The organism is Budvicia diplopodorum (genome assembly GCF_009800925.1).
GTDB classification, from domain to species: Bacteria; Pseudomonadota; Gammaproteobacteria; order Enterobacterales; family Enterobacteriaceae; genus Budvicia; species Budvicia diplopodorum.
In genome coordinates this window covers 1-57,671 of the sequence record NZ_WOYF01000019.1, presented here as the reverse complement: position 1 = coordinate 57,671, position 57,671 = coordinate 1, and the positions used below count along the sequence as shown (strand labels likewise).

Annotated in this window: 56 protein-coding genes (1 of these 56 running past the window's edge); 27 read left to right on the top strand and 29 right to left on the bottom strand. The window is 48.4% G+C overall.

The features are described 5' to 3' along the window. From yoaA to rnd, 4 genes are all read left to right on the top strand, one after another. On the top strand, positions 1 to 1,740 hold the 3' portion of the coding sequence (yoaA, locus tag GVI43_RS14345) for a DNA repair helicase YoaA (protein WP_159567541.1). Its footprint begins 189 nt before the window's first position; only the last 1,740 of its 1,929 coding nucleotides appear in the window; its start codon lies beyond the left edge, outside the window; the stop codon is at positions 1,738 to 1,740. A 92-nt stretch (positions 1,741 to 1,832) separates the two neighbouring features. Continuing rightward, positions 1,833 to 2,534, top strand: a complete 702-nt coding sequence (gene tsaB / locus GVI43_RS14340) for a tRNA (adenosine(37)-N6)-threonylcarbamoyltransferase complex dimerization subunit type 1 TsaB (RefSeq protein ID WP_159567540.1) — start codon at positions 1,833 to 1,835, stop codon at positions 2,532 to 2,534. Between the two features lie 122 nt (positions 2,535 to 2,656). Beyond that, complete coding sequence (gene fadD, locus GVI43_RS14335; protein ID WP_159567539.1) at positions 2,657 to 4,351, top strand: long-chain-fatty-acid--CoA ligase FadD; 1,695 nt, start codon at positions 2,657 to 2,659, stop codon at positions 4,349 to 4,351. Between the two features lie 76 nt (positions 4,352 to 4,427). After that, positions 4,428 to 5,567, top strand: coding sequence for a ribonuclease D (gene rnd, locus GVI43_RS14330; protein WP_159567538.1), 1,140 nt, complete (start codon positions 4,428 to 4,430; stop codon positions 5,565 to 5,567). Between the two features lie 65 nt (positions 5,568 to 5,632). Here rnd and minE read toward each other — a convergent pair whose 3' ends face one another. Genes minE through minC form a run of 3 tightly spaced genes read right to left on the bottom strand, consistent with a single transcriptional unit; the run spans position 5,633 to position 7,421 of the window. Further along, positions 5,633 to 5,899 carry a cell division topological specificity factor MinE gene (gene minE, locus GVI43_RS14325; RefSeq protein ID WP_159567537.1) on the bottom strand — a complete coding sequence of 89 codons (267 nt, stop codon included), beginning with the start codon at positions 5,897 to 5,899 and terminating at the stop codon, positions 5,633 to 5,635. A gap of 3 nt (positions 5,900 to 5,902) precedes the next feature. Continuing rightward, positions 5,903 to 6,715, bottom strand: a complete 813-nt coding sequence (gene minD, locus GVI43_RS14320; RefSeq protein WP_159567536.1) for a septum site-determining protein MinD — start codon at positions 6,713 to 6,715, stop codon at positions 5,903 to 5,905. 22 nt (positions 6,716 to 6,737) lie between these two features. Next, entirely contained in the window at positions 6,738 to 7,421 is a 684-nt protein-coding gene (minC, locus tag GVI43_RS14315; RefSeq protein ID WP_159567535.1) for a septum site-determining protein MinC, read from the bottom strand. A 279-nt stretch (positions 7,422 to 7,700) separates the two neighbouring features. On the opposite strand from minC, the gene GVI43_RS14310 reads away from it, so the two are divergent. The 4 genes from GVI43_RS14310 (at position 7,701) to GVI43_RS14295 (ending at position 10,461) form a co-directional block, all read left to right on the top strand. Further along, positions 7,701 to 7,967, top strand: a complete 267-nt coding sequence (locus GVI43_RS14310; protein ID WP_159567534.1) for a YcgL domain-containing protein — start codon at positions 7,701 to 7,703, stop codon at positions 7,965 to 7,967. A 136-nt stretch (positions 7,968 to 8,103) separates the two neighbouring features. Beyond that, a complete protein-coding gene (locus tag GVI43_RS14305; RefSeq protein ID WP_159567533.1) occupies positions 8,104 to 9,129 on the top strand; it encodes a lytic murein transglycosylase in 1,026 nt (341 codons plus the stop codon). Positions 9,130 to 9,258: 129 nt separating this feature from the next. After that, positions 9,259 to 9,915 (top strand): fumarylacetoacetate hydrolase family protein, encoded by a 657-nt coding sequence (locus tag GVI43_RS14300; RefSeq protein ID WP_159567532.1) that lies wholly within the window; start codon positions 9,259 to 9,261, stop codon positions 9,913 to 9,915. A 99-nt stretch (positions 9,916 to 10,014) separates the two neighbouring features. After that, positions 10,015 to 10,461 (top strand): YcgN family cysteine cluster protein, encoded by a 447-nt coding sequence (locus tag GVI43_RS14295; protein ID WP_159567531.1) that lies wholly within the window; start codon positions 10,015 to 10,017, stop codon positions 10,459 to 10,461. Positions 10,462 to 10,533: 72 nt separating this feature from the next. Here GVI43_RS14295 and dsbB read toward each other — a convergent pair whose 3' ends face one another. Further along, a complete protein-coding gene (gene dsbB, locus GVI43_RS14290) occupies positions 10,534 to 11,061 on the bottom strand; it encodes a disulfide bond formation protein DsbB (protein ID WP_159567530.1) in 528 nt (175 codons plus the stop codon). A 279-nt stretch (positions 11,062 to 11,340) separates the two neighbouring features. Here dsbB and fadR point away from each other — a divergent pair, with 279 nt between their 5' ends. After that, on the top strand, positions 11,341 to 12,057 hold the full coding sequence (gene fadR / locus GVI43_RS14285; RefSeq protein ID WP_159567529.1) for a fatty acid metabolism transcriptional regulator FadR: 717 nt from the start codon (positions 11,341 to 11,343) through the stop codon (positions 12,055 to 12,057). 311 nt (positions 12,058 to 12,368) lie between these two features. On the opposite strand, the gene GVI43_RS14280 is transcribed toward fadR, so the two are convergent. Together GVI43_RS14280 and GVI43_RS14275 are read right to left on the bottom strand one after the other, a co-directional pair. Next, complete coding sequence (locus GVI43_RS14280; RefSeq protein ID WP_159567528.1) at positions 12,369 to 13,709, bottom strand: NCS2 family permease; 1,341 nt, start codon at positions 13,707 to 13,709, stop codon at positions 12,369 to 12,371. 86 nt (positions 13,710 to 13,795) lie between these two features. Continuing rightward, positions 13,796 to 15,598, bottom strand: a complete 1,803-nt coding sequence (locus GVI43_RS14275; RefSeq protein WP_159567527.1) for an adenine deaminase — start codon at positions 15,596 to 15,598, stop codon at positions 13,796 to 13,798. Positions 15,599 to 15,806: 208 nt separating this feature from the next. Here GVI43_RS14275 and GVI43_RS14270 point away from each other — a divergent pair, with 208 nt between their 5' ends. Then, positions 15,807 to 16,727, top strand: a complete 921-nt coding sequence (locus tag GVI43_RS14270; protein ID WP_159567526.1) for a LysR family transcriptional regulator — start codon at positions 15,807 to 15,809, stop codon at positions 16,725 to 16,727. 14 nt (positions 16,728 to 16,741) lie between these two features. Here the strand turns inward: GVI43_RS14270 and yegS are convergent, their stop codons facing one another. Further along, positions 16,742 to 17,641, bottom strand: a complete 900-nt coding sequence (gene yegS / locus GVI43_RS14265) for a lipid kinase YegS (RefSeq protein WP_159567525.1) — start codon at positions 17,639 to 17,641, stop codon at positions 16,742 to 16,744. A gap of 137 nt (positions 17,642 to 17,778) precedes the next feature. Between yegS and GVI43_RS14260 the strand changes: the two genes are divergently transcribed. After that, positions 17,779 to 18,123: an antibiotic biosynthesis monooxygenase family protein gene (locus tag GVI43_RS14260; protein WP_159567524.1), complete on the top strand. Its 345-nt coding sequence runs from the start codon at positions 17,779 to 17,781 to the stop codon at positions 18,121 to 18,123. 260 nt (positions 18,124 to 18,383) lie between these two features. On the opposite strand, the gene trhP is transcribed toward GVI43_RS14260, so the two are convergent. From trhP to rdgC, 8 genes are all read right to left on the bottom strand, one after another. Then, on the bottom strand, positions 18,384 to 19,763 hold the full coding sequence (gene trhP, locus GVI43_RS14255) for a prephenate-dependent tRNA uridine(34) hydroxylase TrhP (protein WP_159567523.1): 1,380 nt from the start codon (positions 19,761 to 19,763) through the stop codon (positions 18,384 to 18,386). 198 nt (positions 19,764 to 19,961) lie between these two features. After that, entirely contained in the window at positions 19,962 to 20,891 is a 930-nt protein-coding gene (locus GVI43_RS15800; RefSeq protein WP_211959105.1) for a hypothetical protein, read from the bottom strand. A 323-nt stretch (positions 20,892 to 21,214) separates the two neighbouring features. Next, on the bottom strand, positions 21,215 to 21,925 hold the full coding sequence (gene baeR, locus GVI43_RS14245) for an envelope stress response regulator BaeR (protein ID WP_159567522.1): 711 nt from the start codon (positions 21,923 to 21,925) through the stop codon (positions 21,215 to 21,217). Then, positions 21,922 to 23,334, bottom strand: coding sequence for an envelope stress sensor histidine kinase BaeS (baeS, locus tag GVI43_RS14240; RefSeq protein ID WP_159567521.1), 1,413 nt, complete (start codon positions 23,332 to 23,334; stop codon positions 21,922 to 21,924). The genes baeR and baeS overlap by 4 nt, the downstream gene beginning before the upstream one ends. Before the next feature lie 51 nt (positions 23,335 to 23,385). Beyond that, complete coding sequence (gene mdtD / locus GVI43_RS14235; protein WP_159567520.1) at positions 23,386 to 24,792, bottom strand: multidrug transporter subunit MdtD; 1,407 nt, start codon at positions 24,790 to 24,792, stop codon at positions 23,386 to 23,388. A 356-nt stretch (positions 24,793 to 25,148) separates the two neighbouring features. Beyond that, a complete protein-coding gene (locus GVI43_RS14230) occupies positions 25,149 to 25,631 on the bottom strand; it encodes a FidL-like protein (protein ID WP_159567519.1) in 483 nt (160 codons plus the stop codon). Continuing rightward, complete coding sequence (locus GVI43_RS14225) at positions 25,628 to 26,425, bottom strand: hypothetical protein (RefSeq protein WP_159567518.1); 798 nt, start codon at positions 26,423 to 26,425, stop codon at positions 25,628 to 25,630. The genes GVI43_RS14230 and GVI43_RS14225 overlap by 4 nt, the downstream gene beginning before the upstream one ends. Before the next feature lie 167 nt (positions 26,426 to 26,592). Continuing rightward, positions 26,593 to 27,504, bottom strand: coding sequence for a recombination-associated protein RdgC (gene rdgC / locus GVI43_RS14220; RefSeq protein ID WP_159567517.1), 912 nt, complete (start codon positions 27,502 to 27,504; stop codon positions 26,593 to 26,595). A 175-nt stretch (positions 27,505 to 27,679) separates the two neighbouring features. Between rdgC and GVI43_RS15970 the strand changes: the two genes are divergently transcribed. Continuing rightward, positions 27,680 to 27,808 carry a hypothetical protein gene (locus tag GVI43_RS15970; protein ID WP_281351012.1) on the top strand — a complete coding sequence of 43 codons (129 nt, stop codon included), beginning with the start codon at positions 27,680 to 27,682 and terminating at the stop codon, positions 27,806 to 27,808. Between the two features lie 18 nt (positions 27,809 to 27,826). On the opposite strand, the gene GVI43_RS14215 is transcribed toward GVI43_RS15970, so the two are convergent. The 4 genes from GVI43_RS14215 to GVI43_RS14200 form a co-directional block, all read right to left on the bottom strand. Further along, a complete protein-coding gene (locus GVI43_RS14215; RefSeq protein ID WP_159567516.1) occupies positions 27,827 to 28,132 on the bottom strand; it encodes a helix-turn-helix domain-containing protein in 306 nt (101 codons plus the stop codon). Beyond that, positions 28,125 to 28,307 (bottom strand): hypothetical protein, encoded by a 183-nt coding sequence (locus GVI43_RS14210; RefSeq protein WP_159567515.1) that lies wholly within the window; start codon positions 28,305 to 28,307, stop codon positions 28,125 to 28,127. The genes GVI43_RS14215 and GVI43_RS14210 overlap by 8 nt, the downstream gene beginning before the upstream one ends. 449 nt (positions 28,308 to 28,756) lie before the next feature. Beyond that, the gene (locus GVI43_RS14205) at positions 28,757 to 29,557 is read right to left on the bottom strand and encodes a sulfite exporter TauE/SafE family protein (protein WP_159567514.1); all 801 of its coding nucleotides are present in this window, start codon (positions 29,555 to 29,557) and stop codon (positions 28,757 to 28,759) included. Positions 29,558 to 29,617: 60 nt separating this feature from the next. Beyond that, positions 29,618 to 30,973 carry a PTS transporter subunit EIIC gene (locus GVI43_RS14200; protein ID WP_159567546.1) on the bottom strand — a complete coding sequence of 452 codons (1,356 nt, stop codon included), beginning with the start codon at positions 30,971 to 30,973 and terminating at the stop codon, positions 29,618 to 29,620. 408 nt (positions 30,974 to 31,381) lie between these two features. On the opposite strand from GVI43_RS14200, the gene GVI43_RS14195 reads away from it, so the two are divergent. Genes GVI43_RS14195 through GVI43_RS14185 form a run of 3 tightly spaced genes read left to right on the top strand, consistent with a single transcriptional unit; the run spans position 31,382 to position 33,259 of the window. Beyond that, positions 31,382 to 31,699, top strand: coding sequence for a hypothetical protein (locus GVI43_RS14195; protein WP_159567513.1), 318 nt, complete (start codon positions 31,382 to 31,384; stop codon positions 31,697 to 31,699). Between the two features lie 48 nt (positions 31,700 to 31,747). Further along, entirely contained in the window at positions 31,748 to 32,734 is a 987-nt protein-coding gene (locus GVI43_RS14190) for a 5'-nucleotidase (RefSeq protein WP_159567512.1), read from the top strand. A gap of 42 nt (positions 32,735 to 32,776) precedes the next feature. Next, positions 32,777 to 33,259 (top strand): GNAT family N-acetyltransferase, encoded by a 483-nt coding sequence (locus tag GVI43_RS14185; RefSeq protein ID WP_159567511.1) that lies wholly within the window; start codon positions 32,777 to 32,779, stop codon positions 33,257 to 33,259. A 165-nt stretch (positions 33,260 to 33,424) separates the two neighbouring features. Here GVI43_RS14185 and GVI43_RS14180 read toward each other — a convergent pair whose 3' ends face one another. The 8 genes from GVI43_RS14180 to ydiK all read right to left on the bottom strand — a co-directional run bounded on the left by GVI43_RS14180 (position 33,425) and on the right by ydiK (position 43,003). After that, positions 33,425 to 35,077: a putative transporter gene (locus GVI43_RS14180; RefSeq protein ID WP_159567510.1), complete on the bottom strand. Its 1,653-nt coding sequence runs from the start codon at positions 35,075 to 35,077 to the stop codon at positions 33,425 to 33,427. Positions 35,078 to 35,428: 351 nt separating this feature from the next. Next, positions 35,429 to 35,755 (bottom strand): YggL family protein, encoded by a 327-nt coding sequence (locus GVI43_RS14175; RefSeq protein ID WP_159567509.1) that lies wholly within the window; start codon positions 35,753 to 35,755, stop codon positions 35,429 to 35,431. A 539-nt stretch (positions 35,756 to 36,294) separates the two neighbouring features. Continuing rightward, the gene (locus tag GVI43_RS14170) at positions 36,295 to 36,729 is read right to left on the bottom strand and encodes a hypothetical protein (RefSeq protein ID WP_159567508.1); all 435 of its coding nucleotides are present in this window, start codon (positions 36,727 to 36,729) and stop codon (positions 36,295 to 36,297) included. Between the two features lie 216 nt (positions 36,730 to 36,945). Continuing rightward, on the bottom strand, positions 36,946 to 38,220 hold the full coding sequence (agp, locus tag GVI43_RS14165) for a bifunctional glucose-1-phosphatase/inositol phosphatase (protein WP_159567507.1): 1,275 nt from the start codon (positions 38,218 to 38,220) through the stop codon (positions 36,946 to 36,948). A gap of 176 nt (positions 38,221 to 38,396) precedes the next feature. Beyond that, the gene (locus tag GVI43_RS14160; RefSeq protein ID WP_159567506.1) at positions 38,397 to 40,403 is read right to left on the bottom strand and encodes an FUSC family protein; all 2,007 of its coding nucleotides are present in this window, start codon (positions 40,401 to 40,403) and stop codon (positions 38,397 to 38,399) included. Positions 40,404 to 40,429: 26 nt separating this feature from the next. Further along, positions 40,430 to 41,284, bottom strand: a complete 855-nt coding sequence (locus GVI43_RS14155; protein WP_159567505.1) for an efflux RND transporter periplasmic adaptor subunit — start codon at positions 41,282 to 41,284, stop codon at positions 40,430 to 40,432. Positions 41,285 to 41,288: 4 nt separating this feature from the next. Then, a complete protein-coding gene (locus GVI43_RS14150) occupies positions 41,289 to 41,528 on the bottom strand; it encodes a DUF1656 domain-containing protein (RefSeq protein ID WP_425482156.1) in 240 nt (79 codons plus the stop codon). A gap of 362 nt (positions 41,529 to 41,890) precedes the next feature. Next, positions 41,891 to 43,003, bottom strand: a complete 1,113-nt coding sequence (gene ydiK / locus GVI43_RS14145) for an AI-2E family transporter YdiK (RefSeq protein ID WP_159567503.1) — start codon at positions 43,001 to 43,003, stop codon at positions 41,891 to 41,893. Positions 43,004 to 43,326: 323 nt separating this feature from the next. Here ydiK and ydiJ point away from each other — a divergent pair, with 323 nt between their 5' ends. The 3 genes from ydiJ to zntB are packed head-to-tail and all read left to right on the top strand — an operon-like array spanning position 43,327 to position 47,866. Beyond that, positions 43,327 to 46,380 (top strand): D-2-hydroxyglutarate dehydrogenase YdiJ, encoded by a 3,054-nt coding sequence (gene ydiJ / locus GVI43_RS14140; protein ID WP_159567502.1) that lies wholly within the window; start codon positions 43,327 to 43,329, stop codon positions 46,378 to 46,380. Positions 46,381 to 46,414: 34 nt separating this feature from the next. After that, positions 46,415 to 46,834 (top strand): hotdog fold thioesterase, encoded by a 420-nt coding sequence (locus GVI43_RS14135; RefSeq protein WP_246201866.1) that lies wholly within the window; start codon positions 46,415 to 46,417, stop codon positions 46,832 to 46,834. 48 nt (positions 46,835 to 46,882) lie between these two features. Then, positions 46,883 to 47,866, top strand: a complete 984-nt coding sequence (gene zntB / locus GVI43_RS14130) for a zinc transporter ZntB (RefSeq protein ID WP_159567500.1) — start codon at positions 46,883 to 46,885, stop codon at positions 47,864 to 47,866. 65 nt (positions 47,867 to 47,931) lie between these two features. Here the strand turns inward: zntB and ttcA are convergent, their stop codons facing one another. After that, the gene (gene ttcA / locus GVI43_RS14125; protein ID WP_159567499.1) at positions 47,932 to 48,855 is read right to left on the bottom strand and encodes a tRNA 2-thiocytidine(32) synthetase TtcA; all 924 of its coding nucleotides are present in this window, start codon (positions 48,853 to 48,855) and stop codon (positions 47,932 to 47,934) included. Between the two features lie 564 nt (positions 48,856 to 49,419). On the opposite strand from ttcA, the gene GVI43_RS16095 reads away from it, so the two are divergent. Further along, positions 49,420 to 49,695, top strand: a complete 276-nt coding sequence (locus tag GVI43_RS16095) for an IS1-like element transposase (protein WP_159567498.1) — start codon at positions 49,420 to 49,422, stop codon at positions 49,693 to 49,695. 892 nt (positions 49,696 to 50,587) lie between these two features. After that, entirely contained in the window at positions 50,588 to 50,827 is a 240-nt protein-coding gene (locus GVI43_RS14115; protein ID WP_159567497.1) for a hypothetical protein, read from the top strand. A 53-nt stretch (positions 50,828 to 50,880) separates the two neighbouring features. Here GVI43_RS14115 and GVI43_RS14110 read toward each other — a convergent pair whose 3' ends face one another. After that, positions 50,881 to 51,867: a 2-hydroxyacid dehydrogenase gene (locus tag GVI43_RS14110; RefSeq protein WP_159567496.1), complete on the bottom strand. Its 987-nt coding sequence runs from the start codon at positions 51,865 to 51,867 to the stop codon at positions 50,881 to 50,883. A gap of 163 nt (positions 51,868 to 52,030) precedes the next feature. Between GVI43_RS14110 and GVI43_RS14105 the strand changes: the two genes are divergently transcribed. The 7 genes from GVI43_RS14105 to GVI43_RS14075 form a co-directional block, all read left to right on the top strand. After that, positions 52,031 to 54,661: a YdbH family protein gene (locus GVI43_RS14105; RefSeq protein WP_343032124.1), complete on the top strand. Its 2,631-nt coding sequence runs from the start codon at positions 52,031 to 52,033 to the stop codon at positions 54,659 to 54,661. Continuing rightward, positions 54,658 to 54,852, top strand: coding sequence for a YnbE family lipoprotein (locus GVI43_RS14100; RefSeq protein ID WP_170324340.1), 195 nt, complete (start codon positions 54,658 to 54,660; stop codon positions 54,850 to 54,852). Before GVI43_RS14105 ends, GVI43_RS14100 begins: the two co-directional genes overlap by 4 nt. A gap of 9 nt (positions 54,853 to 54,861) precedes the next feature. Next, positions 54,862 to 55,197, top strand: a complete 336-nt coding sequence (locus GVI43_RS14095) for a YdbL family probable chaperone protein (protein WP_246201865.1) — start codon at positions 54,862 to 54,864, stop codon at positions 55,195 to 55,197. A 344-nt stretch (positions 55,198 to 55,541) separates the two neighbouring features. After that, positions 55,542 to 55,898, top strand: coding sequence for an antitoxin of toxin-antitoxin stability system (locus GVI43_RS14090; protein WP_246201864.1), 357 nt, complete (start codon positions 55,542 to 55,544; stop codon positions 55,896 to 55,898). After that, complete coding sequence (locus GVI43_RS14085; RefSeq protein ID WP_159567494.1) at positions 55,898 to 56,194, top strand: type II toxin-antitoxin system RelE/ParE family toxin; 297 nt, start codon at positions 55,898 to 55,900, stop codon at positions 56,192 to 56,194. The genes GVI43_RS14090 and GVI43_RS14085 overlap by 1 nt, the downstream gene beginning before the upstream one ends. A gap of 371 nt (positions 56,195 to 56,565) precedes the next feature. After that, positions 56,566 to 57,351 carry a protein bax gene (locus tag GVI43_RS14080; protein WP_159567493.1) on the top strand — a complete coding sequence of 262 codons (786 nt, stop codon included), beginning with the start codon at positions 56,566 to 56,568 and terminating at the stop codon, positions 57,349 to 57,351. A 137-nt stretch (positions 57,352 to 57,488) separates the two neighbouring features. Continuing rightward, positions 57,489 to 57,671, top strand: a 183-nt coding sequence (locus GVI43_RS14075; protein WP_211959104.1) for a transposase domain-containing protein, incomplete at its 3' end; no start/stop codon positions are given.

Below are 57,671 nucleotides of genomic sequence, written 5' to 3'. Positions count from 1 at the left end.
CGTAAGGTGATTATTTCTACTGGCTCAAAAGCGCTACAGGATCAGCTTTTTGCCCGCGACTTACCCACGGTTGCTACCGCTCTGGAATTCACCGGTAAAATGGCGTTACTGAAAGGGCGCTCAAACTATTTGTGCCTTGAACGCATGGAACAGCAATCCATGACCGGCGGTGAGTTGACCAACTCAACGCTCAACGATCTGATTAACCTGCGCCGCTGGTCCTCAATCACTCTCGATGGTGATACCAGCACCTGCAATCAGGTCGCCGAAGACAGCTTTATCTGGCCTTTAGTCACCAGCACCAATGACAACTGCTTAGGCAGCGATTGCCCTTATTACAAAGAGTGCTTTGTGGTGAAAGCGCGACGCAAAGCGATGGATGCCGACATTGTGGTGGTTAACCATCATCTGTTTTTAGCCGACATTGTGGTTAAAGAGACCGGTTTTGCTGAGCTCATTCCCGACGCTGATGTGATGATTTTCGACGAAGCCCATCAGCTTCCTGATATTGCCAGCCAGTATTTTGGCCAACAGGTCACCAGCCGACAGCTACTCGATTTAGCCAAAGATATCGCTATCGCCTATCGTACCGAAGTGCGCGATATGGCCCAACTGCAAAAGAGCGCCGACCGCCTGTCGCAAAGCACTCAGGATTTCAGGCTGGCGCTGGGCGAGCCTGGCTTTAGAGGCAACTTACGTCAGGTACTTGAACAGGCTAACGTTCAACGGGCTTTATTACTGGTCGATGATGCGTTAACGCTGTGCTACGACGTGATAAAAATGGCGTTGGGTCGCTCTGCGCTGTTAGACGCCGCGTTTGAACGCGCCACCCAGTATCGGGCACGGCTCACCCGGCTGAAAGATGTGACAATACCGGGCTATAGCTACTGGTTTGAGTGCTCAGCCCGCCATTTTGTACTGGCGTTAACGCCGCTGTCAGTGTCGGATAAATTTCGCGACCTGATCAAAGAGAAGGCCGGAACCTGGATCTTCACCTCAGCCACGCTGTCGGTCAACGAACAGCTCACTCATTTCACTCAACGCTTGGGCCTAGAACAGGCTGAAACCTTACTGCTGGCCAGCCCGTTTGACTATGCTAAACAGGCGTTACTCTGCGTACCGCGCTTTTTACCTTCGCCTAACCAGTACGGTGGCGCTAAACAGTTAGCCGCCATGCTACAACCGTTGATTGAAGCAAACGATGGGCGCTGTTTCTTCCTGTGCACCTCTCACCAAATGATGCGCGAATTGACCGAAGCGTTTCGTGAAACCATGACGCTGCCGGTGCTGATGCAGGGCGAAACCAGTAAGGCAAAGCTGCTGACCGAGTTTGTTGAGTCCGGCAATGCGCTATTGGTTGCGACCAGCAGCTTTTGGGAAGGGGTTGACGTGCGCGGCGATGCGTTGTCTTGCGTCATTATTGATAAATTACCGTTTACCTCACCGGACGACCCGTTGCTCAAAGCGCGTATGGAAGACTGTCGGCTTCGCGGTGGCGATCCGTTCAATGACGTTCAGCTCCCGGATGCGGTAATTACCTTAAAACAGGGCGTTGGTCGTTTAATTCGCGACACTGACGACCGCGGCGTTCTGGTTATTTGCGATAATAGGTTAGTGATGCGCCCTTACGGTGCGGTGTTCCTCAATAGCTTACCGCCAACGCCGAGAACCCGGGATCTTCAGCAAGCCATTGAATTTCTAAAACAGCGGCCAAATACTAGCGGTGGCGCTAATGGCTAAGGCTATCGGTCACAACATTTATCTCTGCGATCGCCAATATGGTATTATCGCCGGATTCTTCCCATTTTTAACATTCCCGCCAGAGGTTATCTATGTCAACGCGAATTCTTGCGCTTGATGCGGCGACTGAAGCCTGTTCCGTCGCCATCTGGAATGACGGACAAATACATGCTTTGTATGAACTGTGCCCTCGTGAACATACCCAACGTTTGCTGCCAATGGTTCAACAGGTTCTGACCGAATCAGGATTGAAACTGACCGATCTCAACGCGCTGGCCTTTGGCCGTGGGCCGGGGAGCTTTACCGGCGTGCGTATCGCGATTAGCGCGGCGCAAGGGCTGGCGCTAGGCGCAGAGCTACCCACTATTGGCATTTCAACGTTAAATACCATGGCCGAAGGCGCTTTTCGTACCACCGGTGCCTCACAGGTTCTGGCGGCAATTGATGCCAGAATGGGTGAAGTTTACTGGGGGCAATATCAGCGTAGCGAGCAGGGCGTTTGGCAGGTCATCGGCGATGAACAGGTGTTAACGCCGGAGCGGGTCAATTATCAGCTAAAATCAGTACAGGGCGAGTGGGCGTGCGTTGGTACCGGATGGCAAACCTATCCCGATATGGCGGCGGATACCTCGGTGATTCTCACCGACGGTCAAATGCTGCTACCTCAGGCGGTCGATATGCTACCGCTGGCCCTTGAGCGCTGGAAGCATAACGACGTGCAATTGGTTGAAGACACCCAACCGGTTTATCTGCGCAACGAAGTGACGTGGAAAAAGCTTCCCGGCCGAGAGTAAGCGCCTGTTTAGCGTAATCGCGTTATTTAGAGCGGTCGTACGCTATCAACACTATTTTCTTTTCCGGCTGAGAACCAATAGACGGGAAAGGCATCAAATCGGAAAGAAACAGGAGTCTATACGTGGAAAAGGTTTGGTTATCCCGCTATCCGAAAGATGTACCGGCTGAGATTGATCCCGAGCGGTATTCATCGTTAGTCGACATGTTAGAGCATGCCGTTAACCGCTTTGCCGATCGGCCAGCCTATATTAATCAAGGGAAGGTCATGACCTTTCGCCGGTTAGAAAAGCGCAGCAGGGCATTCGCTTCCTATTTGCAAAATACCTTAGGGCTGGAAAAAGGTGACAGGGTCGCGTTAATGATGCCAAACCTGCTGCAGTATCCGGTCGCTTTATTTGGCATTTTGCGCGCCGGAATGGTGGTGGTTAACGTCAACCCACTCTATACCCCAAGAGAGCTTGAGCATCAGCTTAATGACTGCGGCGCTAAAGCCATCGTTATTATCTCTAACTTCGCCCACACCCTTGAAAAAGTGGTGGCAGAAACGCAAATCAAACACGTTATTTTAACCGGTCTTGGCGACCAGCTTTCGGCGGCCAAACGCCCGCTGGTTAACTTTGTGGTTAAATACGTTAAAAAGCTAGTGCCTAAGTACCACTTACCCGGAGCCGAGTCCTTCCGGTCTGCGCTTCATCGGGGTAAATCACAGCAATACGTCAAGCCCGACATTCAACCGGGGGACTTAGCCCTGTTGCAATATACCGGCGGCACGACCGGCGTTGCTAAAGGCGCTATGCTGACCCATCGCAATATGCTGGCCAATATGGAACAGGCCAGAGCTGCGTATATTCCGCTGTTGGAAGAAGGGCGCGAGTTTGTGGTGACGGCGCTGCCGCTGTACCATATTTTTGCTTTAACGGTAAACTGCCTGCTGTTTCTGGAAGTCGGTGGCTGTAACCTGCTGATTACCAATCCTCGCGATATGAAAGGGGTAGTGAAAGAGCTTTCCCGCTACTCGTTTACCGCGTTAACCGGCGTTAATACGCTGTTTAATACCTTGATTAATGATGAAGGCTTCCGCGAACTCGACTTTGGTCATTTGCATATTACTGTGGGCGGCGGCATGTCGGTTCAGCGTAGCGTGGCCGAGCGTTGGCAGCAACTGACCGGCACGCATATTCTGGAAGGTTACGGCTTAACCGAATGCTCTCCGCTGGTTGCCGGTAACCCTTATGACTTGCAGCACTACAGTGGCAGCATTGGTCTACCGGTGGCATCAACCGACGTTCGGCTGGTGAACGACCTTGGGGAAGATGTTCCTAACGGCGAGCCCGGTGAACTGTGGGTTAAAGGCCCGCAGGTGATGCAGGGTTACTGGAACCGGCCTGAAGCCACCGCTGAAATAATCAAAGATGGCTGGTTGGCCACCGGCGATATCGTTCAGATGGATGAACGGGGCTTTATGCGTATTGTCGATCGCAAAAAAGATATGATTCTGGTTTCCGGTTTTAACGTTTATCCCAATGAAATTGAAGAAGTGGTTTCCCATCATCCTAAAGTGCTGGAGGTCGCCGCCATCGGCGTACCGAGCGAATCGTCGGGTGAAACCGTGAAGATTTACGTGGTGAAAAAGGATCCTTCTTTAACTAAAGATGAGCTGTTAATGCACTGCCGTACTGAGCTAACCGGCTATAAGATCCCCCGCATCGTTGAATTTCGTGACGAACTGCCTAAATCTAACGTGGGTAAAATATTGCGTAAAGATTTACGTAATGAAGCGTTAAAGCAGCAGGCTGACGCGAAATCTGGCCAATAATTTTTATGCTTTTGGTAACGCCGGCAGTGAATTGCCAGCGTTACTCTTACAAAGACACTATAGAAGAGATACCGTTTTGGATTATCAACTAATTACTACGGACGAGGAATTACAGACTGTCTGTGATTGTGCCAGCCGTTTTGCCCGCGTTGCGTTAGATACTGAATTTGTTCGTACTCGGACTTACTACCCTCAACTGGGGCTTATCCAACTGTATGATGGGCAACAGGTGACGTTAATCGATCCGCTCAACATTACTCGTTGGGAACCGTTTAAAGATCTATTAACCAACCCTAACGTCGTGAAGCTGTTACATGCCTGTAGTGAAGATCTTGAGGTTTTCCACCACGAGTTTGGCGTTTTGCCCGAACCTTTGATTGATACCCAAGTTTTTGCCGCGTTTAATCAGCGTTCATTGTCTACCGGCTTTGCTACGCTGGTGTCTGAATATCTTCAGATTGATTTAGATAAAAGCGAATCCCGCACCGACTGGCTGGCCCGCCCGCTGACTGAACGCCAGTGTATTTATGCCGCCGCAGACGTTTTTTATCTGTTGCCGATGGCCGATACCATTATTCAGGAAACTGAAGCCCTTGGCTGGTCTGACGCAGCCAAGAATGAATGCATTATGATGAGCAAACGCCGCTGTGAAATTACCGCTCCGCAGGACGCTTACCGGGATATCAACAGCGCTTGGATGCTGAATGAACGCCAGCTTGCTAGCCTGCGCAATCTTGCCGCGTGGCGCCTGACCTACGCCCGCGAGCGCGATATGGCGGTAAACTTTGTGGTCAGAGAAGAGAACCTATGGCAGGTGGCTCGCCATCAGCCGTCTTCGCTGGCAGAGTTAGAGCCGCTGGGCCTTAGCGGGCCAGAGATTCGTTTTCACGGTAGAACCATGCTGCGATTAGTGGCTGAAAGCCTGACGGTAAGCGACAGTGACTTACCGGCAAAAATTGAGCGCATCGTTGACCACGCCGGTTATAAAAAGATCTTCAAAGACATCAAGTCGTTGATTCAGACGGTATCAGACAGCAGAGGCCTGAGCGTTGAGCTACTGGCATCCCGTCGTCAAATCAACCAACTGCTTAAATGCTATTGGCAAGATCGGGATGAACAGCCCGAGCTGCTTCACGGATGGCGAGGCGAGCTAATGGGCAAGGCGCTGAGTGAGTTTCTGGAACAAGAGGTTCATGCGGTGTCTGATGGTGTTTGAGGTGGGTTTTGGGCGTATGAAAAAGGTCAGCAAATGCTGACCTTTTTTGCTAAACCACGATGGGCTTATCTTCCGTCGTCGGTTTCCGGCAACGTAACGTTTAGCTCTAATACAGAGATATCGTCACCTTTATGCTCTAACTGCACGGTCACCATGTCAGGATCAATTTGTACATATTTGCAGATAACTTCGAGAATTTCCCGCTTTAGCTGTGGCAAATAATGTGGTTCGTTGTCTCCGCGGCGGCGTTCTGCAACGATAATTTGTAGCCGCTCTTTGGCTATATTAGCCGTTGGTTTTTTACGCGACAGAAAGAAATCTAATAATGCCATGGCTTATCCTCCGAACAGTCGCTTCAAGAAGCCTTTTTTCTCTTCATTTAAGAAGCGGAAAGGCTTTTCTTCTCCCAACAGGCGCTCAATAGCATCGCCGTAGGCCAAACCTGCATCGGATTCGAGGTCCAGAATAACCGGCTCACCTTGGTTTGAGGCGCGCAGTACGGACGGACTCTCAGGTATAACGCCTAATAACGGAATTCGTAGGATTTCAACCACGTCTTCAACGCTTAACATATCACCGCGGGTTACGCGGCTTGGATTATAGCGGGTTACCAGCAGGTGCTCTTTAATCGGGTCTTCACCGCGTTCAGCGCGACGGGATTTCGATGCCAGAATGCCCAAAATACGGTCCGAGTCACGTACTGATGAAACCTCAGGGTTGGTGGTGATAATGGCTTCATCCGCAAAGTACAGAGCCATTAATGCGCCCGTTTCGATACCGGCGGGTGAGTCACAAACAATAAAGTCGTAGCCCATTGCGTCTAAACCGTCGAGAACCTTTTCAACGCCTTCGTGGGTCAGCGCGTCTTTATCTCGAGTTTGAGAGGCTGGCAGGATATAAAGATTATCGGTGCGTTTGTCTTTAATCAGAGCCTGATTCAGGGTGGCATCACCTTGAATAACGTTAACGAAATCATAGACAACACGGCGCTCGCATCCCATGATTAAATCAAGATTACGTAGACCGATATCAAAATCGATAACTACAGTTTTCTTGCCTTTCTGTGCCAAACCGGTAGCGATGGCCGCGCTAGAGGTAGTTTTACCAACGCCTCCTTTTCCGGAAGTAACAACAATAATACGTGCCATAGCAGGTTCCTTGTTAAAGGGCTTAATTTAACGATTCGATTGTTAGTATATTATCTTTTAAAAACAGTCGGGCGCTGTGTTCATAAAATTCGGTGGGTATTCTTTCACTTAACCAATATTGACCGGCGATAGAGACAAGTTCGGCGGCCAACTGGGTACAAAAAATCTGACTTTCGGCATCGCCGCTGGCACCGGCTAAGGCTCGCCCACGCATCATGCCGTAAATATGAATATTACCGTCGGCGATCAGCTCAGCGCCTGCGCTTACGTGGCTGGTGACAATAAGATCGCAATTGCGGGCGTAAATTTGCTGCCCGGTGCGGATTGGGTTACTGATAATTCGCGTTTTTGCAGCCAACGGTGCCGCAGGGGATGGCGTTGCCGCTTTTGCCGCTTTAACCTTACCTTCGGTTAACAGCGCAAGACCGGCAGCCTGAACGGAAAGCTTTTGCGCTTCGGTTTGTACACCGCTGATACCGATAACCCTCAGGCCTGCGTTGGTTACTGCCTGCTGTATCTGCAGCCAGTCAGCCTCGTCGGAAAGGGTTGCGACGTTCAGAACCACGGGAGCATTATGTAAAAAAGCGGGCGCTTGCCTGACTTTTTCACTTAACGCTTCTCGAATAATCTCGGGCTCTGAATGGTGTAAATGAACCACTGACAGAGTAAAACTACTGCCTTTTAATTCAACTGGCGACTGTGACATCTATCTTGACTCATGTTGGCCTTGATTTTCCCGTGGTAGTTCAAGCTGCAGGTAAGGGTAAGTTGGCTAGGTTCGCTTACCCTAATCGCTTACTCCAAGTAAGCCCATCGGGATTCTCTCGCTTGCCGCCTTTCTGCTACTCAAATTACGTTGGGTATATCATCAAAGCACCGCTTAAATGTGCAATATTGTGAAATACACGAATGTAACTCATGCATGTTATAGTTAGCCGCATATCTAGGCAAGTCACTGACTGAATTAATTAGAGCGTAAACAGCGATGTTATGTGCAATTTATCGAAGTAATAAGCGAGATCAGACCTATCTCTACGTTGAAAACCGGGATGACTTCTCCCGTGTACCCGATGAGTTAATCAAGTATTTCGGCAAACCGGTGTTTGTTATGCTGGTTTCTTTAGATAAGCGCGACAGGCTGGCCCTGGCTGATATCAATAAGGTTAAGCAAGAGCTAACCGAGCAGGGTTTCTACCTGCAGGTACCGCCACCGGTAGCCAGTTTATTATCCACGCCGGAAAGTATCGACTAATGCGTTGCATATTTCCCAGTGCATTCAGTTCAACAATCAGCTCAACAGTATATCGGTTAACGAAATAATATCGGTTAACGAAATAATATCGGCTAACGAAATATTTTTAATCAAATCGTATTCAGGGTAAGCGGTAGTGAAATTATCGGCAATAACGGGGTTAATCTCGCTAATATTAGTAACCGGAAGTACAGGGCAGGCAGCGTCAGCCGAAGCGGCGGCCATTACCGCTAGTGCCAACGCTGAAACGCCGGACGTTGATCAAGCTAAATTTCTGGCCTACGTTGAGCAACTCAAAATACAAGCGCGGGCGCAGGGAATAGCGCAGTCAACCATTGATGACGCTTTTGCCCATGTCCATTTTCTCAATCGCATTATTCAGTCAGACAAAAATCAGCTTGAGAAAAAAATCACGTTGGATATCTACCTGCAAAAGGTTTTACCTGACACCAAGATCGTTCGTGCCCGCGAAATGCATAAAACCTACAGCGCACAGCTGGCCCGCGCCAGCGAGCGTTCCGGCGTTCCTGCAAACTATATTGTTGCGCTATGGGGAATGGAAAGCGGTTTTGGCAAATCTACCGGAAAGGAAGACGTTATCTCCGCCTTGTCGACGCTGGCCTTTGAAGGGCGGCGGGAAGAATTTTTTACCAAACAGCTAATGGCGGCATTAAGCATCCTTCAGCAAAAGCACGTTAGCGTAGCTCAGCTAAAAGGCTCATGGGCCGGTGCGATGGGGCAATGCCAGTTTATGCCCACCTCATTTATTCAATATGGCGCTGACGGCGACGGTGACGGGCATATTGATATCTGGAATAGCATTGATGACGTTTTTGCCTCAACGGCTAACTATCTGGCAACCGAAGGCTGGAATAATAAAGAGGGCTGGGGGCAGGAAGTCAAGGCCACTAAAGCCATAGCGCCATCGTTGATTGGTCTGGACGATGACAAAGCAAAAACGGTCATCCAATGGCAGAAACTGGGTATTGTCACCGGTAATAAGGCGTTACCCGGGCAAAAAGCATGGATCGTTCAGCCAGACGACGCGCAGGGCCGAACCTTCATGGTGTACAACAACTTTCGTACCATTATGCACTGGAACCGGTCTCTCTATTTCGCTATCAGTATTGGTATGCTGGCCGAAAAAGTTGGGCAAAACTGAGCGGTTAATCTAAGTTTAACGCAGGGTAAAAGTGATAGCATCGTTGACTACCTTCAGAGTACGGTAAGACAGCCCAGTTATTAAAAACGAATCAATCACTCAATGGCTATGTTTAGGAGTAGCAAACGTATGTATCAACATCGGGATTGGCAGGGTGATCTTTTAGAATTACCCGTTGGTAAAGTTGTCTGCATTGGTAAGAACTATTCCGACCACATCAAAGAAATGGGCGACAATGCTCCAAAACAGCCCTTACTGTTTATTAAACCAGAAACCGCGCTGTGCGATATCAAACAGCCTATTGCCATTCCTGATGGCTTCGGTTCAGTACACTACGAAGTTGAGCTGGCGGTACTCATTGGCCTACCGTTAAAAAATGCCGACGAAGCGCGGGTAGCGAACGCCATTGTCGGATATGGGATCGCGATCGATCTGACGCTGCGTGATTTACAGTCCGAGCTCAAGAAAGCCGGTGAACCGTGGGAAAAAGCCAAAGCATTTGACGCTTCTTGCCCGATATCTGGTTTCATTCCCGCGGGTCAGTTTGGCGATGCGCAACAGGCCTCGCTATCGCTCTCCATCAACGGTGAAATGCGCCAGCGCGGTAATACCAAAGACATGATCACCCCAATTTTGCCGTTAATTGCCTATATGAGCCGCTTCTTCACGCTTCGCCCCGGCGATATTATTATCACCGGCACGCCGTCTGGCGTAGGGGCCATTGAGCACGGCGATAGCTTCAGCGTTTCTCTTAACGGTAAAGAAATCGCCAGCCGCGTGTTATAATAGCTAAATACCGTCTGAACAGACGCCTGCGATCTCACCAATCGCAGGCGTTTACGTTTGAGCGAATTTTTTAGTGCCTAAACAAACCGGAATACCGTTATGACCCAATCGCCTTTTTGGCAGCAAAAAAAGCTGTCTAACATGACTGATGAAGAGTGGGAATCGTTATGTGACGGATGCGGTCAATGCTGTTTGAACAAGCTGATTGATGAAGACACCGATGAAATCTACTTTACCAACGTTGCCTGCGATCAATTGAATATCAAAAGCTGCCAGTGCAGAAACTACGATCGCCGCTTTGAGCTGGAAGAAGACTGCATTAAATTAACCCGAGAAAACCTGCTGACCTTTGAATGGCTACCGGCTACCTGCGCATACCGTTTAATCCACGAACAAAAACCGCTGCCCGCATGGCATCCGTTGCTCAGCGGTTCTAAATCCGCCATGCACGCCGCCAGAATTTCCGTCCGGCATATTGCGGTACCTGAAAGCGAAGTGATTGACTGGCAGGATCATATTATGAATAAGCCCGCGTGGGCGCGGTAGTATTGATCTCGGTTTGGCACAAACTAAAAGGCCATCCGAGGGGATGGCCTTTTAGCTATCAATTTACTTAGCTTACGAAAAAAAGCGTCTTTTAGGTTTAATGAACTGAGCAATAAAAACCAGTGCGGCAATCACAAAATAGAACGCAAAAATAACCAGCAACCACTGTGGCATTTCCATCGATAAGAATGACCACTGCTTTTCTGCGCAATCACCATTGGCAACAAAAACGGATGGAACCCACTGGTCTAGCGGTAGCCAGCTGGGGAATTTGACAAAAATATCGCAAGTATTAGCCGGTGACGGAAATAGCTGAATCATGGTGTGTTTCCACGTCAGCAATAGGCCTTCGACTGAGCTATATACCCATAAAATGATAGCCGTATAGCGCAAAGTTGTTGATGATGGTGATATAAGACCGACTAGCGAGGCGGCTAAAATTCCAAACAGTGCACAACGTTCATAAATACACAGCACGCAGGGACGTAATAGCATCACGTGCTGAAAATAAAGCGCCGTTGATTCAAATATAATGACGCTAATGGCCAGTAATAGCCAAGCGCCTCTCCCTTTAGAGCAACTATTTAGAAAATTCAGCATAAAAATTCACTCTATATGTATCGGCCCTGTTCCGTGACGGCTAGTGTAAACTAGTTTCATTTTTCTGCCATCAACCAAATGTCATTTACCGCTTAGTTTTGAGCGTTTTGAGATAAAACACAACATCGCAGTAGTGAAAGATCTAGCGTTCTTCAATTTTTTGCAAGCTGAGCCACACTTTAATCTAATGTTTATTCTTCAATAGTATATTGGGTTATAGGCTTCTGGTATGATGTGTACATTATTTTAGCTATACAATTCTGACGGAATAATACTGATATGGTAATTAAAGCGCAGAGTCCTGCCGGTTTTGCGGAAGAGTATTTAATCGAAAGCATCTGGAATAATCGTTTTCCGCCGGGAACCATTCTACCTGCAGAGCGTGAGTTATCCGAACTGATTGGCGTGACTCGAACAACGTTGCGTGAAGTGTTACAGCGCTTAGCGAGAGACGGGTGGTTGACTATCCAACACGGCAAACCTACCAAAGTAAACAACGTTTGGGAAACATCCAGCTTAAGCCTGCTAGAAACGTTAGCCCGATTGGATCACGACAGCGCGCCGCAGCTGATTGATAACCTGTTGGCCGTTCGTACCAATATTGCCTCTATCTTTATTCGGGCGGCAGTGCGCCATAATCCGGAAAAAGCGCGTGAAGTTCTGGCGCAGGCAATCTGTATGGAAGAGCGCCCAGACGCCTTTACTGAGCTGGATTACAATATTTTTCGTGGCTTAGCCTTCGCTTCCGGTAATCCGATTTATGGCCTGATACTTAACGGCATTAAAGGGTTGTACATGCGAGTGGGGCGTTACTACTTTTCAAACCCAGAAGCCCGCCAGCTAGCGATGCATTTCTACAGTAAGCTGTCTGATATTTGTCACGAGAAGCTGCACGATCAGGTTATGGAGTGCGTGCGCATTTACGGTAAAGCCAGCGGGGCGATTTGGCATAATATGCAGGGTAATATGCCGCGGGATCTGGCTGACGCAAAATAGTGGGTTAGCCGTTGAGTTTTAAATTAGAAGCTCGATGTAGTTTATTGTTTGGCTTTGTCGTAGGTTTCGTCCGCATCATCAACAATGGAATATTTGCTTTTTCTGGCGGCCGAGGGGCGATGTTTTTAAGCGTCAAGCGCTTCGGGCCTAGAATCCCTAGGGGCGCTCCGGTGGCTCACGCCACTACGACCCCAACGGAATTCTCTCCCTCAGATTGAGTTCTTTAAGACCCACAATCAGGTAATTACTATCAAGAAAAGGCGCTGAATTCAGCGCCTTTTTCTATGCAATTTCTATGCGATCGCTCGACGCTAGTGCTTCACCAACGTAGTGAAATAGTATCCCAACGGTATCGCCAGCACGTACAGGCTAAACGGAATTTCCTTCCACTTACCGGCCAGCACCTTAATCACAATATAAAACAGCAAACCACCGGCGATACCGGTACCAAAGCTATTAGCGATTAGCGTAATCATCACCATTAACAAAACCGGCAACCCTTCGGTAAAGTTGTCTAAATCCACTTTACGTAGTCCGCTGAACATACTCAGACCGATCAGAATCAGCGCCGGGGCGGTGGCTTCTTTTGGAATCATCAGGGCTATTGGTGTAAACAGCAGCATCAGCAAAAACATCACCGCGGCCGCCAGCGCGGTCAGGCCGGTTTTACCGCCCGCTTCGGCGCTGGCCGATGATTCAATCAGCGCGGTTGCTGCCGGAATGCCCACTATCGGCCCAAGGGCCGCCGCGATCGAGTCAACCACAAACGGCCGGTTGATATGCTTCATATTGCCGTGCTCATCGAGCAGGCCAGCTTTACCGCCAACCGCCAGCGTTGTTCCCATCGTTGAGAAGAACTCTGAGGCAAAAAACACAAACAGATACGGCAGAAAGGCAATATTGATCGCGCCGATTAAATCAATATGACCGAATACCGGCGCTAATGAGTGCGGCATGGCAAACGGACTGTCCGGTAGCTTGGTTACGCCCAACGGGATACCAATCGCCGTTGCGCTCAATATCGCCCAGAGGATCGCACCGGGAAAACGGCGGGCCTGAAGGGTGATTGCCACTAACAGCCCTGAAAGAGCCACCAGCGCAGGCGCAGAGGTGAAATCACCGAGCATAAACGCATTGTTCTTGGCGCTGGCTAACACTAAGCCAGCATTACGAAAGCCGAGTACCGCAACAAACAGGCCGATAGAGGCCGTCAGCCCGAGCTTTATTGACTGTGGTACCGAGCGGGTAACGACTTCCCGCAGCCCCAGCACGGTAAGTAAGAAAAACAAAATACCCGACCAACAGGCGATGCCTAGGCCCATTTGCCAGCCAATACCTTCGTTGCTGGCCAACGTAATGCCGACCAGTACCGAACCGCCGATACCCGGCCCGACAATAAACGGCAGGTTACCGTATAGAGCCATTAACAGTGAGCTGAACACAAATACCAGAATAGTCCCGGTCGTGACCGCACCTTTATCCATACCGCCTGCGGCCAGCAGCCCGGGAATAACCACTAATAAATAGGCTGCCGCCAAAAAGCCGGTAATACCCGCGAGGGTTTCCGTTTTCACGGTAGTATTGCGTTCACGGAGCTTAAACGTTCGATCCAATATTCCACCGCGAGATGGCTGAGACTGATTGTGTGACATAGTTCACCTATACTCCCGTTCCTGGGAGGAATTAAAATGATAACGCCAGCGCTTTATTGCGCCATTATTTTTGTCTAAATACGGTCTTATCGAGGCTCTGAGTCGGTTGACCATGCATCGATCAACGGATTAACGATCTCTCTGGTTGCTCCGTCAGTCAGGCCCAAATCGGTTAAATGAGGCCCGGCATTACAGGCCAGACAGGTACCCTCAATGGCTTTAAATACCTGGTAAGGTGCCTGCCAGTCGGCAACCTGAGCGCTGATATCGCGCAGTGCCTTAAAATCACGGGCCAGCGCGTGCGGTTCGGCGTCAGACAGCATACCGGCGATAGGCATGGCGACATGGGCGATAACCTGACCGTTTTGAGCCACGGCCATGCCGCCGCCGCTGGCAATCAGCGTATTGGCTGCCAACAGCATATCGGCAGGCGTTCGGCCTAACACCACCAGATTGTGGGAATCATGAGAGTAGGTGGTGGCGATAGCGCCACGCATTTCGCCCCAGTCTTCGAGAATCGCTAACTGGCCTCCGAGCTGGTGTCTGCCGTGGCGGTGCTGGACGTAAATCAGACTGTAGCCTTCTGGAATAACGGCGATAGCGTTTTTAACCTCAACGGTGACCTCGCTCCACTGGGTGAAACGAGCCCCTTTGATAATCCGCAGCTTCGCTTTACCGTTAACCATGCCGGGAATGCTGAGTTCAAAGTCCTGAAGCGTTCGGGGTGAAAGCTGAATGGTATTTCGCGGCACCGATACGCCCGCAGCGGCGTTAACCGGTGAGCGCATGTTTCGATCGCTGGCGACCAATCTGCCGTCAACGTATACCGACGTAGGTTCCAGATTACTGAGGTTATCAAACACCACCAGATCGGCGGTTCTGCCCGCGGCAATCAATCCTAAATCGGGGCGTTGCAGGCGAATTGCGCCGTTCAGGGTCGCCATGCGTAATACATCTGCCACCGGCAGGCCGTGGCTAACCAATAACCGCACCAGCTGTAAAAGCCCGCCGTTTTCCAGCAGCATATCGGGCGAAACGTCATCGGTACACAGGGTAATTTGTGAAGAAAGATGCGGCAGGCCTTTCAGGGCCTCAACAATTTCCGGCAGCAGGTAAGGGTGAGAGCCGCGAATTTCCAGCGTTAAACCGGCGCGCAGCTTTTCTAGCGCATCGGCGGCCGATGTCAGCTCATGGTCAGAGGTCACACCGGCCGCCAGATAAGCCTGCAAACGTTCACCGCTTAGCCCCCGTGCGTGGCCCTCAATGATTTTGCCGTTGGCTAATCCGGCCTCCAGAATTTCAATCATCCGCTCGCTGCCGTTGAGCACGCCGTGCATATCCATTACTTCCGCTACGCCAGCCACTTCTGGCCAGCTCAGCATGGTGTTCATCTCTTCGCCGTGAAAATCGGCTCCGGACATTTCCAGCCCTGGCGTTGACGGTACGCTTGACGGCGCCGCGCAGATAACCTTAAGCGGTAGCCCACGGCTCGACTCAATGGCATAGCGCACGCCGTCAAGGCCGAGCACGTTGGCTAATTCATGAGGATCCCAAAATACGGCGGTGGTGCCCTGAGCGACGACAATGCCCGCATAGCGTTCAGCGGGCAGGTGAGAGCTTTCAAGGTGAACGTGAGTATCAATCAGCCCCGGGCTAACAAACTGTTGCTTAAGATCGTGAATGTCGTGCGCCTGAGCAAATTGCCCTCTGGGATGAACGCTGGCAATCATATGGCCGGTAATACCGATATCGACGGCCCGAATTTCTCCGGTTACCATATCGACAATCTGGCCGTTGATCAGCAATAAATCGAAAGGAATTTTACCCAATGCCGCATCGACGGCGCGACGGCGATTTTGGCTTTGCTCTGGAGCAATTGAAGTACACATAAGTCACCCTGTGAAAGCAATATTCTGCTAATGTAGGGGGCTTAAATGCTTTTGCACAGGTGAATATATTTATAGCCTGATAAGAAAAACTTATAGCGAAGCAATCGTTTCCCTTTTTTATCTCCGGCGTACTTGAAGTGGTAGCACATCGGTTCGACGGCGATACTATTTGAATATCCCGTAAGGGGCTGTTATCTGAGGTTTGATTATGTCTGAGCCATGGCGGCGTTTGCCAGCACTGTCGTTAAAGCAAATTCAATATTTTGTCACGCTGGCCTCTTTACGCCATTTTACCGATACGGCAAATAGGCTCGCCATTAGTCAACCGGCGCTAAGCAGTTCCATCAGGCAGATAGAAACCGTGCTCGGCGGCAAGCTGATTCACCGTACCGCTCAGGCGTTAACCCTGACGGAGCTTGGGCTGGCGGTTTTACCCCATGCGCAACGTTTGCTTAACGTTGCCCACGGCGTGTTTGACGATATACAGCGCATCGTGGCTGAAGGCGGAGACGGAACCATTAGAATTGGTCTTGTGCCGTCGGTCAGTTCGTTGATATTTCCGTCAATACCGGAATTGATTGCTCGGCATTTTCCGGCATTACGCATTGAGTTTCACGACAGGACCAACGACGGCTTGCTGAAAGGGCTAGAGACAGGGGAGCTGGACTTCGGCCTTGGGGCGCTCGACAGTAGCGTTCCAGCCGGGCTAGAGGTTTATCCGCTATTGGAAGACGAGTTTGTGGTGGTTACCCGCCGTGACGATCCGCTGGCTGATTCACTACACCTTCCATGGCGGCAACTATTACCGCGCCATATCGCGATTTTTTCTAAAGGAAATATCAGCCGGGTAGTGGCCTCAATGGTCGAGGTCAATCGGTTACCGCTCAAGACATATTATCAGGTAGATTTCCTTGAAACGCTGTATGGCCTAGTGCGTTCCAAACTGGCGGTTGCCATATTGCCAAGGCTGTATACCAGCACGCTGTGCGATCCCGAACTGGTAGTATTGACCTTACAGCAGCCATCCCTTAGCCGTTCTATTGCGCTGATGAGGGCAAGCTCCAACAAATTCAACGATGGCTGTTTTAAGCTGGTGCTGGCTCACCTTCGTGACATTGTCACTAAATAGCGCGGTTTGTGCGGTTAGACTAACAGCGGGCAGCTGTCCGGCAGGTAGCAGTTAAGCGCCGCAGGGAGCACTTCAATCGCAAATTTTTTGCCGTTGAGCGGCTCTCCGTCGAGGTTTAGCATCATCTCATGGGGTGAGGTGATTTCTAGCCTCGGCATCTGACTAAATACAATATTGTCACCGGTTTTACCGCTAAACAGGCCAGAGATAAATTCTGGCAGCGAGTTGGCGGTGGTCAAGATTGAAAGCCGCAGCTGGCCATCGTTAATTTTGGCTTCAGGGCAAATAGGATGCCCGCCGCCAGCCTGCTTGCCGTTACCTACGCCTATCATCAGCGCTTCGCCCGACCAGTGGAAATCGTCACTAGTGATAGTACAGGTATCCGGTTTCAGGCTATCAAACTGACTAATACCGTGCAGCAGATAAGAGATCCCGCCTAACGCCGCTTTTAACGCCGGTGGGGTTTGAGTGGTAATCTGGGTGCCAAAGCCGCCGGTAGCCATATTAATAAACACGTGCTGATGGTTAACCATGGCTAAGTCTATCGGCGTCGCGTTGCCGGTTAGCGCCAGCGCTAATGCGTCGTAAGGATCTTCGGGGATCTGACAGGCGGTCGCGAAATCATTGGCCGTGCCTAAGGGCAGTATGCCAAGCGATGGGCGCGAGTCATGGGGGAATTTGGCCAACGCGGCCGCCACTTCATTGATGGTGCCATCGCCGCCGCCGGCAATAACGGTATTCACCGTTAACCGGCTGGCTTCCTCAATGTAACGTTGCGTATCACCCTGTTCCCACGTGACTCTAACGTGAAGCTCGTGGCCTTGCTCTCTTAGTTTGTCAATGGCGGAACGGATATCGGGGTCGTTAGCACTTTTACCGTTTAGCACGATCAATGCGCCAGAGTGTGAAGTCATGCAGCCTCCGAAAATACGTCAGGTAACATCATCCGATTGGGCTATATTATCGGTGAACTTTATTACAGGATAGTTGATGATGGCGCGGCTAATAAGGTTAATCCTTTCGTTATTCTAAATAATTTTCAGGTGGCAATATGATTGCAGTTATTTTTGAAGTGGAAATTCACCCGCAGCATAAAAATGAATACCTTGAATTGGCGGCCAAACTACGCCCGTTACTTGATGAAATAGACGGCTTTATATCAATAGAGCGGTTTGAAAGTTTATCTATACCGGGCAAAATACTTTCACTGTCATATTGGCAAAATGAGCAGGCGGTTGAGCAGTGGCGTAATTTGCATCTGCATCGCCAAGCCCAGACCAAAGGGCAACAGTTTATTTTTAAAGGTTATCAACTGAGAGTTGCTGGCGTGATGCGCGACTACGGGATGAACGACAGGCTACAGGCACCGGAAGACGGCCATTGTTTACACGGGTGATGACGGTAGTTTTATGTTTAATGGGGATTAGCGTAAGGGCTGAGGGGAGAAATAAAGTGCTAGCAAAAAAAGAAACCAGTCCAAGGGAGATTGGACTGGCAAGGAGGTGGTTTCTATTAATACAGATAATAGGAACACATCTAGTTATTAATCTTTAGGGTTGAGATAGTAGTCCCTTTATTTCCCTATTGATGTGATCTAATTCTAATATTTATTATAAAAATTAAATAATTTATAAAAGATGATGGCAAAAAAATCATTTATGCTGCATGCGGGTTTCGGGTGCTGTTTTCACCGTTCAGATTACGCATCAATAACGCATATTCCAGAGAAATATCATCCGGTACCGGTAGATAAACAATATGTCCGTTACCCGGAGCCACTTCCGTTGGCTGGCCTTTTGCCGTTTCCATTGATTCAATGGTGAAATGGATATTGCCCTGCGGCGTCATCATTTCAACGCTGTCGCCAACGGAAAATTTATTTTTTACGTCAACGGCGGCTAATCCGTTGCGGCGTTCGCCGGTGAACTCACCAACAAACTGCTGGCGCTCAGAGATTGAGTAGCCATAGTCGTAGTTCTGATGTTCATCATGCACGTGGCGGCGCAAGAACCCTTCGGTATATCCGCGGTGGGCTAATGATTCCAGCGTGGTCATTAGCGACTCATCAAACGGCTTACCGGCAACCGCATCGTCAATGGCGCGGCGATAAACCTGAGCCGTACGGGCGCAGTAGTAAAATGACTTGGTGCGGCCTTCAATTTTTAGCGAGTGAACCCCCAATTCGGTCAGGCGCTCTACGTGCTGAATGGCGCGCAGATCTTTAGAGTTCATGATGTAAGTACCGTGCTCATCTTCAAAGGCGCTCATGTACTCGCCCGGGCGCAGGGCTTCTTCAATCATCACCAGCTTATCGGTTGGCTGGCCTTCGCCTAGGGTTGGAGCGATTAAGGTTGGCTCGACGTTTTTCACCGCAATCGGTTCATGGACATGCACGATGTTACCGGTGTCGTCTTCTTTGCCTTCTTCAACCTTATATTCCCAGCGGCAGGCGTTGGTACAGGTGCCTTGATTTGGATCACGCTTGTTGATATAGCCAGAGAGTAAACAGCGGCCAGAGTAGGCCATGCACAGTGCGCCGTGAACGAAGGTTTCTAATTCAATGTCGGGTACCTGCTGACGAATTTCTTCTATTTCATCCAGCGACAGCTCGCGGGATAAGATGACGCGGGTAAGGCCCATCTGTTTCCAAAACTTTACCGTTGCCCAGTTAACCGCATTGGCCTGAACGGAAAGGTGAATATCAATATGAGGAAAGGCTTCACGCACCATCATAATCAGGCCCGGATCGGACATGATCAGTGCGTCGGGCTTCATCTCAACCACCGGGGCCAGATCGCGAATAAACGTTTTGAGCTTGGAGTTATGCGGGGCAATGTTGACCACAACGTAGAATTTTTTACCCTGAGCGTGGGCTTCACTAATGCCCAAGGCCAAATTCTGGTGGTTAAATTCATTATTACGCACCCGAAGGCTGTAACGAGGCTGGCCGGCGTAGACGGCGTCTGCGCCATAGGCAAAGGCGTAACGCATATTTTTCAGCGTTCCGGCCGGAGATAATAGTTCCGGTTTAAACATGTTGTATTCTCTCAGTCTGATCTCAGGTCAGAACCGCACCACAAGGGGGGCGGTTTGGGGAAAATCCCCGGTCGGCGATTGTAGTCTTCGACGGGGTGATTGGCAATATTGATGGGAATGAATCATGGCTGTAGGTGAATTTTGTTTCTGAAATCGGGCTACTTTATCTACCGATTGTAGGTAAATATCAATTATTGCTTACAGAATAGCTTTGCTTAATTGTTCATACTTTTTGTGTAAATGCTGATAGTTGGTACGTAAATCTTGAGACCAGAATGATTCATTAAAGTCATAGTCATCTTGATGGTCTCTGAAGAAAAACATGAGTGATTCAAAAATTTGATATAGCTTTATTTCATATTTAGCTTGGATCAGCATATTTTGACGACTATTGACCAGTTGAAAAAGCATTTTTAGATGCTTTCTTGCCTCGGTGAATTTTGCTCTTTTTTCCTCATTAGGAACGGCATCTACCTTTTCAAACTTTTGTATTAGGAAAAAATAGACGGGCACAATAAGCGCCTTTATACGTGCTATTTCTATTATTTCAGGCCTACGGTGAAGGGCGGTGATATTTTTGAATCGGGATTGCATACATGCGATTGGATTTAATACTCTGATCTTATCATGCGATAGCTGCAAGCCAGTATTTGGGTCATCGACTAAAAAAATTTCAGTATTATGGTAAAGCTTTTTTCCATCAAAATCCGTGTACTCAAATCCCGCGGGTCTGTCAATAATATCCAGAGTATTCGGCGTATTGGTTCCCGGTTCTGTAAAATACCGTCCATCGACTTCTTTAATATTGTGGGTTGATCTATCAATTAGAAGAAATCTGGCTAAAGAAGGCGGTTGGCCTTTTTCATTAGCTGAAATATCGATATTAAGCGAATTAGCGAAAGCGGCAATATCAGATTTTTTGGCTGAATAATCCACATCAATTGATGTCACTAGAACACTATCTGGTTTTGAATCCCCATAATATTCATGAAAGTAAGAAACCCAATACTGAACGGCTTGTCCACCCACAGTAATAACGGCGTATTCTAAAGTATTAGCCTTAGAAATGAGTTCTTTATTAAGTAGATATACCTGTTCAGTGACAGGTATTGCATTGATATTTGGCATAAAAAAACCATCAAAGAATGATGGTTTATTGTGGAGCAAATAGGCTATCTATGCAAAACTTACCTTATGCGGAAAGCGTAAGTTAGGCGAAGAACTATAGCGAGATTTTTGTGCCTGCTGTGAAGAACTTTCACCACTGAGCACAGCTTTCGCTTTTGCCTCATAGCGTTTATGCTGTTCTTGTTTCACTTTATAAGCATTCATAATCAGCTCGGTATATAGATGGGACTTGTGTATTTAATATACATGGTGCTATGTAGCAAAGCAAGATAGCAGCCAGTGCAGTTCTAATCGGTGGATGGCAGTAACTACAAAGACTACGCTTACCCCTCCCAGCGATACCCCATGCCATATACCGCACGAATAAAGTTTTTTTCCGGCGCAAAGCTTTCTAGCTTGCGGCGTAAATTTTTAATATGGCTGTCAACGGTTCGGTCCGTAACTATGCGGTAGTCATCGTAGAGATTGTCCAGCAACGATTCGCGGGATAGTACCTGCCCGGGGTGAGCAGATAGCGCTTTTAATAGCCGGAATTCGGCGGCGGTTAAGTCCAGCGAGGTTTGGTTGTAGCTCACTCGGAACTGGGCTTCATCCAGCTGTAGCCCGGTATTAACCGCTGGCTGTGGATCTCTGGCGGGCGGATAGCAGCGTTTTAAAATGGCTTTCACTCTGGCCACCACTTCGCGCGGGCTGTAGGGCTTGCAAATGTAGTCATCGGCGCCAAGTTCCAGGCCGGAAAGGCGGTCTATCTCTTCAATTTTGGCCGTGACCATAATAACCGGCACATCGGAAAACTGGCGTATATCCCGGCACAGGGTTAACCCGTCAATGCCCGGTAACATCAGATCAAGCAACACCAGCGAGGGGACGTGCTGCCTGACGTAAGATAGCACGTCGTTACCGTTATCAATCAGGTGGGTTTTATATCCGGCCGCCTGTAAATAGTCGATCAGAAGCTGCCCGAGCTTTGGCTCATCTTCAACAATCAGTATCGGCGCTAAACCGAGGGTGGAAGGCAACCGGGTATCTATCATAGTGAAGCAGTTCCTGCGTCATGAACCAGAGGAAATACCAGTTTAATTTCTAATCCGCCCAAAGGCGAATGCGCCGCGCTAATTTCACCGCCGTGAGCGTCCATAATATTCCAGCAAATCGATAGCCCAAGGCCAGAGCCTCCGCTGGCGCGGTTGCGGGACACTTCTGTTCGATAGAATCGTTCAAAAATTTGGCTAAGCTGTTGGTCGGTAACGCCGGGCGCTGAGTCTTGCCAGTATAAAACCAGCGCCCCCTTGTTCAGGCTACCGGTAACGCTCAGTTTACCGGCTATGCCTGCGTTTTCACCGTCGGTATAGCGCAGGCTATTTTCCATCAAATTATTAAACAGCTGGGATAGCCTATCGGGGTCGCCAAAGATGATAGCATCGTCAGGAAGGTCCGTTTCAATAGTCAGGCCCTTGGCCTGAAAGCGCCCGCGGTAGGCGGCAGCCGACAGGTTCAGCAGTTCACAGGCGTTAACGTTACTTTTGCGGTAGGCCAGCGCGCCCACGTCAGACAGCGAAAGCTGGTGGAGGTCGTTAACCAGCTTGGTCAGTGAACTGACCTCTACCTGAAGGGAGTTCAGCGAGGTGGTTGTCAGCTGGCGAACCCCGTCTTGCATCGCTTCCAGCTCTCCCCGTAACACTGCCAGCGGCGTGCGCAGTTCGTGAGAGACGTCGGCAATAAAAGCCCGGCGCATTTTCTCATTTTTTTCCAGCGTATTGGCCAGCTGATTAAAATCATTGGCTAATGTGCCTAGCTCATCGCCGCCGCTCACCGGTACACGGGCGGAGAAATTACCGGCTGCCAGCTGGTGGGTGCCGGCAACTAAACGCTTAACCCGCGAGAGTAAACTGCGTGACAGCAGCAGCGTGGCGATTAAGGCTAACAGGGTGGAGAGGGCCACCAGCATCCAACTGGTTCGGTTTTGCTGTTTAGCAAAGTTAATATCGGCGCTGCGGGTGAGCTTTTCGCTGGGGGTGGCAACAATCCAGCCGATAACGCTGTCGTTCAACACGATGGGTTTTCGGGTCGCCCGATCGGGAATCGGAGCGGAAGAGCCCGCAAGCCACACGTTTTGGTTATCAAATACCCAAAAAGGCACCCGCCAGCCGTGTGGGGGAATGGATTGCTCGGCGTTGCCGTCACCTTCATTTTGCTCCATGGCGCGCAGCATCTGATAAATCAGCTTTTCGTTTTGCTGTAAGAATTGCCAACTGCCTTCGGTTCGATAGCGATCGGCCAGCGCGCTGGCTAAAAGGCTAAGCCGCTGCTCGTTACTGGATTTAATATAATCGGTAAAGCCGCGTTCAAAGCTTAAGCGAACGCCCCAGTTCATGGTCATCAACACCAACATACAGGTGGCCATAATGGCTAAAAAGAGCTTACCGGTAATGCCAATTTTCATCAGGCAGGGCTTCCATCGCTAAACGTGACTATTTCTTTACCGAACCGGCGGCTAACTGCGCTTATCCAGCAAACTGTTTGGGGCGTTGTCTTTCGGAACCCGGGCAAAAATCAGAGTTGGAATCACCATTAATAGCCCGACGCACATATAGGTATACAGGAACGCCATCTGTATTTCGTGACTCCCGGTATTCACCTGATGCTGTGAGAATACCCCCAGCAGAATACCGGCGGTACTAACGCCCAGGCTCATTGACAGCTGCATCACCATGGAAAGCAGGCTATTGCCGCCGCTGGCGAACTCGTCCGGCAGGTCTTTGAGGGTTAAGGTATTCATGGTCGAGAAGCGCACGGCGTTGGTCATACCCAGCAAAAACAAAATAAACGGGATGACCGGGAACCAGCCGAGCAGGCCGACAATTGGGATCAGTAATGTTAATATCGGTAACAGTAAGGTCGCTAAGGTCAGTACGATGCGGTAGCCAAAGCGATTGACTATCTGGACCACCAAACGTTTGATGCTCATGCTACCGATAATCATCGGGATCATCATCAGGCCCGCATGAAACGGGCTGAATCCTAATCCAACCTGTAAAAACAGCGGTGTCATAAACGGAAGCATCCCGCTGCCGATACGGGCTAACAAACTGCCGCTCAGCCCCAGTGAAAAGGTGGGGATTTTAAACATGTTCAAGTCAAACAGCGGAGAATTACTGCGTCGGGCATGTAGCCAGTAAAGCCCCAAAGCACAAACCCCGCTGACGCACAGTAATGCCACCGTAGCCGGAGCAAGCCCCATACCGGAATGACCGTCCAGAGACAGGGTGATGGCCGCCATGCTGATGGCTAATAGGATAAAACCAATCAGGTCAAAGGGGCGCGGCGGCATTTTATAGTTAGGCATAAACAGCAGCGTTGCCACAATACCGATAATACCCACCGGTAGGTTAATCAGAAATATCCAATGCCAGCTGGCATATTGAACCAGAAAACCGCCCAGCGCCGGGCCCATTAGCGGGCCGACCTGCCCGGGTAAGGTCACAAAGGTCATGGCGGCCATATACTGGGCTCGGGGAACGATTTTCATCACCGTTAGCCTGCCGATCGGCACCATCATGGCGCCGCCAATGCCCTGAATAACGCGGGACCCAATCAGCTCAGACAGGGTTGCCGATTGGGCGCACAGCAGGGAGCCTAGGGTAAACAGGACAATGGCCAAAAGAAACACCCGCTTAACGCCGATCCTGTCCGCCAGCCATCCGCTGGCCGGAAGGCCAACGGCGACGGTCAGAAGGTATGACACAATCACGGACTGCATCTGTAGCGGGCTTTCATTCAGGCTCAGCGCCATTGACGGTAGCGCCGTGTTGAGAATGGTGGTGTCGAGCGATTGCATAAAAAAGCCAAGCGCCACAATCCATAGCTGTAGGTTTACGTTGGGCGTGCTGTCTTTCGGCATACGGACTGTCTCGTTATTTTTAGATAGATGACAACATCGTTTAATTCGATCCTAACTCGCGTCCATCACCACTTTGTACTGATGATAGCCAGTGCCACCAACGGTAATGGACGAATTAAACGTTTAAGTTGTGCACGCATCATGTAGGGGAGCTCGGTTAAACAGGCTAAAGCGTAATACCCTTGCTGGGCCGCTAGGTATTGTCATATCGCGACAATTATAGCCTGTCCGAAAAGAAAAATAATGAAGTAAATATGGAAGTTACGTCATAGTCACGTAATGGTTATGTCATGAAGCGTCAGTTTAAATCGGTTAACGTTGTTTGCCAACGTCACGCCGTCCTTGGCCGCCAAACGTTATTCACAAATGAAGTAGGGTAACGTACTGCTGGAAAACAGCTTCTTGCCATTATTCATATAGTGAATGGTCAAATGCGTAGATTCATGGCGTTCGGTGCTAAACCGGTAAAGATAACGCTCGGCTAAATCTTTGGGCAAATTATCCTTACTACCGAGCAAGATATCGGTGGCCACTAACACATAGCTATTGATTTTGCTTTTGGTGTAATCAAACAGAACCTTGCGGTCAATAACGTAGTCTTTATCGTTAACGCTCAAATGGCCGGTAATCACGTTCTCCCCTTTATTGTTATCAAAAGTGAAATGCATGTTGCTTTGTAGCTCGGCTTCATTTTCCTGATTCGATTTTTCATACAGGTAAGTGATGTTTGATGAACAGGTAAAGCTGTCTAGGCGATCGCGATAGATCAGGTAGAGTTCGCCAAAGAATACGACCGTCATGATTAATACAATAATCGCATACAGCTTGTTGTTTTTCATTTAACTTTCACCACGTAAAAATTAGTACAGGGCTGATTACCATCTTCGGGATCGCTATTACATACCTGTATCGATTCACGTTTGTCATCGGCGGACAAACTGAAATAGATATTCTTGGGCGTATCGCAGGGGATCTGAAACTGCTCAAGGCGCATTTTCAGATGCGGCAGAACGGTAGGTTTCTGGTTATGAATATACACATTGCAGGCATTGTATTTGTCCTGAAAATGGTAATCAGAAAAATAGCTTGGCTTTGATGAAAACAGGTGTGATGAAAAATAGAGCAGAAACATAAACAGCGTGATGATTAAAGCGATACGGACGTAGTACCAGACAAAGCTACTGACCTTCGGACGCGATGAAGGCTGGTCGTCGCCGTGTTTTGTGAGTATCGGATGCAACAGCCGTTCTTGGGCGATATGAGGCTTCTTTTCGCTATTATCGTCAAACGTACGGTTACTGGTAACCACCGTTAGCTCAACGTCGGTAGAAAGCTGAACGCTATGAGGGTAGGTAACGAGTATCTGTTCCAATTCGTTAATACGACCAAACGACTCAGCGATATGTTTTATTTCTGCAGCAACTAAATCTGTATTGGTAGGGATATTGTTGTTTTTTATCTGAGCTGACAGTTGTTCCAAAGGAACGATCTGATAGCCGCTGTCGATTAAATACATTAATAAGCGTGCGGCATTATTACTGAGGGTAGTCAGTCGCTTAGGGTTATCTAAACGGCTTAATTCCCCGGTGAAGGTATCAAATAATATCCGGCCATTAATAATGTAGTTATGCAAACAATCCCCCATTGATTCAGTAAATAAATGGTACGTTTAACTGAGAGGTTGGCTATTTTACACATTAAAATATCAAATTAAAGGCTAAACTTAGACTTAAATAAAAAGCCAACGCGTTGGTTTTTTATACGTGGGGGTAGCTAACTACCCCCATCGTTTACGGCTACTTATGCGGTTTGTTCCCCGCCCAACGCGTCAATTAACTCTTTGATCAGCGCTGCGAGTTCACCGGTCATCAGCGTGAAGTCCGCGTCAAAACGGGCGTTGAAATCTTCTTTATCAATATCTTGGTTTTGTTCGCGTACGGTTTCGGTAAATTTCAGTCGTTTAAGGCTGCCGTCATCGGCTAATACGAACTGAACGCGTTCTTGCCATTCTAGAGCCAGTTTGGTCACCAGCTTACCGGCTTCAATATGAGCGGCAATTTCGTCACATATCAGCTCTTGTGCTTTACAGCGGATAATACCGCCGCCTTCAAGTATAGCCTTCAATTCGGCTTCATCCTGCAAAATGAAACCTGCCGGTAACTGGCCTGAACGGACCCATTCGGTCAACGTGAGTTCGATAGGGCTCTCAAGGGTTAGCGGCACCACCGGCAGCGACCCCAGGCTTTTACGCAGCAGCGCTAGAGTATCTTCTGCGCGCTTAGCGCTGGCGGCGTCGACCATAATCAGGCCGTTAGCGGTATCAATCCATACGTTAGTTTGGTTAAAACGGCTAAACGCGCGCGGCAGCAGAGAATGAAGTACTTCATCTTTTAGCGCATCTTTTTCGGTTTTTTTAAGCTTTCTATGCTGTTCTGCTTCCAGCTTTTCTATTTTGGCCTGAAGAGCCTGTTTAATTACCGGTGCGGGCAGAATTTTTTCTTCTTTACGCGCGCTGATCATTATCTGACTGCCGGTGCTATGGGTCAGCGAATCGCTGTGAGAACCCATAGGTGAAACCCAACCGGTTTTCGCCATATCCTGGCTACCGCAAGGGCTGAAAGTAAGCGCCTTTAGCTGAGTTTCCATCTCATCGGCAGACAGGTGAGTTTCACGGCTAAGGCGATAGATAATTAAATTTTTAAACCACAACATATTCACTTCCGTTAAAAAGAGCGACGCTCTTTATTGGTTATAAGTAAAAACATAGTCGCCATCATAACCAATCGCAACTAGGGTTGTCGCTATTAGACTGGTAAATAGGGGAAATAAGCCAACGTTGGTTGGGTAAATCTTTTGAGGTTTTTTGAGACCCATGAAGGATGGGGGGATGCGCGTAAGGGAACTCGACAAATTTAACCGGTTGCTATGGTGGCTAAGCGCTGGTTATCCCGACCAAAGTCGGGACCTCGATGTTAGCTTACCAATGGATACTGAGCCGGAAAAGGTGGTTTATTAACGCGACCCGGCAAACGGATTAACCGCCGATTGCCTCTTTGGCCCTACGCGGTTTCAGTTTACCCGTTACCGGGTCGTAATAGCGGCTAGGCCATATCTCCGATGGGTGTACGTTTATTGCACTGGCTATCAGTGATTCACCCTTGGGCCAAGGGCGAGATAGCGCATTCGCCAGCGTAGATGAACTCAGCCCGGCTAAGCGCGACACCGCAGCTAACGTGGTGCCTTTTTTGTGCAGTGCGGCGATGATATCGGCAGTGTGCCAGTCGGGTTTAGGTTTTATTGAACGCCCAAATTGGTTAATAACGGTAATGGATTTATTCATGTTCAGCTCCCGGCGACAGTAGAGATAACAATGTGCTCTGTTTTTCCAGCACAACAAATATTAGCGATTCTCTTAATGCCGGGTGTTCAATACCCGACAATATATAGGTTAAAGCAAAGCACTGTTCAGCCAGCTCGGCCGCATTTAGCGGCGCGTTATCTATTAAGTTAAACATGGGATCTCCCTCCCATAAAAATAGAGTAACGTGCTGACGCTAAAATAAAAATCTTCGAGGCAGATCGACTATTCGATAGAAAATTCCGTGTAAATAAAGAGCGAGTTTCAGTATGCTGTTTCGCAGCCATGGTGTTACCTTTGATAACGTTGTGGTTAGAAACCCCGTTAGTGTTCCACCACTGCGGGGTTTTGTTTTATGCGCGAGTAAATACGCGCACAACAACTGTATGGATAGACAGTAATACAGTCAATTAAACAACGTAGAAAAGAGAAAGAGAATTTAAGATTCTGGAAATGGATCGCAAAAAAGGCGGGCTGGGAATACCTCAACCCCCAAACCCCTCAAATCCTCCTGTCGTCATCCCGTTTTTCAACGGAATAACGACCAGAAAAGACCGGAATGAAGGGCTACGACTACGTTAAGTTCAAAATTAGCTTTCCCAACCATCACCCCGGCACAATCACCCGATACAGCATCGTCATCGCGCTACAGACAATAAACCCAAAGGTAACCCACTGAAATGTGCGCTCCGATACGGTTTTAAGCAGGTATTTCGCCAGCGGAATGGTCAGGATAGAACCAAGCCCCAGTACTATGGCTAAATGAACGTCGGTGAACCCGCCCTGACCGTAGGCCAGCGCAGAGGCACCCGATAGCAGCATGGTAACGAATACCGAAGTGCCGATGGCCTGCTTGATATTCATACCGGCGTATTTAATCAAAATCGGTAACATCACTACGCCGCCGCCAACGCCGGTGGTGCCAATCGTGATGCCAGCGCAGGCGCCCGGAAGAATAAAACCGCTGATGCCGTGCCGTGGCATTTCAGGCTGCTGATGGGCCAGCTTTTCCGGGCGAAACAGGCGGGTGCAGAAGATAAACAGCGACAGGGCAATGGCCAATACAATTAAGGTATTAATGCCGAACTGAACGTAGCGGTGCCATGCGGCAACGCGGGCCAGCAAGGTTATGCCGTAGCTGGCTATCAGCGTGCTGGGCAGCATAACGGCCAGAATAGCCAGCGAACGTTTTAGCTCAATATTGCCTAAGCGAAAGTGCATACCGGTGGATGAAATTTTCATCAGCATCGATAGTAGGTTAGCGGTGGCGACGGCGGCCAGTGCATCCATGCCGAACATGTAGGTCAGCACGGGCAATACCAGCACGCCACCGCCGACGCCGGTGGTGCTAATCACCAGCCCCAGCGCTGCACCAATCAGTAATTCACCCAGTAGCCATAACGTCATTACCGATTACCGCGCAGCATGTATTCTAACCGTACGTTTAGCGTTGACACGGCGTTTTTCCTATTGCTCCGGATCGGTAAAGCCCAGACACATACTGGCAATAAAGCCGACTACCCAGGCAACCAGTACTGAAATTAGGAAAGGGAAAATCTGCCCGTCGCCAACCAGCGGAATTAACGATAAACCGGCGGTACCAAACGGAATAATAATGCCGACCTTAAAGAACGCTACCGTAGCACCACCAAAGGCACCGCCGATACAGCCGGCGATAAACGGTTTACCCAGCGGCAGTGAAACGCCAAACAGCAGTGGTTCACCCACGCCAAAAATACCGACCGGCAGGGCACCCATTAAGGTTTTCTTTAAGCGTTTATTTTTAGTGCGCAGGAACACCCACAGGCAAGCGCCAACCTGACCCATACCGCCCATGGCTAATATCGGGAACAGATAGTTCAGGCCGAAGGTTTGTAGTATTTCGGCGTGAACCGGGATGAGCCCCTGATGCAAGCCGGTTAACACTAAGAATAAGAAGCTACCGCCCAGCACGCCGCCGAGGGCAACCGCGCTGCCGTCGTTGCTTAATAGCGCGAAAGATACCCCGGTGCCCAGCCACTGGTTTAAAAAATGGGCAATTGGCTGGAAGATGGTTAACGCGACAAAAGCGGAAACCAGAATAGTGACAAACGGCGTGACGATAAGGTCGAGGCTTTCCCAAATCTTACTGCGAAACCAAACTTCAAATTTGGATGAGAACACCACCACCATCAGCACGGCAAAAATGCCGCCGCTGTTGGGCATCAGCTTTTCACCAAACAGGGTAATGTCAGCCAGACCGGGCAGGGCGAGAATACCGGCCATTACTGCACCAATTGAGGTTGAAGCACCCAACTCTTTGGCGGTGTTCATACCGATCATAATGGACAGATAGGCAAACACGGCGCTGCCAATCAGCTTTAGCAGCTTAAACAGTTCGGGGAATTGCTCAACGCTGCCGGGGGCGACTAAACGAATGACGTTGACTAACCCGAGGATCAGGCCGCAGCCAATCAGCGCCGGAATGGTCGGTACAAAGATGGCCGACAGGGTGGTTAACATTCGACGAATAGAAAATGGCTTGGCTATTTCAGTGACAATGTCACCATTGCCATTGTCGCCCTGAAAGCGTTTATTTAAGCGGGTAAATACTTTGGCGGCGGTACCCATTCCGACAATTATCTGATACTGGTCGCCGCTGATAATCGCGCCTTTTACGCCGTCGAACTTCTTCATTCCTTCCATATCAACTTTGGCCGTATCTTTGGGTACGATACGAATGCGCGTCATGCAGTGGGCCAGCGTAGCCACGTTGTCGAGCCCGCCAACGTATTTTTCTATGTGCTGAGCCAGTAAGTCCAGATGTTCAATTTTTTGAGCCATGGTTTCCAACTTAATCAGGAGAGTGTCGGGCATTGGTTAGTCGAGTGTTTGAAACCGCTAACGAGAAGCGGCATTATGACCGAGCTGCCGTTGCAGGGAACGAAAATTTTGTTGCCCGGCAATATTTTTTGCCGTTTTTACGCTGACCTCAGGTTCAAGCATCAGGATGGGCAAGCCTTGGTTTATGTATCTTGCGCTATTGAAATATAATTTCAATGATGACTGGGCAATAGAAAAAGCCAATCAGAATATATTTAATATCGATCACATTTTTAAGCTAGAGTAACGCAAGGTAAAGCCGAATCGCCAAAAATCGGCCTGATATGACTATTTTTCTTTATGGTTTTGAGGTGGATTAGTTATATTAAGCGCTAAATCTGCCATGCGTTTATTGTAAAAGGACAAGCGATGCTCGATCTGGATAACCCTAAAACCGAATATATCTTTAAAGCCGCAGTACTGGAAGACCAAATCCGTGACGTTCTTAGCCAAATGCAAGATCGGGGCCCGGAGCAGCAGGATGAGCTGAAGGCAGATATTACCGACCGAATTCTTCCTGAATTGCGCCAGCTTAATCAAGACCATTTTGATAGCTGCCCGGAAATCGCCGCCGCGTTAGAAAAGCTTGCAGTCACCGTTAAAAATGAAGATCTTGACGCCTGCTGGGCTGAATTCAGCCACTTCTCAGACAGCATGGGCGATAATTTTGGCAGTTGCTTTATTTAACTGTTATTCGCCGAGCTTCGGCTAACACGCGAATAATAAAGGAACGCTATGGCAATCGATCTCTCGGAAACGCTGGTTATTGGCATATCAGCAACCGCGCTGTTTGAGCTATCAAATGCCGATAAGGTGTTCAATCAACAGCGGATAGCCGACCCTGACTCAGCGATGGATAACTATCGCCGCTATATGCTGGACAACGAGTCGACGCCGTTGGACGATGGCACCGGTATGCCGCTGGTTAAAGCGCTGCTAGCCTTAAACAACCATAAAAGAGCCGACGATCCGCTGCCGATTGTGGAAGTGGTGGTGGTATCGCGAAACAGTCCGGAAACCGGATATCGAGTGTTGAAAGAGATCCGTCGCCGTGGGTTGAATATTACCCGCTCCGCCTTTACCGCCGGCGAGCCGGTGACCAATTACCTTGAAGCGTTTTATGTGGATTTATTCCTCACCACCAGCGAAGACGATGCTCAGCGGGTGATTGATTCAAATCAGTGCGCCGCCGCGGTGATGCGGCCGCCGCCCAAGCAGGCGTTTCAAGGTACTGAAACTCAGGTGCGGTTTGCCTTTGACGGTGATGCGGTAGTGTTTGATGACGCCAGCGAACTGATTAATCAAACCCACGGGCTAAGTGCGTTTCATCGCTCTGAAGATGACCAGCAGGATATCCCACTCAGTCCGGGACCCCACGCTAAGCTGCTGATTAAGCTATCCAAAATACAGGAAAGGCTACCGGGGCGTATTGAATATTCGCCGGTGCGCATTGCCTTGATCACCGCCAGAAATAGCCCGGCTGAGATGCGGGTGATTAATACCTTAAGAAGCTGGGGCGTTTACGTTGATGAGATTTTCTTTTTGGGTGGATTACAAAAAGCCCGTTTTCTAAAGGCGTTTAATCCCCATATCTTTTTCGACGATCAGGATGCCCATCTGGACCCCGCAGCGGCCGACGTTCCTTCCGCCAAGGTGCTTTACCCCAGTGGTTCGGTGCTGAAGAGCGTGATGAGTGGAAAGGTTCGGCAATTGAAGAAGTAGTAGTTTTATATTTATTAGTTAATCAACTGGAAGCCATTCGCTATGAGCATCAATATCATTGTGGCAGATTACACCAATGCCGATCAGGGAAAAGATTTAGTCGAACTGTTAAATAACTACGCGCTTGACCCAATGGGTGGCGGTGAAGCGCTAACGCCTCAGGTAAAAAATAGCCTGGTGGCCGAGCTGGCTAAGTTGTCCCACGCTTTTAGCGTATTGGCCTACGTTGACGGCAAACCGGCTGGTCTGATTAACGGCTTCTTTGGCTTCTCAACCTTTGCCTGTAAACCGCTGGTGAATATTCACGATGTGGTGGTTGACGGTCAATTTCGCGGTTTAGGTCTGAGTCAGAAAATGTTGGATAAGGTTGAACAACACGCCAAGGCCAAAGGCTGCTGCAAGCTGACGCTGGAAGTGCTGCAGGGCAACGACGTTGCTAAAGGTAGCTACCAGAAGTTCGGCTTTGCTGGTTATGAGTTAGATCCGGAAATGGGTAAGGCGATGTTCTGGCAGAAGAAGATTTAGAATAGAGCATTGAAATAAAGAGGCTGATGGTTAGTTAAGCATTTGTACACCATGTCAGCCTACGATGTCGTCACCCCAACGGGATGACGACAGGAATCATTTTTTAATAATTAAGCTGAGCCATATCACTGTAACCAGCCTTCAGACGTATTTAAAATCCAAAATTTAAATCCAAAACATCAGCGCTAGAATCTGCGGTGCCATGATCCTCAGGAACATCGCCAGCGGGTAAACCGTGGCGTAGGAGAGGGCCGCGGCACCGCTGGTAGGGTGCATGCCGTTAGCGAAGGCCAGCGCCGGTGGATCGGTCATCGAACCCGCCAGTAGGCCACAGATAACCAGGTAGTTCATCTTAGCCAGCCTGTGGGCTAGAAAACCGACGATCAGCAGCGGGATAACGGTAATCAGCGCGCCGTATCCCATCCACACTACGCCATCGCCGTTAATCAGGGTGTCGATAAAGCTGGCTCCCGATTTAAATCCGACCACCGACAAGAACAGTACAATTCCTAACTCTCTCAGGGCAAGGTTGGCGCTGGGCGGCATAAACCAGTGCAGTTTACCGATGCTGCCTATCCGGCCAAGGATCAGTGCGACCACCAGCGGACCACCGGCCAAGCCTAGGCGCAGCGCGGCAGGGAAACCGGGAATAAACAGCGGAATGGAGCCCAGCAGTACGCCAAGGCCAATGCCGATAAACACCGGCAGCATCTGTACCTGCTGAAGCTTTTGCTGAGCGTTGCCCAGAATGTCTGCCACGGTATCAATAGAAGACGGTTTACCCACTAGGTTGACGATATCGCCAAAGTGCAGAGACACGCTGCGCCCCGGAATCAGCTCTACGCCAGCGCGGTTGATGCGCGAAATGACCACATCATAGCTAGGAAGCTTGAGATCGACGATTTTTTTGCCCACCACTTTGTCACTGGTAATGACCACCCGGGCCATTTGCAGATCGCTGGTACGGGTAGAGAGCGAAACGTCTACTTCATTACCAATCAGCAGCTTGGCCTGGCTTAACAAGTTCCTGTCGCCGACTAAGTGCAACAGGTCGCCCATTTGGATCACGGTATTTGCAGAAGGGACCATTAACAGATTATCGCGCTTCAGGCGCGAGCAGATCACCCCTTCATCGCTGATAATCGGAATTGCCTGTAGCTGTAGCCCGTTCAGGTTAGCGTTGCAGACCTGAATGTTCATGGTTTGCAGATTATCGGTGGACGCCCCCGACAGTTGATCAAAATCTTTAGCTTCTTTTTCGATATTAATTTTAAATATCAGCCTGATAATCCACATCACGAACAGAATACCGCAGATGCCGAAAGGATAGGCCATCGCATAGGCCATGCCCATCCGATCGATTAACTGGCCGTTAGCATGAAGATCGGTCAGCACCTGCTGGCCAGCGCCCAGCGATGGGGTGTTAGTGACTGCGCCAGAGAATATGCCCAGAATAATCGGTAGCGGAATATCAAACGCTTTATATAGCCCGGCAGTCACCAGACAGCCAATCAGTACCAGCAGGCAGGCAAAGCCGTTGAGCCTCAATCCTGAACGCCTGAGGGATGAAAAGAAGCCGGGACCGACCTGAATCCCAATGGTATAAACGAACAGGATTAAGCCAAATTCCTGAATAAAGTGCAGCATATTGCTGTCTAAAACAATCTGGTATTTATGGGTGAAGTGGCCGACGATAATGCCGCCAAACAGCACTCCGCCAATGCCCAAACCGATGCCGCGAACTGTCCAGCTACCAATCCATAAACCGAGTACGGCAACCAACGCCAATATGCTCACCGTCAGGGCAATATTACTCATTGTTACGTTCCTTGCGAGATTTATCTTTGGGCGTTGGTATTGGTTTAGTTAATCGCGCGAATACCAATCCGTTAAAGCGCTATAGCCAGATTAATCATAGTGAAAACCGAAAGGGATAATGTGACTGAAGCGTCGAAATCAGGAACGATCCTGTGAATAATTTGATATGTATCAATATACTTGCGGATGTTTCTAGCTATTCAAGTGGCGAGAGGCAAAACGATTCACTTAAAATGCAAGATAGCGCGCTAAACGGGCGTTATCAAAGAAATTTGGCGGTTAAGAATAAGAGGTTAACCGCCGGGGGCGTTAGCTATAATAGTTAGCTATGGTCAAGAAGCCGGAAAGCGATTATTCCCACCAAATATCATACAGTTCGCTGGTTTCAACGTTGGCCATGCCTTTGTTGGTTAACCAGTCAGCAATCAGCTTACGGTGTTCTTCGGTGCATTTGCCGACTTGTTGCAAACAGATAATGCCTTCCCAGTCTAAATAGCCGCTGCCACCAAAGCCCAGGCCGTTAGGTTCAACGACTTCTTTAATGAAGGTATTTAGAAAGTTATCAATAGATTCGGTGGTAGCACCTTCGGCAAAATTCCAGTTAACGGTAAAACCGATTTCCTGAAACTCATCAAGGTGTAATTTTTTACGTAAACGACGACTGCGGGCGATAGCCATAACTTGATCCTTTTAAAAAAAAGGGATATTACCTGCCGCAGAGGGCAGCGTCCAGCCAAAGGAAAAATAATAGTCCTGGCGGACGGATTTAATACCGGATTGTTTAAGCTTTTTTGCCATGCTGGATATCGTCAACGTTAGATAGAATAAACCCGGTCAGTTCGCCGGGTTTAGGGTACTACAATAGCTACTTTCTCTTATTGCCCGAATCTTTCGAATCCTCTTCATGAGGGTGTTTTTTCTCTCGCTTCTCGTGGCGTTTTTCCTCTGGGGTTTTTAACGGTTTTTTCTTTGCGTCATGGCTCATAGCGTCCTCCTTTGGAATACTTTTATTAGTTAAGACCTCATATGAAGCATATGCAAGGGGTTTGAATATAAAATTTATTAATACTAAAGCGGGAAATAAACCAGAGGGAATTGACCATTACGCCGCTCGGTAGATGGTTTAGTGGAGTTATCCAATTGAGCGACGTAGTCAGCACCATTAAGGTTACGATAGTTCGTTAACCTTAATGGTGAAATGACGGGAAGAGTCGGGTTTAAGAATAGAAGGCGATACGGACTAATTTATACACGCCGTCGATTTTCTCTATCACGAGATTATAACCATCGTCGCTGTTTTCATGTTCGATAACATAGCCATCGGGGCCAGTTGTATCGGCCATATCTTCCTGTTCGGGGTCGCCCTGACGATACTGATTGGTCTCTATCAGCTTAACCATTTTGGCGTTGAACAGCTCATCGTACTGAGCCAAAAACTCCGCTTCATTCAGGAAGATCAGCGGAGAATGTTCATAGTCGCTGAACGGGTAGTTCATCATTTTAGCAATGGCCGCTTTATCTTTCTGAAGAACGGCCTTTTGAAAGTCTTGCCAGAAAATTTTGAAATCATCATGTTTATCAAAATGATAATTACTGTCTGGACTGGATGGTTCTGACTGGGCGTAGGCCATAGAGACAATAGATAGACTCAATGCAATGACCGCCGCGGTTATTATTTTTTTTAGCATAAGTTTCAACTATTCACGATGTTTGAACGATAAGTATAAATTAAAATGATTAGCCTCAGAGGATTTAATTGGTGGTCAATCCGCTTTTTAATGAAATAAATAATGCTGATTGCCAGCAGCCTAAGGAGCCACAAGGCCCCTTATATACGGATACTCATTGACGCGGTTGGCTTACCCACGCTACTTACTCGCCGCGTCTATCGCTTTTTTAAAATCATCAAACTTGCAGAAACCATTAACATCGATCGGGCAATCCTGCATTTCCAGCACCACACGCTTAGGCGGATTAGTCATACTCAGCTTGTCCCCATTGCGGAGTTGGTCTTTAGTTTGATAAAGGTATTCTATTTTTATTAATGGTTTACCGCTGGATTTTTCTGTCCAGCGCTCAAATACGATCTTGCCGCCGATGGGGGTTCTTTCAAACTGGCCGGGCAGTTGATACGCTTTTATCTTCAGCGCGGATAATATCGACGACACGTTAGAGTCGTGTCCGACTAACAGGTTAAACTTGGGCTGAGAGTTATTGTGACCGTCAGTGCTGATTAGTTTGGCGCTAATATAGTTGATTAACGGGGCTGAAATATTTTTAGCCACTTCAGGTGAACCGAATAGCACTTCGCCATAATAGTCTTTAATTGATGCCAGCATTTTCCACTCTTTATCCGTTTTAATGTTGCCCCAGGCAATATCATTAAGCGGAAAACCTTCGTAATACTGCAAAATAAAGGCATCAGAAATGGAGGTGCCGATTCGAAGTGACCCTGTCACCGCTGGCTCTTTATCGTTTACTAGCGAAAATTCAGACGGTTCAGCGGCTAAATTGCAATGGTTTTGCGTCAGGCAAACCGGGGCGTTTTTATAATCAATAATTTTAGCCAGTAAATCGTAGGACGGCTTTAATCGCTGATTCAGCCCGGCTAAGCCATTTTTTCCCGCAATCTTATTCATTGAATTTAATGCGGTTTGTGTGAGTTCGGCAGAGTTATTTTTAATCACCGGGTTAAACGTGGGATCCATAATGCCAATACCGGGCTGATGATAGACTTTTACGTCACAGCCGGGGAACGCACCGAGAACAAAATATTGCGCGGTGGCGATGGTTCTTTGCAGGCTGTTAGCATAGGCCACAACCTCGTCGTTAGTCGGGCATTTGTCTTTGCTAAATAGCCCTTCATTGACCATCCAGTCGTTAACATACTTACCAAAGTAGCTTTCAAGAACGCCGCCTTTCGGCGTTAGATATCCGCCTTGAGTGTCCCATTGCGGCCATTTTTTTGGCGTTGACTGAGCCAATAGGCTACCTGAGTTGGCTAACGGAGTTCTGAGCCCGTGCCGGCTAAACATTAGTACTTGTTCTAACCGGTAGCCATCGTTGGCGACCACCGCAGCGGCGGGTAAAGGGGCAAGAACGGGAAGCAAAAACAGAATATTCCGATAATTAAACACTTTCATAGATAGATCCTTTTATTTATGACGGAAGGTATAGAAGAGCATCAACCAGACGTTTTATCAGTAATGGTGCTTCGTGCATCATCTTTGTTCTGACAATTACAGATCTTCTAGCCATTATCGTTAGCTATCATAGCCGTAATTGTTACGGATAGTAACGCTTTATCTGTTTGCGATAGCTATGGTTTGGTTAGATAAGTTTGCTGTAGCTGAGACAACGAGCAATATAGCTGCCAGATAAGCCCGGCTAAATCTTGTGCGGATGTTTCAGGATGGCGCGACAGGGCGGTGCTCATGCGCAGTAGCTCTTCCAGCGTGGCATCGAGTGATTTTTGCTGAACGCCTTTTTCGGTCATGATGCCTTTCAAACAGCGAATGCAAACCTCTCGTACCACGGATAGGGGATCGGATCGCACCTGCCATTCTCGCAGTTGCCATACGATATGGCTACAGTTGAGTAATACCACGCCCCAGCGCAATAACCACAGCCGGGCTGGCTCATCGTTACTTTGATTAAGCTGGCTGATGCGGTGATAAATGCGAGATTCAAACTGGCTTTCGCTCTGCTGCGGCTTTTGACTGAGCTGATCGATAAAGTCCCGGCGTAGGGCTCGGATAAGCCGACGGCTTTTCCGCTTGTCTGAGCTTGGGCTTAAAATTTGGAACGCCACGCCGGCCAGCATCACACCGACCAGTTTGCCAAAGTCGTCGTTGATGTAGTCTTGAAAATCATAGTCGGGTGGGTTTGTGACGGCCAAAAACGATCCCATATAGACGATTGATAGCCCCCAGAGCCCAGCAGAGGCGGGATGCTGCAGTTTCATCATCTGCATGGTGAGCAGTACCGGAAACAGAAACGAGCAGAATACCCATAGGCTGTCGATCTGGATCATCAGGCCATACTTGACCAGATAACAGCCGATAGACAGTGGAATCAGCGCTTTTATCTGCATGCTGATGCTTTTAATCGGTGCCGGAATGCCCGAGTAAAGTACGCAGCTGATTGCCGCCAGCGTCATTGCCGCAGCGCCAGCATCCCACTGTGTGTTAATCCAGTAAGCGCAGCCGATAACGATACACAAAAAGGTGCGCAGGGCGTTATAGGCGGCTTCGGCCGAGTCCGTATGCTGAGCTATGCTGTTAACCTTGGGTGGCTGAAGCTGAGCGGTTGGGGTCATTTCATCCAGCTTGTTCAGCCAGCGGGTAGACTGGAGATACAGCCAACAAAATTGGCGTAAGCGCAGCCAGAAGGTTTTATGACGAAAGTCGTTGCCGCTATGGGGATAGATCTTTTGCAATATTTTAGCCAGCCGGTATTTATTGGTATCAGGCCGTTTGAGCTCGGTTAATAGCTGGTCTAACACCTCTGGCAGATGGTCGGGTCGATCCGGCCAGTTAAGCAGCATCCGGCGAATACTGGATATGACGCTGGTTAAGCTAAGCTGTTGATGCAGCATGAAATTCAATACGTTATTGCGGCGTCGCAGGCGATAGTGGCTCCAAAAGGCCTGAATTCGCAGTACGTTGATCGTCAGAATTTGACTAATAACGCCTTCGTGGGAGGTTCTCATTTGGTGAGTGACCTCCGGCTGCCAAAGCATTCTGGCGTGATCCAGCAAACGTAAGTGCATGTTACGCAATGAATCGAGCAGAGTGGTGCCGTCAGAGGTACTGGGCAGGATCATCATCATTAATGCACCGCAAATGATACCGGTGATGACTTCGCACACCCTTGCCTGAGTAATATCAAACACCTGCATGGCGTCAGTTGCGTCAGACAGGGAGAAGGTAATAATAGCCGCGGTATAGCCAGCCAGCGCAAACGCGTAGGAGACGTTATTTTGATAGTGGTTAGAAATATAGGTACACAGCGCCAGCCAGCCAGCAATAAAAAAAGTGAACAGCCAAGGGTCGTTGAGGCAGGCTCCGGCAATCAGCATTGAGGCTAGCGCCCCGAGCAGGCTACCAAAAATACGGCCAATGCTTTTGCTGATAACGCCGCCAATCGTCGGGAAACTGACAACGGCGGCGGAGGTCATTGCCCAGTAGGGTTGGTCGAGGTCCAGTAAAAAAGCCACGCCCAGCGATAGACACATGGCAATCGAATTACGCAGTGCGTATCGCCACTGGGCTTTGTTGGCTTTACCCCATGGCGTATTTTTCCATTCAAGCCAGGAAATATTCACGCGTTATGCCTTTACGTTGCTGTTTATTAATCAAGGGCAACGGAACAGGTGGTTCCGGCAACCAACAGAACGCTGTCGGGAACGTTTATCAGAGCAATTCTGACCGGAATTCGCTGGGCCAGTCGAACCCAAGGAACGTTTGGCTTAACGTTCATTAGCATATCTGAATTTCCGTCAATGCTTTGGTCGTAAATCGCCCGGCCAATGCTTTCGACTTCGCCCTGAAGCTTGGTGTTACCGTTATACAGCGTGATGTCCGCTTTGCTACCCTGTTTGATGTTATCTAGCTTGGTTTCTTCGAAATAGCCCATCACATAAAAGGAATGAATATCCACCAGCGCCACTAACGGCAGCCCGGCGGTGGCATAGCTGCCGGAGCGGGTGTGTAAGTTAGTAATATAGCCATCGGTCGGTGCGGTGATTTTAGTGTGAGCCAAATTCCACTGGGTTTGTTCAAGCGCCGCCAGAGCGGCTTTATAGTTAGCCTTCATGGCCTTTACCGCCAGATTGGCTTCATCTAACTCTTCTTGTGATATGGTGGTAACCGGTAACCGTTGGCGGCGAGTGGCCTCATGATTTGCTTTGTCTAGATCGGATAACGCTTTAGCCAGCGCACCTTCCGCTCTATTTACTTCAATCTGATAGACGGTTTCATCAATGGTAAACAGCAGATCGCCTTTTTTCACCATTTGGTTATCTTTAACGTTAACCAGCAACAGTTTGCCGGAGACTTCAGGCGTGATGTTAACCTGCTCTGCCCGAATTTTACCGTCACGGGTCCAGGGTGATTGCATGTAGTAATTCCACAGCCACCAGCCCGCGCTAACGGCAATGGCAAACACGATCACGGTAGAAAAGTATTTGAAAGTATTTAGCTTCATAAGATTACCAACGGGTTAATATCCACATAGAACCGCTGACGGCAATGATAAAAATGCACAGGTCCATCAGCGTCGGGTGCCAGACTTCGCTGGAATAGAGCCAGTCACGTATCACCCGGTGAACCAGTAGCCATATCACAAAGCCAAGCATGAGTGCTTTAAATATTGGCGGAAAGTAAAGTGATGCACCGAAAACCAGATCGGATAAAGCATTACCGCTATTTGAAAAGATGTCCACGTTGATAATACCTATCTTGATTTGTTCTGATACAACCTTCTATTCCAGCGAGCATACAGCGCTTCAAGGTATCACCGTGGAAGAGAGGGATACCGGCAAGTGACTGCCACCAATAGGGAACTCAACTTCGGTGCTATGTTATCACGCGATCGGAAAAAACGGAGCGGCTCAATTGGCAGGAAATACGGATTTAGCTCAATTAGTTAAATTATAGCCCCAGATTGGAAGACGATATATTTCATTTCTAGAACCGGTAGTTTTTCTGGTCGTCACCGTTTTATCGGTATAAAAAAATCAGCCCTGAGGCTGATCTTTATTGATATTCCTAAGCCCCCTCTGGAAGTGGCTTTTAACTGTGAAAAACAGTATTAGCTTTCTGCCGTCGGGTCGGGCAACTCTTCTGCGACGTCAGGCAGTTCGGCCTGCGGTTCAGGCACTTCATTCATCCACGCAGAGATTAAACGGTAAGACACCGCCAACACCACCGGCCCGATAAACAAACCTATCATGCCAAAGGCCAGCAACCCACCGATAACGCCGGACAAAATAAGCAGTAGCGGAAGGTCTGCGCCCATACGAATTAGCATGGGGCGAAGTACGTTATCCATGGTGGAGACTAAGGATCCCCAGACCAGCAATACGGTACCCCATGTGTTATCACCGGTCCAATATAGCCAGATAACGGCGGCCGCCAGAATCAACGACGGGCCGATTTGTGCCAGACAGCAGATAAACATCAGAACGGTGAGCAAGGTTGCGTAGGGAATACCGGCTACCGCTAGCCCGACACCGCCCAATAACGCCTGAACCAGTGCGGTAACCACAATGCCAAGCGCAACGCCTTTAATGGCCTGCCCGGCCAGAATAACGGCGGCTTCACCGCGCCCCTCGGCCAGCCGTAAGGCAAAATGGCGAATGCCGGTGGCGACAGACTCACCTTTACTGTACAGAAGGGCGCTGAACACCACCATTAAGGTTCCGTGAAGCATAAAGCTGCCAACGTGCGCAACCTGTGAGACAAACCATGTGGCGCTGGCTCCGGCATACGGCTGAACGTTGGATACTAATATTTTACCGCCATCGGCGGTCATTGATTTCCACGCTTTCAGCAGCCGTTCACCGACGATAGGCACATTTTCTAACCAGGTTAGCTTAGGAATATGCCAGTTTTCCGGCTTAGATAACCAATCAACTAAGCTACCGCTGTTATCAACAATGCTATTAATGACCAGACTGAATGGAATAACGAATAGCAGAACGATCAATAGGGTCATAATGGCAACGGCCGGAGCTCTTTTTCCCCATGTCATTTTTTGAACGCGAAGCAATAACGGCCAAGTAGCAATAACCACCATGCCAGCCCAGGCAAAGGCTAATATAAAAGGTTGAACCACCCAAAAACTGGTAATAATAAGAATAGCGATAAACAATATGCCAAACATCAGGCGAGCAAGGTCGTAGCGCTTATGAGATGGATTCATGCAATATGTCTCATTAATAAAAGGATATAGTGATAGTTTACATTATCTGACATGGCTGGCATAACTATCATCTTAGCTTAATAAACTGATGAATATAGAATATAGCTTAGCGGCGCAATTAAACGCGGGTTGCTTTTTAATCCTCAATCAGCTCACGTTTTACCGCATGATATAAATTTAACCAATTAGCGACGTAAACTATAAAACAACTATGCTAATTGAATTCGCTGGCCATAAGGGGATGGTGCTGTCAGTAGTATGAAGCAATCGAGTATCGGGTAATGTGAAGGTCTAAAAAATAATATAAAAGAGATAAACGGCAAATGATTCCACAGCTAAAGCAGGCTCCGGGAGTAGACTTACTGGTTCAGGACTATCTGGATGCGCTAAAACAGTCGGGTTTTAGCGGCGATGTCGCCACCCATTATGCCGATCGCCTGACCATGGCGACGGATAACAGTATTTATCAGCTATTGCCTCAGGCGATAGTGTTTCCACGCTCAACGGCGGACGTTATTCTCATCGCCCGCACCGGCCACTACCCCCAGTTTTCTCAACTGAAATTCACGCCAAGAGGCGGTGGAACCGGCACTAACGGCCAGTCGCTTAACGACGGCATTGTGGTTGATATGTCGCGCTATATGCACCGTATTCTGGAGCTCAACGTTGAACAAGGCTGGGTGCGGGTTGAGTCTGGCGTGATTAAAGACCAGCTTAATCAGTACCTCAAACCCCATGGCTATTTCTTTTCTCCGGAGCTTTCTACCAGCAACCGGGCAACGCTGGGCGGCATGATAAATACCGATGCCTCCGGTCAAGGCTCGCTGGTTTACGGTAAAACCTCTGACCACGTGCTGGGTCTGAGAAGCGTATTGCTGAACGGTGAGCTGCTGGATACCCATCCGATGCCGGTTGAATTGGCAGAACGGTTAGCCGAGCAGCAGACGCAATCAGGGCTGGTTTATCACGCGGTACTGACGCGCTGTAGGCTTCAGCGTGAGCTAGTGCTGGAGAAGTTTCCTAAGCTCAATCGCTTTTTAACCGGTTACGATCTTCGCCACGTATTCAGCGATGATTTGCAGACCTTCGATTTAAGCCGCATTCTGACCGGTTCTGAAGGCTCATTGGCGTTTATTACTGAAGCCCGACTGAATATCACCCCGCTGCCTGCGGTACGTCGCTTGGTGAACGTGAAGTATGACAGTTTTGACTCGGCGCTGAGAAATGCGCCACTGATGGTTGAAGTGAAAGCGCTCTCGGTCGAAACGGTTGACTCCAAAGTGTTTAATCTGGCCCGCGAAGACATTATCTGGGAGTCGGTGAAAGATTTAATTACCGATGTACCAAATAAAGACATGCAGGGGCTGAATATTATTGAGTTTGCCGGTGACGATGAACCATTGATTGATGCACAGGTTGAGCAGCTCTGTTCCCGCCTAGATCGGCTGATGGCTGCCGGTGAGGGCGGGGTTATCGGTTATCAGCTTTGTAGCGATCTGGCGAACATCGAACGCATTTATGCGATGCGTAAAAAAGCCGTCGGGCTACTGGGTAACGCCAAGGGATTTGCGAAGCCAATACCTTTTGCGGAAGACACCTGCGTGCCGCCTGAACATTTAGCCGATTATATTACAGAGTTTCGGGCGCTGCTTGACGAGCACAATTTAGCCTATGGCATGTTTGGCCACGTTGATGCCGGGGTTTTACACGTTCGGCCAGCGCTGGACATGTGCGATCCTCAGCAAGAAATATTAATGAAGCAGCTGTCCGATCGAATTGTCGAGCTCACGGCAAAATATGGCGGGCTGCTGTGGGGCGAACACGGTAAAGGCTTTCGTGCTGAATATAGCCCGGCGTTTTTCGGCCCTGAGCTTTACGATGAGCTGCGCCGGATAAAGGCCGCATTTGACCCGGAAAACAGGCTCAATCCCGGCAAAATTTGCCCGCCTAAGGGCAAAGACGAGCCGGTGTTTAAAGTTGACGCGGTGAAGCGCGGCGCTTTCGATCGCCGTATTCCCGTTGCGGTTCGTACGGCGTTTAAAGGCGCGATGGAGTGTAACGGTAACGGCCTGTGCTTCAATTTTGACGTTAACAGCCCGATGTGTCCTTCCATGAAGGTTAGTGCCAATCGGGTACATTCGCCGAAAGGCAGGGCATCGCTGGTGCGCGAATGGCTGCGGCTGTTGGCCGAACAGGGCGTTGACCCACTGCAAATTGAACAACAGCTTGTCGGGCAGCGTATCAGCTGGCGTGGGTTGCTGGATAAAACCAAAAACAGCTGGCGTAAGCATCAGGGTGAATACGATTTTTCTCATGAGGTTAAGCAGTCGATGGCCGGGTGTTTAGCCTGTAAAGCCTGTTCGACCCAATGCCCGATTAAAATTGACGTTCCGGCGTTCCGTTCTCGCTTCCTACAGCTTTACCATAGCCGTTATTTACGCCCGGCCAGAGACTATCTGGTGGCGTCGGTGGAACACTATGCGCCAGTCATGGCTAAAGCGCCGAAGGTATTTAACTTTTTTATCCGCCAGACTTGGGTTCAATCGTTAGGGGCGAAAAGCATCGGGATGGTGAACCTACCGTTGCTCTCTTCACCAACGCTAAAGCAACAGCTACAGGGGCATAAATCTTGTAGCATGACGCTGGAACAGCTAGAGAATTTAGCGCCAGATGCCAGACAGAATTACGTGTTAATCGTTCAGGATCCGTTTACCAGCTACTACGATGCCAAAGTGGTTGCCGACTTCGTTCTATTAGTGGAAAGGCTGGGAATGATTGCGGTGGTGCTGCCATTCTCGCCGAACGGCAAAGCGCAGCATATTAAAGGTTTTCTGCATCAGTTTGCCAAAACCGCCAGACGCACGGCTGAGGTGCTCAACCGAGTGGCTAAGCTGAATATTCCAATGGTGGGTGTCGATCCGGCGCTGGTCCTTTGCTATCGCGATGAATATCAGCATGCGCTGGGCATTGAGCGCGGGAGTTTTCAGGTTCAGTTAGTCCATGAATGGCTGACGGCCAACCTGAATCGTTTTCCTGCAAAAGAAGGCGTACAGGAGCCGTGGTACTTGTTCGGCCACTGTACTGAAAGTACCTCGCTTCCCGCCAGCGGCAAACAGTGGCAGGCCCTGTTCGGTCACTTCGGTGCCCGGCTCAATGAGGTTAGCCTTGGCTGCTGTGGTATGGCCGGTACCTACGGTCATGAGGCCGATAACGCAGAAAATTCTGCGGGTATTTATGCGCTATCGTGGCAGCGTGCGTTAGTGGGAAAAAGCGCGGAGCGCTGTCTTGCCACCGGTTATTCCTGCCGCAGTCAGGTGAAACGTTTTAACGGCGTGGTGTTAAAACACCCGTTACAGGCATTGCTTGAGCTGATCTGAGCCAGCATGATTAATGAAACAAGGTGAGAGTGATATGTGGAAACGACAAAAGTCGCTGGCTGAGCTGAATCAGATGTCTAAAGGCACCATGATTGAACACGTTGGCATCATTTATACTAAGCAGGATGCTAATTCTCTGGAAGCGACGATGCCGGTTGACCAACGCACCGTACAACCGTTTGGCTTACTGCACGGCGGAGCGTCGGTGGTGTTAGCGGAAACGTTGGGTTCGGTTGCCGGATATCTGTGCTGTGAGGGCGATGCGCAGGTAGCCGGTATTGAGATCAATGCTAACCATCTTCGGGCCGCTAAGAAGGGATTAGTGCGCGGAGTTTGTCAGGCGATTCATCTGGGCCGGACTCATCAAGTGTGGGAGATTAAAATCTATGATGACGCAGAACGGTTATGCTGTATTTCCCGCCTGACAACGGCCGTGTTGGATAAAAAACTATAGATAGGACAGCCGTAATGGCGAACAAAGGTGTTTTGAAAGGTGAACGTTGTGGATAAAATTACGGGTAAGCAGTTAGCGGTTTCAGAGAAGATCCATTCTTGCCAGTTAGACGGCAAAGGTGGAATGCTACCGCTAAACGATAAGTCTGAAATCACGCCTGAGCAGCCAGCCTGGCTACATATCGACTATGAGCAAGAAAGCAGTTTAGCCTGGTTTCAGGCGACCAATCTGTTACCCGACAGCTTTAAAGAAGCGTTATCGGGGGAGAGCTGCCGGCCAAGGGTTGCGCGTCAGGGTGAGGGTACGCTGATTATATTACGCGGTATTAATCTGGATAATAATGCGATACCCGATCCGTTAGTCACTATCCGTATCTATATCACCGAGAAACTGATTATCTCTACCCGTCACCGGCCAATTTATGCGGTAGACGAAGTGGTTAATGAACTAAAGAAAAAGACCGGCCCAACCCACAGCGGTAGCTGGTTGGTTGAGGTGCTCGACTACTTAACCGATCAGGCCAGCGACTTTATTGATGATATTCACGGTCGGGTTATTGATTTAGAAGACGGGCTGCTTGAGCGGACTATTCCAGGCAGAGGGGCAATGTCGCTGATTCGTAAACAGCTGATCGTCTTACGTCGTCATTTAGCGCCTCAGCGGGACGTCTTCTCCCGTTTAGCCAGTGAACGCCTGTCTTGGATGACCAATGAAGATCGCCACAGAATGCAGGAAATTGCCGATAGGTTAGGCCGAGGATTAGACGATCTCGATGCGACGATATCCCGTACGGCGGTACTGGTGGACGAAATTAATGCGCTGATTGCCGAATCGATGAACCGTCGTACCTATACCATGTCGCTGTTGGCAATGCTGTTTCTGCCCGCAACGTTTTTAACCGGACTGTTTGGCGTTAATCTGGGCGGTATTCCGGGCGGCGATAAAGAGCAAGGCTTTGCTATCTTTTGTGGGATTCTGTTTATGCTGGGTGGCGGGGTTTTATGGTGGTTAAAGCGCAGTAAATGGCTGTAGCTGACGAGTTGTTTAAACGCCGGGATCGTTGATTAACGGGCCCGGCGCTTTTTTATTTCACTTCTTTATTTCACTTCAAGCACGTCGATACTCAAACTATCGTTTTCTTCCGGTACGAAGCCTATCGGATTAAGCGGCAGTTCTTCGCGGTCAAACGCTAAGTCTCCGCCGTCAATGACTTCCATTCCGTGCCGTATTGCCGTGAAGTCAAACAGTTCACGGTCGCACAGGTGCGAAGGTACGACGTTTTGCATCGCACTAAACATGGTTTCTACCCGGCCGGGGTAACGACGATCCCAGTCGATTATCATTTCTTTAATTACCTGACGCTGTAGGTTCGGCTGCGATCCACACAGGTTACAGGGAATAATCGGAAACGACTTGGCCTGAGCATAGCGTTCGATATCTTTCTCACGGCAATAGGCCAAAGGGCGGATAACAATATGTTTGCCGTCATCGCTGATGAGCTTGGGTGGCATACCTTTAAGCTTGCCGCCGTAGAACATATTTAAAAACAGCGTTTGCAGAATATCGTCGCGGTGATGGCCTAGCGCAATTTTAGTGGCACCAAGTTCGGTGGCCGTACGGTATAGAATGCCGCGGCGCAGGCGTGAGCACAGAGAGCAGGTGGTTTTACCTTCCGGAATTTTATCTTTAACGATGCCGTAGGTATTTTCTTCAACAATTTTGTATTCAATGCCGAGGTTTTTTAGATACTCGGGCAGAATGTCTTCAGGAAAACCCGGCTGCTTTTGATCTAGGTTGACGGCTATCAGCTCAAAGTTAACCGGCGCGCTTCTCTGTAAATTTTGCAGAATATCCAGCATGGTATAGCTATCTTTTCCGCCTGAGAGGCAAACCATAATTCGATCGCCTTCCTCAATCATCGCAAAGTCGGAAATGGCCTCTCCGACGTTGCGGCGTAAACGTTTATGAAGTTTATTCAGATTATATTGGTCTTTTTGGTTTAGCGCTGCTGATGTACTCATGCCTGTAGCTCTGTCTGCCTGGTTGCTTTGATTCAATAAGTTAGCGCTATTATGGTGAAAATAGCCATAGAATAGCGGGAGGGCTATGGTACGGATTATTGCTGCGATTGTCAGTATAAGAATGAGCCGTCTGGCCGTAGAAAATATGGCGAGGGGACGGAAAGGAAAGGTAGAAAAGGTGGAAATAGAAACTATAAACGCGATTGGGATAGATTAAAGAGTGTAACTACACTTCAATGAAAATCACTTAACTTTAAATAATAATATGAAATCCCCACATTGGTAACTGTCAAAAATACTAGTATTTATGGTGATGTTATATATTCACATTCTCTGGTTAAAATTGTAAAAATATTTTGCTACACTCGAATTCCTGTAAGGGAGATTTTTAAGATGGGTGTAACCTTTTAATTGAAAATTCGGTTGCTAGAATTTATCGAGATTAACAAAAATCGAGCGTAATCAGGATATAAAAGTTTAAGTTCTGCGCGGGCTAACATTTTATAACGAGTTACTATCACGGTTATTTATTGTCAGATAATTTTATCCAGAAGGAGGTGGAAGATGGTTACCATAGAAGTTGCATGTCGCCACTGTAATGAGACTCAGCCCGTTAGAAAGCACGGTAAGGGGCGGGGTGGGTATCCAAGGTACTACTGTAACGATTGCAGAAAAACGTTCCAGCTATCTTATTTGTATCGGGCACATCAGCCGGGCATGAAAGAAAAGATCATTGAAATGGCATCTCAAGGTGCTGGAATAAGACATACCAGCCGAACGCTTAAAGTTGGTCTAAATACCGTCATGCGATATTTAAAAACGGTAGAGCAAGTTAGTTGAATTAATATAGAAACGAAAGTTCGAGTTAGTTATTTTAGTAACGCATATTGATCGTGTGATTAAATATAAAATTATTATTTATTATTCTGCTGATTTTATATTAATTACTTTTATAATAAATAAAGCACCTGCTATGGTGCTTTATTTATTTGTCTAAATTATTCAGATTCTATTTTCTCAATCCCTTTATTTACTAATAGGCTAATCAATCGATTACCACGCTGAAACTGTTTTTCTGCTTTAGTCTGAAAACGGGCCGTAAAGTCTGGTACTACGGTACTCAGGCGTTGGAATCGCGTGGCTGCGGCTAATCCATCTGAAGGCGGACAAGAATAGCCGTAAGTGACCATTGGTAGTCATCATAGATTCAATACTTTTATTGATATTAACGCTTTTTAAAACAACGCAGAATGATAAAAATATCGTCTTTATTTTGTATTATGGTTTTAAGAAACCATGTCAAAAGCGTTAATAGACAGGCTGAAGGGTTAATCGGGGGCCAAAGCCGTTTTGTGTGGATAGCGATAAAGTAGGGTGTAACAGAACGTGCATTCTTTATATTGGTTTGCTTTCAGAGTGCGGAATACTGGACTATTCACCGTTAATAGGCTAAAACTTCCAAAGCCTTTGCTGGTTATTTTTAATGATAAAAAAAACCAACGCAAAATGCGCTGGTTATCAACTCAGTCAAAATAACTGAAAAGCAGTGGATCGCTAAATCAATAGCGGATTTATGCTATCCGGCTGTGGCTCGGTTTGTATGACAAAAAGTGCTACGCCACGCAGGTAAAGGTTATTTCTAGATTAATCAAATTTTATGTCAGGGGTAACCACCGGCGTTACGGCAGCGTTTATGCTGCTGACTTACAGGAAAAAATTATCAGGAGTCAACATGAAGGGAAAAATCAGTCTGGCCGTATTGTGTACCACCCTATTTTTAGCCGGATGCAGTAGTACCCCAGACCAGACGCGCTTATTGCCCACGCAGGCAATGGAGCCTGACGTTACCGCACCGATGGACGAAGTCGCATTGACTAGCTGTAATAATATGGGCGGAATGCCGACCACCCTGCATAATCTCGACGGCAGCATAGTCGGAAAATGTGTGCTTTCTAACGGTAAGCGCTTCTAACTATTTGTTCATACAGTTAGAAACGCCATTATTGGTTAAACAGGCAACGGCCATTACAGCAAATTGGAGCAGGGCTCGTGGCGTTCCAATTGCTGAATATTTTGCAGCGTTGTTTCTGAAATATTGAGTAGTGCTTCTTCGGTTAAAAATGCCTGATGGCCGGTAAACAATACGTTGTGACACGAAGATAACCGACGGAACACGTCGTCTTGAATCACATCATTTGATTTATCTTCAAAGAATAAGTCCCGCTCGTTTTCGTATACATCCATGCCCAGTGAACCAATTTTCTGCTGCTTTAATGCTTCAATAGCTGCCGGAGAATCAATTAGCCCGCCGCGGCTGGTGTTAACGATCATCACCCCGTTTTTCATTTGGTCAAAGGCCGCCTTATTGAGTAAATAGTGATTTTCCGGCGTCAGAGGGCAATGCAGGGAGATAACGTCAGAGTTGGCATACAGCGTTTTTAAATCGACATATTCAGCCCCCAGTTCCTGCGCCTGAGGCGATGGATAAGGGTCAAAGGCCAGCAGTTTCATGCCAAAGCCTTTTAGGATCCGCATGGTGGCAATACCAATTTTCCCCGTACCGATAATGCCAGCGGTACGGTTATGCATATTAAAGCCGATTAATCCTTCCAGAGAGAAGTTTGCATCGCGGGTTCTTTGGTAGGCGCGATGAATCCGGCGGTTAAGGCTCATCATCAAACCGACGGCGTGTTCTGCAACGGCTTGCGGTGAATAGGCCGGAACGCGAACCACTTTCAGCCCCAACTCTTTGGCGGCATCGAGATCGACGTTGTTGAATCCCGCACAGCGCAAGGCCAGCATTTTCACTCCGTGATCGACCAGCTCGTTGAGAACCGGACGACTTCCATCATCATTAACGAAAATACACACCGCTTCGCATCCTTCTGCGGTTTTGGCCGTTTGCTGGCTGAGCTTAAAATCAAAAAATTCAAGGTTAAATCCGAACTTCTCATTGGCGATCTCAAGATACTTACGGTCGTACTGTTTTGTACTGTAAATAGCTAATTTCATCGTATTTCTCCACCATGATAATGGAATTAACTTATCAGATATCGGGTATAGCGACAATTCAACGATACGTTAATGTAATTAGTTAACCGGCTAGATCCAGTTTAGCCCATATGATTAATATGCTATATTTCGGACTTGTTTTGCGCCACGGGGTAAATAGAGCGTGATAATAGGTAAGCGTATTAAAATTGCGCTGATAATAGTCGTTACACTAATTAGTTCAGCAATTGCGCTATGGATGACTACAGCCAAATGGCTACCTAACGCTGTCGGCCTATGGCTACCACCCGGGACTCATCTCACCGTATCAGAACGCCCCCATTTTGTTAAGCGCGGTATTTCGCTATCCGGCATTCAGCTTTACGCGGGCGATTGTCCCTTAGCCGACGCGGGCCCGCTGACTTTGGTATACCAACAAAATAAATGGATACTGCACGGTAACTCGCTGGATATCGATACCCACTGTTTGGAAAAATTGCCGGACCAGCCTGAAACTATCGAACAAAATATTCCGCTGTCGATTGCTAAAATCCAACGCCAGCTACCGTCCTTTGATTTGTCTTTGGAACGCCTTCGGGTTACGCCTTGGGATCCCTATGAAAGTCGGGTTAATCTGAGCAGCAACGATAAAGGCCAACGCCTGTCGTTTCAGGGCAATTTGGCTTCCGGTACGGTTTCTTTAAATAGCCAGCAAATGCTAACCATCGAATCGCTACGGTTACAAATTCCGGACAGTGAAGACGTTATTCAGCTTAACGGCGAAATTAACGTGCCCGTCAGCCTCGATGCGATACCGGAGCAGGGTGATATCAACGGTGAGTTCGTCACGACCTACGCTGAAAAACCGCTATTAATGAAGCTTAACTGGCAACAGCAAAAGGGTCATTTAACCGTTACGCCACAGGGGGAAGAACAGCGGCTGCTGGACGTTCCTTGGGAATTATCGATTGCGGATAAACGGTTAGTGGTTGAACAGGGTCAGTGGCACTGGCCTTATGCTTCACAGCCCCTTACCGGCGGCATTCGTTTAACCTTGACCAACTGGAGCAATGACTATTCTGAGGCGGATATCGAAGCCCGATTAAACGTGGTCACGCAGGGCGCGAACGGTAAAGGTAATGCGGTGTTAACCTTTAACCCCGGGCATATCAGCATGACGGAGAGCCACTTACCGATCCAGTTCACCGGTAAGGTAAATCAGGCTGAGATGTCCTTCTATGCCACTCTTTCCGGCACGCTAAGCGGTACCATTCTCAATCCGACCTTGGAAATGATGCAGGGGGCGTTACTCCGTGCAACCGGGCCGATAACGCCGGATATCTATTTGCAGGAAGCTCGTGTGCCATTAGGCGGCATTAAGCTAACGGATAAAGGCATCACCGGGCGCTTGCAGACCATTATTAACGCCAACCATCGCTATTGGGGAAAATATAAACTTCATCTCGATGGTCAATCTAAAGACTTCTGGATCGATCGTGGCCTCTGGGAATGGAATTTCTGGGGCAATGGCGATATGCCACCAATGAAAGCCAAATGGGATATGTCCGGTAAAGGCCAGTGGAATGAGAGCCTGATAAACCTGCAAAGCCTGTCGACCGGGTTTAACCGTCTTGTTTACGGGCAGGTGACTATTGATAAGCCAAGGCTGATTTTGTCTTCCCCGCTTAACTGGCAAAGGGAGCAGGGAACTTATCAGGCCGGCTGGCAGCTACAGGCACAAAAAACGACCTTTGCAAACGGCGGCTATTTGCCGAAATCAACGCTCAATATTCATTTTGACGGTAAAGACCCGGCGAACTTCCTGTGGACCGGAGATTTAAACACCGACAAGATTGGCCCGATTAGGCTATGGGGGCGTTGGGATGGACAGATTATCCGGGGCGAAGCCCGGTGGCCAGAACAGTCATTACAGGTATTTCAGACGCTCTTACCGCCGGATCTCGGGTTTAAAATCCGTAGCGGCGAGCTTTATGCTCAGGCTGCATTCTCGGTATCTGAAAAGAACGGCATTGAGGCCGGCGGCCACTGGGTGGTCAAAAATGGCGGTATGTGGCTGAAAGATGGCGATCTGGACGGGCTGGACTTCGTAATGTCCTATCGTCTAAAAGATAGCGTTTGGCAGCTAGGGCCGACCGAACCCGTTAAGTTGAGAATTAAGCAGCTGACTAACCTGTTTGAGATGACAAATATCAGCGCGGATTTACAGGGTTTCTACCCTTATGATAGCCGTCATACTCTGCGCTTATCTAACGTGGGCGTTGATATGATGAAAGGGCATCTTGGCCTTACGGAGCTGAAGCTGCCGCAAAAAGAGCCGGCCATGTTGCAGGTGAAAGGCGTTGAGCTCAGCGAGCTATTTACCATATTGAAGCCAAAACAGTTCACCATGTCCGGTAAAGTTGATGGTGAATTACCGCTGTTTTTGGATCACCCCGAATGGCTGGTGCGTAACGGTTGGATCGAAAATAGCGGAGACATTACCCTGCGGCTTGATAAGGATTTTGTTCAGGCGATTAGCGACGACAATCAGTTCACCGGCGACGCTATAAGCTGGCTGGGGTATATGGAAATTAACCGCTCCCGTACCGATATTAATCTGAGCAATCTGGGCTTATTGACCATGGACGCTCAGGTGAGAGGTTTTAACCCGACTAAAATGGCTAACAAGCCGGTGGTGCTTAATTACCATCATGAAGAAGATGTATTCCAGCTTTGGCGCAGTCTGCGCTTTGGCGATAATTTACAGGAACAACTACAGCAAATGGCGTCGTTACCAAGGGAGAATGATGAGTGAAAAAGTTTAATTGGTTGTTAGGTGCGGCTTCGCTGTCGTTGGTGCTTGGTGGCTGCGTTCCCCGCATTGAAATTGCACCGTCTAAAGAACCTATTGTGATTAACATGAACGTCAAAATCGAGCATGAGATTCATATTAAAGTAGATAAAGACGTCGATAACATGCTGAAAACCCAGTCTGATATTTTCTAAGGATCGATGATGAAAACCATCAATACCTGCCTGATTGGCACCGCACTGCTATTCAGTTCATGGGTTAACGCTTTAACTCTGGATGAGGCTAAACAACAAGGGCTAGTCGGTGAAACCTTGAGCGGCTATATTGCTCCGGTCACGCAAACGCCGGAAGCCATCGCGTTTGCTGAAAAAATTAATCATGCCAGAAAGGACAGCTACCAGAAAATCGCTGCCCAGAATAACGTCAGCGTGAGTGATATCGCCAGTGTGACAGGGCAAAAACTCATTCAACGGGCTAAAGCGGGCGAGTATGTGCGCGGGATAAACGGCCAGTGGCTAAAGAAAGGAAATGCAAAATAGCAATAATAGACGGCGTTAGTTAGCCGTATGCATCATTTCTCCATTAGCTATTTTGTTATTAAACAAGATTGAAAACAGGCGATCATCGTTCTGTTATTAGGCTCTGCTTTATCACTCATCTCATCTAAGTTTCAACTCTTCTCGCTGCTCCCTGTTTTACTGGATCCACTGCAACATCGCTGAATTTTGTAATCTGCTTCGCAAATTATTTGAAAACGGTTCAAGCCATTAATATTTTTTCTCGGACTTTATTCAATAATCGGTCGAAAGGCTGAAACATTATCAATATTGGGCTTTTGGGTGGGGGAGAATGCTGAAACAAATCCTATCAGGAGCTAAATAATATGATTGGTTATAGGAATGAACTGCGTGAAGATACTAAGAATGTGTATACTTTATTAGTACCTAACGTGGGAGATAGTAATATGACAAAAGAAGCCGTCTTTACCCTAAAGCTGGAAACTGAACTCCGGGATGAGTTTATGGCGGAAGCTGAAGCTCTTCACCGACCGGCATCGCAGATTGTGCGTGAGTTTATGCGTGAATTTGTCCAACGCCAGCGTGAAAGCAGGGAGTACGATGAATTTTTACATAACAAAATTAACGCAGCCCGTAGCTCAATAAAAGATGGCAACTCGCATTCTGATGAGCAGGTTGAAGCTGCGTTTGCCGCGCGTAGGGCGCGAATAGTGGATAAATAATGAAAGTTATTTGGGCCGATAACGCGCGACAGGATCGTGAGGAAATATGGAACCATATTTCTAGCCATAGCCCTAAGGCAGCCGTTAAGCTGGATGAACTTTTTAGCAGCTTTGCCGATAAGTTAACTGAGTATCCACTGCTTGGAGCAAAAGGAAAAATATCGGGAACTCGTGAGCTTATCCTGCATGAGAATTACCGTTTAGTTTATGAAGTAGACATGGGCGTGGTGTACATTCTTGCATTAGTGCACACCGCCAGAAAATGGCCAAATCCAGAACAAGATCATGATAAATAACCAGTTAATCATTCCCATGGGGATGCATGTATAAACAGGTTTCGCTAAAGCCCGACTGGATTAAAACCGATCGGGTTTTAGATATCCATTCTATCTCACGCTCTTGAAGACGTGAAAGCACCACAGAAGTCTGAAATTGTTGGCGAAAGCCTTATAGCTTATTTACGGTTATAACTCTCGGCATATCCTGCCAAAATATGTACCGCTAAGCAGAGAAACCTGCGACAAATCAAGTTTTGTTCGGATTTTTATCCAAAGAAGGGTATAATATTGACAGTATTATCGAGTTTTGTTAAATCTTAACACTGCCAATTTTGGGCAGTATCATTAACGTTTAGTTTCTGTTCATTTTTAAACTAGTCGGGAGTTCTATGCCTTCACTCGTTTTAAAAATAATGGGATCGGCAATTTTTCTACTGAGTTTGAGCACATCGGCCAGTTGGGCATCAACCAGCACTGTGTTTCATCAAGAGTATTCTCGCAACGGCAAGTTAAGCGATCTCCCTGATTTGCGACAATACCCTTCAGGCACACAGAGAAAAAAAGCGTTCTTAAACGCAGTTGTTCCTATTATTGACCAGCAAAATAGACAAATCCACGCAGAGCGGGAGTGGTTGTCAAAAAGGCGGTCGTCTAAAAACTGGAATAGTCAGGATCTCGCTCGGGTGCGGCAGATATGCGATCGCTACAAGGTTGATTGTGCATCTAATCCAGATAATATTAACTGGGATATGCTGCTCAAGCGGGTGGATATTATTCCTACCCACTTAGTCGCAACGCAGGCCGCAACGGAATCAGGATGGGGTACATCTAAACTGGCCCGGACCAATAAAAATATTTTTGGTCTACGCTGCGGTAGCAAAAACTGCAATAGCAAATCCGGTGCGGTACAGGGGTATTCAACCTATAGTTCAATTAATGAGTCTGTAACGGCTTATATGATTAACATGAATACCCATTCAGCCTACAACACGCTGCGTGAATCGAGGGCGAATTTAAGAAGTAACGGTGATACCGTAACGGCCGACCACTTGATCAACAAGCTACATGGTTATTCTCGTTTGGGTTCAAACTACAGTAACTATTTGCGGAAAATGCTGGATAGCAATCACAGTCTGATTCGTCAGGCGATTGATACCGCAAGCGATGAATCATGATTGGTTAACCAACTTGCTGGTTCTCGATAAACAAAAGGCCCCTGAAATTCAGGTAATGCCGATCAGTTAAGGATCGGTTGACCGATCCAGTGGTTGTGTAAGAATCCGGAAATGCTCACCCGTTTCCGGATTTTTTTATGCACATGGGACAGGCCCTTGATCTCGTTTCTCGTTACGACTCCTTGCGTAACCTACTAACTTCTCTCGGCGATTTTCTTGACCCGGAGCTCATCTCTCGTTGTCTTGCCGAGTCCGGCACAGTCACCCTGCGTAAACGCCGCCTGCCCCTGGAAATGATGGTCTGGTGCATCGTTGGCATG

Bases quoted from the DNA above. Each gene is read 5' to 3' on its own strand.
- tsaB (WP_159567540.1), top strand. From the start codon at position 1,833: ATGTCAACGCGAATTCTTGCGCTTGATGCGGCGACTGAAGCCTGTTCC.
- minE (WP_159567537.1), bottom strand. From the start codon at position 5,899: ATGGCATTATTAGATTTCTTTCTGTCGCGTAAAAAACCAACGGCTAAT.
- minD (WP_159567536.1), bottom strand. From the start codon at position 6,715: ATGGCACGTATTATTGTTGTTACTTCCGGAAAAGGAGGCGTTGGTAAA.
- minC (WP_159567535.1), bottom strand. From the start codon at position 7,421: ATGTCACAGTCGCCAGTTGAATTAAAAGGCAGTAGTTTTACTCTGTCA.
- GVI43_RS14310 (WP_159567534.1), top strand. From the start codon at position 7,701: ATGTTATGTGCAATTTATCGAAGTAATAAGCGAGATCAGACCTATCTC.
- GVI43_RS14300 (WP_159567532.1), top strand. From the start codon at position 9,259: ATGTATCAACATCGGGATTGGCAGGGTGATCTTTTAGAATTACCCGTT.
- GVI43_RS14295 (WP_159567531.1), top strand. From the start codon at position 10,015: ATGACCCAATCGCCTTTTTGGCAGCAAAAAAAGCTGTCTAACATGACT.
- dsbB (WP_159567530.1), bottom strand. From the start codon at position 11,061: ATGCTGAATTTTCTAAATAGTTGCTCTAAAGGGAGAGGCGCTTGGCTA.
- fadR (WP_159567529.1), top strand. From the start codon at position 11,341: ATGGTAATTAAAGCGCAGAGTCCTGCCGGTTTTGCGGAAGAGTATTTA.
- GVI43_RS14280 (WP_159567528.1), bottom strand. From the start codon at position 13,709: ATGTCACACAATCAGTCTCAGCCATCTCGCGGTGGAATATTGGATCGA.
- GVI43_RS14275 (WP_159567527.1), bottom strand. From the start codon at position 15,598: ATGTGTACTTCAATTGCTCCAGAGCAAAGCCAAAATCGCCGTCGCGCC.
- GVI43_RS14270 (WP_159567526.1), top strand. From the start codon at position 15,807: ATGTCTGAGCCATGGCGGCGTTTGCCAGCACTGTCGTTAAAGCAAATT.
- yegS (WP_159567525.1), bottom strand. From the start codon at position 17,641: ATGACTTCACACTCTGGCGCATTGATCGTGCTAAACGGTAAAAGTGCT.
- GVI43_RS14260 (WP_159567524.1), top strand. From the start codon at position 17,779: ATGATTGCAGTTATTTTTGAAGTGGAAATTCACCCGCAGCATAAAAAT.
- trhP (WP_159567523.1), bottom strand. From the start codon at position 19,763: ATGTTTAAACCGGAACTATTATCTCCGGCCGGAACGCTGAAAAATATG.
- GVI43_RS15800 (WP_211959105.1), bottom strand. From the start codon at position 20,891: ATGCCAAATATCAATGCAATACCTGTCACTGAACAGGTATATCTACTT.
- baeR (WP_159567522.1), bottom strand. From the start codon at position 21,925: ATGATAGATACCCGGTTGCCTTCCACCCTCGGTTTAGCGCCGATACTG.
- baeS (WP_159567521.1), bottom strand. From the start codon at position 23,334: ATGAAAATTGGCATTACCGGTAAGCTCTTTTTAGCCATTATGGCCACC.
- mdtD (WP_159567520.1), bottom strand. From the start codon at position 24,792: ATGCCGAAAGACAGCACGCCCAACGTAAACCTACAGCTATGGATTGTG.
- GVI43_RS14230 (WP_159567519.1), bottom strand. From the start codon at position 25,631: ATGAAAAACAACAAGCTGTATGCGATTATTGTATTAATCATGACGGTC.
- rdgC (WP_159567517.1), bottom strand. From the start codon at position 27,504: ATGTTGTGGTTTAAAAATTTAATTATCTATCGCCTTAGCCGTGAAACT.
- GVI43_RS15970 (WP_281351012.1), top strand. From the start codon at position 27,680: ATGCGCGTAAGGGAACTCGACAAATTTAACCGGTTGCTATGGTGGCTA.
- GVI43_RS14215 (WP_159567516.1), bottom strand. From the start codon at position 28,132: ATGAATAAATCCATTACCGTTATTAACCAATTTGGGCGTTCAATAAAA.
- GVI43_RS14210 (WP_159567515.1), bottom strand. From the start codon at position 28,307: ATGTTTAACTTAATAGATAACGCGCCGCTAAATGCGGCCGAGCTGGCT.
- GVI43_RS14205 (WP_159567514.1), bottom strand. From the start codon at position 29,557: ATGACGTTATGGCTACTGGGTGAATTACTGATTGGTGCAGCGCTGGGG.
- GVI43_RS14200 (WP_159567546.1), bottom strand. From the start codon at position 30,973: ATGGCTCAAAAAATTGAACATCTGGACTTACTGGCTCAGCACATAGAA.
- GVI43_RS14195 (WP_159567513.1), top strand. From the start codon at position 31,382: ATGCTCGATCTGGATAACCCTAAAACCGAATATATCTTTAAAGCCGCA.
- GVI43_RS14190 (WP_159567512.1), top strand. From the start codon at position 31,748: ATGGCAATCGATCTCTCGGAAACGCTGGTTATTGGCATATCAGCAACC.
- GVI43_RS14185 (WP_159567511.1), top strand. From the start codon at position 32,777: ATGAGCATCAATATCATTGTGGCAGATTACACCAATGCCGATCAGGGA.
- GVI43_RS14180 (WP_159567510.1), bottom strand. From the start codon at position 35,077: ATGAGTAATATTGCCCTGACGGTGAGCATATTGGCGTTGGTTGCCGTA.
- GVI43_RS14175 (WP_159567509.1), bottom strand. From the start codon at position 35,755: ATGGCTATCGCCCGCAGTCGTCGTTTACGTAAAAAATTACACCTTGAT.
- agp (WP_159567507.1), bottom strand. From the start codon at position 38,220: ATGAAAGTGTTTAATTATCGGAATATTCTGTTTTTGCTTCCCGTTCTT.
- GVI43_RS14155 (WP_159567505.1), bottom strand. From the start codon at position 41,284: ATGAAGCTAAATACTTTCAAATACTTTTCTACCGTGATCGTGTTTGCC.
- ydiK (WP_159567503.1), bottom strand. From the start codon at position 43,003: ATGAATCCATCTCATAAGCGCTACGACCTTGCTCGCCTGATGTTTGGC.
- ydiJ (WP_159567502.1), top strand. From the start codon at position 43,327: ATGATTCCACAGCTAAAGCAGGCTCCGGGAGTAGACTTACTGGTTCAG.
- GVI43_RS14135 (WP_246201866.1), top strand. From the start codon at position 46,415: ATGTGGAAACGACAAAAGTCGCTGGCTGAGCTGAATCAGATGTCTAAA.
- ttcA (WP_159567499.1), bottom strand. From the start codon at position 48,855: ATGAGTACATCAGCAGCGCTAAACCAAAAAGACCAATATAATCTGAAT.
- GVI43_RS16095 (WP_159567498.1), top strand. From the start codon at position 49,420: ATGGTTACCATAGAAGTTGCATGTCGCCACTGTAATGAGACTCAGCCC.
- GVI43_RS14115 (WP_159567497.1), top strand. From the start codon at position 50,588: ATGAAGGGAAAAATCAGTCTGGCCGTATTGTGTACCACCCTATTTTTA.
- GVI43_RS14110 (WP_159567496.1), bottom strand. From the start codon at position 51,867: ATGAAATTAGCTATTTACAGTACAAAACAGTACGACCGTAAGTATCTT.
- GVI43_RS14095 (WP_246201865.1), top strand. From the start codon at position 54,862: ATGAAAACCATCAATACCTGCCTGATTGGCACCGCACTGCTATTCAGT.
- GVI43_RS14090 (WP_246201864.1), top strand. From the start codon at position 55,542: ATGATTGGTTATAGGAATGAACTGCGTGAAGATACTAAGAATGTGTAT.
- GVI43_RS14085 (WP_159567494.1), top strand. From the start codon at position 55,898: ATGAAAGTTATTTGGGCCGATAACGCGCGACAGGATCGTGAGGAAATA.
- GVI43_RS14080 (WP_159567493.1), top strand. From the start codon at position 56,566: ATGCCTTCACTCGTTTTAAAAATAATGGGATCGGCAATTTTTCTACTG.